The sequence below is a fragment of the Streptosporangium sp. NPDC002607 genome, from assembly GCF_053592655.1.
Map to the genome: position 1 here is coordinate 1 of NZ_JBSFWD010000008.1, position 55,422 is coordinate 55,422.

The window sequence follows — 55,422 nt, forward strand, 5'->3', positions numbered from 1 at the left end:
CGCTGGGTGACGTCGCCCCGGTCGTCGTCCCCGGCCAGGGCGAAGGTGGAGTAACCGTGGCCGAGCAGGTGGGTGGTGAGCGCCTCGGCCGACGCGGTGTTCTCGCTGCAGACCGCGTCCGCCCGCTCGACGGGATCACGCGCGAGCAGGACCAGCGGCGTCCTGCTCCTGATGATCTCGTCCACCACGGCGTCCTCGACGGTCCTGCCGAAGATCACCATGCCGTCCACCCGGCCGACAAGGTCCCTGACCAGGTCCTGCACGGCGGCCCGCCCGCGCGTGGACAGGATGAGCACGGAGCGGCCGAGCTCGGAGGCCACCTCCTCGTACCCGAGGAGGACCTCGGCGAAATAGGGGCCCGACAGGTCGGGGAAGACGATCCCGTTGGCCGCGTGGCGGCCCTGGGCGAGAGAGACGCCGAGGCGACTCGGGGTGAAGCCGAGCTCCTCGACCGCCCTCAGCACCTTCTCGCGCGTTCCGGCCGCGACGGGGCCGGTGTTGCGCAGAGCCCGGGAGACGGTGGCGATGGAGACGCCCGCCCGCTGCGCGACCTCGTAGATGGTCGCCCCCTGACCTTCGTAACTGTTTGACACCTATCGTCCGATCTCCCAGCGAGTGGAAGCGCTTACACTCGACGGCGGCAGAAGGTGGAAGCGCTTACAGTGAATGATCGGAGTCAACCACCGGGCGGAATCATCAGTAAAGACCTGTTACGTCACCGTTACCAAACGAGCACGGCGCCACCCCGGGCTCCGTGATACTCCCCCGGCTCCGGCGCCCGGTCCACCACCGGCACCCCTGGTCCCCCGGCCCCGGTTACCTGGACAATGCGCATATCGATCACTCTCCGTCGATACCTTCGCGCACACTCTCAAACCTCAAGTTTTGTTGATGTCAACCGACAACGAAAGGATCATGCCCGTGCACCCTCCCGCCCATGACCCGCAGGGCTACCGCGACCGTGTGAGAGGTTGCCTGCTGGGCGGCGCGCTCGGCGACGCGCTGGGGGCGCCCATCGAGTTCGAGTCGATCGGGAGGATCCGCAGGCAGCACGGGCCCGCGGGAGTGACCGGGCTGGTCCCCGACTGGCGCGGCACGGTGGGCCTGATCACCGATGACACGCAGATGACGCTGTTCACCGTGGAGGGGTTGATCCGCGGCGGCGACGTCGGCGCGGTCCACCACGCCTACCTGCGCTGGCTGGACACCCAGCGGTATCCCTCCCCACCGCCCGGCTCTCCTGGGAACGACCCGATCCGCACCGGCCTGCTCCGCGAGCAGAGGTGGCTCTACTCCCGGCGGGCCCCCGGGAACGCCTGCCTGTCGGGCCTGCGACACCGGGGCGTGGTCGCCCCCGCGCCGTTCGGCGAGCCGGGGCCGGTCAACCCCGATTCCAAGGGCTGCGGAACGGTGATGCGCTCGGCCCCGTTCGGCCTGCGCGCACGGAGCCCCCGGAGTCCCCGGCACGCCTTCGAGCTGGCCGCCGAGTGCGCCCAGCTCACCCATGGCCACCCCACCGGCTACCTCGCCGCCGGCGCCTTCGCGGCCATCGTGCACTTCCTGGTCACTCCCGCCGAGCAGACCTCGCCGGACATGGCGGAGGACGAGCCGCTCGCGCGGGCCGTACGGCAGGCGACGGCCCTGCTGGAGACGTACCCCTCGCACGAGGAGACCAGCCGGGCGCTGCACACCGCCGTGTCCCTGGCGGCGAAGGGGGATCCGAGCCCGGAGCGGGTCGAGTCACTCGGCGGGGCATGGGTCGCCGAGGAGGCGCTGGCCATCGCGGTCTACTGCGCGCTGACCTATCCCGCGCCCGGCGACGTCGGGCGGGCACTGCTGCTCGCGGTCAACCACTCCGGCGACAGCGACTCCACCGGGGCCGTCTGCGGCAACCTGCTGGGAGCCCGGCACGGCGAGGCCGCGCTTCCCGCCGGCTGGCTCGCCCACCTGGAGGGCCGCGACGCCGTCACCGAGCTGGCGGACGACTTCGCGGCCTGGTCCGCCGGAGATCACGAGATCACCGGCGCCTGGCTCAGGAAGTATCCCGGCGCCTGACGCCGATGCCGGCCGGGACTCCGGTCGCTCACCCACCTCCTGGCGACCTGTCGGAGCGACCATCACCATCCGGAGCATGTCGCCATCCGCCCGCGAACCCGCCCGGTCGGGCTGAACGCCGAACCGGGCGGCTCGTCACGCGGTTCCCGCCTGCCGCCTGAGTTCGTGGCGGGCCAGGGAGTTCTTGTGCACCTCGTCCGGGCCGTCGGCGAAGCGGAGCGTGCGGATCATGGCGAACGCGGCGGCGAGGGGGAAGTCCTGGCTGAGGCCGCCGGCCCCGTGCACCTGGATCGCCTTGTCCAGGATCCATTCCACGGTCTTGGGTGTGGCGATCTTGATGGCCTGGATCTCGGTGTGGGCGCCCTTGGCGCCGACGCCGTCCATCAACCAGGCGGTCTTGAGCACCAGCAGCCGCAGCTGCTCGACCCGGACCCGGGACTCGGCGATCCAGTCGCGGACGACTCCCTGCTCGGAGAGCGGCTTGCCGAAGGCGACCCGCTCGGAGGCGCGCCGGCACATCAGCTCGATCGCCCGCTCCGCGACACCGATCGACCGCATGCAGTGATGGATCCGGCCGCCCCCGAGGCGCGCCTGCGCGATCGCGAACCCGTCGCCCTCTCCGCCGATCAGGTTCTCGGCGGGTACGCGGACGTCGTCGAACGTGATCTCCGCATGCCCGCCGTGGTCGTGGTCGTCGTACCCCAGTACGTGCATACCGCGCCTGACCGTCACTCCGGGGGTGTCGCGCGGGACCAGGATCATCGACTGCTGTCTGTGCCGGTCCGCCGCCGGGTCCGTTTTCCCCATCACGATGAAGATCTCGGCATTGGGGTTCATGGCGCCGGTGATCCACCACTTGTGTCCGTTGACGACGTAGGAATCGCCGTCCCGCTCGATGCGGGTGCTGATGTTGGTCGCGTCGGAGGAGGCGACGTCGGGCTCGGTCATCGCGAAGGAGGACCGGATCTCACCGGCCAGCAGCGGGTGCAGCCACCGCCTCTGCTGCTCCTCGGTGCCGAACATGGCCAGCACCTCCATGTTGCCGGTGTCCGGCGCGGCGCAGTTGAGTGCCGCGGGAGCGATCCGGAGGCTACGTCCGGTGATCTCGGCCAGCGGCGCGTACTGCAGGTTCGTCAGTCCGGCACCGAACTCTCCCGGGAGGAAGAGGTTCCACAGTCCGCGTTGCCGTGCCTCGGCGCGCAGCTCCCGCAGCACCGGGACGGTGGACCAGGCCCAGGGGTTCTCAAGCGCGGCGAGCTGCTCGTCGAACACCGCCTCGGCGGGGTGGACGCTCTCGTCCATGAAGGCGAGCAGCCGTTCGCGCAGTTCCTCGGTCCTGGCGTCGAAGGTGAAATCCATCAGCGGTGCTCCTTCAGTGCGTCGAGTCCTGCCTTGATCAGGGGCTCCACGGCGGCGCCGACCGTGTCGAATCCGGCTCCGACGGTCTGCCCCCGGGTGTGGCGGCAGTGGATGCCTTCGAGGATCACGGCCAGCTTGAAGTAGGCCAGCCCGAGGTAGAAGCCCATATCCGACAGGTTCCGGCCACTCGCGACGGAGTAGCGGTCCAGGATCTCGCCGTCGGCGAGGTAGCCGGGTGCGGTCGAGACGTCGGGCAGGGGGTGATCGATCCCGAACGTCGCCAGACGCTGGTAGACCAGCAGCAGGGCGAGGTCGGTCAACGGGTCCCCGAGTGTCGCCATCTCCCAGTCCAGCACCGCGACGACGTCGCCCGAGCCGTCGACGAGCAGGTTGTCGAGCCGGAAGTCCCCGTGCACGATCGCGGGGGCCGGCGATTCGGGCACGCTCAGCCGGAGCCTGCGGTGCAGCTCCTCCGCACCGGTGAGGTCCCGGCTGTACGACGCGTCGAGCTGCCTCTTCCAGCGCCGTACCTGCCGTTGCAGAAACCCGTCCGGCCGCCCGAAGTCGGACAGCGCGACGTCCGCCGGATCCACGGCGTGCAGAACGGCGAGGGTGTCGACCATCCGCTCACAGATCGCCCGGGTCCGGTCCCGGCCCAGCGGCTCGACCTGGGAGGCCGTCCGGTACGGCGTCCCCTCGACCTTCTCCATCAGGTAGAACGGCGCACCGATCACGCCGGGGTCCTCGCAGAGCGCGTACGTCCGGGGAACCGGGACGTCGGTGGGGCCGAGCGCGGTGATCACGCGATGCTCCCGGGCCATGTCGTGCGCCGTGGCGAGCACGTGCCCCAGCGGGGGCCGGCGCAGGACCCACTCACCGGTGCCGTCACTCACCAGGTAGGTGAGATTCGACTTGCCGCCGGCGATCACCTCCGCTCGGAGCGGACCGCCGACCAGCCCGGGCGCGGCATCGGCAAGGTAGGCCGAGACCCGGGCCGGATCCACCCCGGGAGGGTCGTCATGGCCCGGGGCGACGTCGCGCACCTCCTGGTCGGACATGTCAGGCCACCACCGTCGGGACGGTGCCGGCGACGCGGGCGGGCCTGTCACCGTCCTCCCGCTCGACGGTCGCCCGGCCTCGGGTGACGCCGGTGATCGTGTGCCGGTCGCGGTGGCCCAGGTGGGTGCCGACACCGTTGAACGTCCTCATTCGCGTCTCCTCGTCGTCTCCGCCGTCAGGCGCGGGGCCCGCCGGCGACATAGATCACCTGACCGGACACGAACGAGGCCTCCTCCCGTACGAAGAACGACACGGTCGCGGCGATGTCCTCGGGCCGGCCGACCCGGCCGACCGGGATCTCCTTGGCCGCCGCCGCCTTGAAGTGCTCGAACGGCACCCCGACCCGCTCGGCGGTGGCGGCGGTCATCTCGGTCTCGATGAACCCCGGCGCGATCGCGTTCACGGTGACCCCGAACCTGCCCAGCTCGATCGCCAGCGTCTTGGTGAAACCCTGCAGACCGGCCTTGGCCGCGGCGTAGTTGGCCTGCCCCCGGTTGCCGAGCGCGGAGGTGCTGGACAGGTTCACGACGCGCCCCCATCCCGCCTCGGTCATGTGCTTCTGCGCGGCCCTGCTCATCAGGAAAGCCCCGCGCAGGTGCACGCCCATCACCGCGTCCCAGTCGGTCGCGGTCATCTTGAACAGCAGGTTGTCGCGGATGATGCCGGCGTTGTTCACCAGCACCGTCGGAGCGCCGAGCTCCCCGGCGACCCTGGCCACCGCGGCCTCCACCGCCTGCTCGTCGGCCACGTCCACACCGACCGCCAGCGCCCGGCCACCGGCGGCCACGATCTCGTCCACCACCGGCTTGCACGCCGCCTCGTCCAGGTCCAGGACCGCCACGGCGAATCCGTCCTCGCCGAGCCGTTTCGCGACCGCGGCGCCGATGCCACGTGCGGCCCCGGTGACCATCGCGACGCGGCCCGGCCGCCGGTTCTGCTGCTCGTTCACTTGATCTCCTCTGATTGGTATGTCCGAGTCTTGACGTACTGAGAATGGATCGCCCGGTGATCCCGCGACGGCCGTGGGGGCCGGCGGCTGCCTGCCTGGCCGGCCGGTCACCGACGCGGTGACCACGGACCGCCCTCCGGCCTCCGGCGACCGCGGCGCCGGAGGCCGGGTCACACGCCTCCGGTGAGGGTCACCCCTCCGTCGACCACGATGAGCTGACCGGTGAGCCATCCCGCGTCCTCCGAGAGCAGGAAGGCCACCACGCCGCCGATGTCCTCCGGCACGCCGAGCCGCTTGAGCGGGTAGGCCGACGCGACCTGCTCCTCCCTGCCCTCGTACAGCGCGGTCGCGAACCTCGTCTTCACCACCGCCGGGGCGACCGCGTTGACGCGGACGCCCGGACCGAGCTCGACCGCGAGCTCCTGGGTGATGTAGGTCAGCATCGCCTTGCTCGCGCCGTAGAAGCCGATGCCCGGCGCCGGCCTGACACCGGCCACCGAGGACACGTTGACCACCGAGCCGCCGTGCTCGCCCATCCAGGCGCGGTGCGCCTGCTGAACCCAGGACAGCGCGGCGAGGCAGTTGACCTCGAAGATCTTGCGTGCCACCTCGACGTCGAGGTCGAGCATGGGCCCGTAGACCGGGTTGATGCCGGTGTTGTTCACCAGCATGTCGACGCTGCCGAACGTCTCCAGGGTGCGCCGGACCGTGTCCGACTGGTGCTCGACGTCGCCGCTCCCGCCGGCGGACGCGATCGCGTGGCCGGGGCCGCCGAGAGCCCGCACCGCCTCCTCGAGCGCCTCCCGCTTGCGGGCGGTGACGCAGACCCGCGCGCCCTCGGCCACCAGCCGTTCCGCGATGGCGAAACCGATGCCGCGGCTGGCACCGGTCACGATCGCCGTCTTTCCCTCGAACCTCTTCGTCATCTCCGCGCTTCCCCGACCGCTCACTCCGATGCTTTCCACGTTCTGTCGCCGGTCAGAGACCGAGGTCCCGGCCGATGAGCTCCTTCATGATCTCGTTGGAGCCGGCCCAGATCCTGGTCACGCGGGCATCGCGCCAGGCACGGGCCACGCGGTACTCGTTCATGTAGCCGTAGCCGCCGTGCAACTGGACACAGGCGTCGAGCACGTCGTTCTGCACCTGCGCCGACCACCACTTGGCCTTGGCCGCGTCCACCGCGCTCAGCTCTCCGGCGACGTGCGCCATGACCACCTGGTCGACGTAGGCCTGGGACACCTCGATCTGGGTGACGAGCTCGGCGAGCAGGAACTTGTTGTGCTGGAAGGAGCCCACCGGCTGACCGAAGGCCTTGCGTTCCTTGACGTACTCGATGGTCTCCCGCAGGATCCGCGCGGCGTGCGCGACGTTGGAGACGGCCGCGCCGATCCGCTCCTGCGGCAGGCGCTCCATCATGTGAACGAAGCCGCGGTCGATCTCACCGATGATGTTCGCATGCGGCACCCGGACGTTGTCGAAGAACAGCTCGGCGGTGTCGGACTCGGGCTGCCCGACCTTGTCGAGCTTCCGGCCGCGGCTGAAGCCGTCCATCCCTGTCTCGACACCGAACAGCGTGATCCCCTTGGCCCGCCTCTCCGGGCTGGTGCTGGCGGCCACCACCACCAGATCCGCCGAGTAGCCGTTGGTGATGAAGGTCTTCGAGCCGTTGAGCACCCAGCCGTCCCCGTCGCGCACCGCGGTGGTGCGCAGCGCGGCGAGATCCGAGCCGGCGCTCGGCTCCGTCATGCCGATCGCGGTGACCAGCTCTCCGGAGCAGAACCCGGGCAGCCACCGTTTCCGCTGCTCCTCGCCGGCGAGCTCCACCAGGTACGGGGCCACCACGTCGTAGTGGATGCCGAAGGAGGAGCTCAGTGCCGCGGACACGCCGGCGAGCTCCTCCCCGAGAACGGCGTTGTAGCGGTAGTCCTCCGCGGCGGAACCGTCGTACCGCTCCGGAATCCCCAGTCCCAGGAACCCCTGCCTGCCCGCCTCGATCCAGAGATCCCGGGGGAACGCCCGAGCCTCGATGAACTGCTCCGTGCGCGGCCACACGTGCCGGTCCAGGAACGCCCGGACCGAGTCGCGGAACGCCTCGTGGTCGGAGCTGTAGATACTGCGCCTCAAGAGAACCTCGCACGAGCAGGCTGACTAAGCGCTTGCTTATCGCTAAGCGCTTGCTTAGCCTTCCTCAATTGCGACATCCTTGTCAACGCCCCAACCGCAAGGGGAGCTGGTGAGCCAGATCACAGAAAGTGGTGACGTGCCGGACGACCACCTGACGACGGGGGAAACCCGCCCTACGATCGCCCGCGACCGGCTGATCGCCGCCGCTGTGGAGTCCTTCGCCGCCAAGGGATTCCACGGCACGACCACCCGCGACATCGCGTCGGCGGCCGGGATGAGCCCCGCGGCTCTCTACGTGCACTACAAGTCCAAGGAGGAGCTGCTCTACCTGATCTCACGGTCGGGACACGACGTCACGCTGCGGCTCGTGCGAGAGGGCGCGGCGAGCTCGGACGACCCGGTGGAGCAACTCCTGGCGGTCGTCCGCGAGTTCACCATGCACCACGCCCGCAGCCACACGAGCGCACGCGTCGTCAACTACGAGCTCGCCGCGCTCAACCCGGAGCACTACAGGGAGATCAGCGCCGTCCGGCGCGCCATCGGGCAGGAGATACGTCAGATCGTGGAGGCCGGCGTCGCCGGCGGCGTGTTTCACACCTCCAACCCGCGGATGAGCGCGCTCGCACTGCTGTCGCTCGGCGTCGACGTCGCCCGGTGGTACCGCGAGGAGGGCGAGTGGAGTGACAAGGACATCGCCGACCACTACTGCGAGCTCGCCCTGCGCATCGTCGGGGCACACGGGCAGGCGACGTCATGAGGTCACCCCTGCGTCCCTAGTCGGTGAGTACGGCTCCAGACCCGATGCCGGGCCCGGCCGGCGTGTGGGATCCGCGTACCCGCACCGCGAGCACCGCGGCCCATCCCCAGCCCAGGAGCGCGATGGCGCGGAGGAGCAGGCTCAGGGGCTGGGAGTTCTCGCCGTCCTCCGACAGCAGCCCCGCCAGCAGGTAGAGGGCGGGAAGCGCCACGCCCGTGGCCGCGCAGTAGAGCGCCCAGCCGCGCTCTCCCCGTACGGCGAAATGACGGGTGAAGACGAAGCATGCCGCGACCAGCGAGACGAACCCCACGCCGAAGGCGGCACCGTGCAGGATGTAGCTCAAGCCGGGGGCATCGGGAGGACCCTGCGGCGCACCGGGCGGGTAGCCCCACGCCGGTTCGAAGCGGAAGACACCGGCGCCGACCAGGCCGGTCCCGTACGCGCCGATCAGTAGCGGCCCCCAGGTCCCGCCATGGCCTGGACGCAACGCCCGCCACAGCCCGACCGCGAACGCGATGTTCAGCAGCCCGGTGACGACGAAGTTGGCGATCTGGATCCATCCCAGGTCGCCCAGGCTCAGCATGCTGAGCGGCTGCCGCCTGGGGTCGAAACCCACGCGCGTGTAGTCCTGGATCACGACCGCGAGGATGAACAGCGGTCCGGCTACGGCACCACAGGTCAGCAGCGCCCTGGTCAGCCGCTGTTTTCGCACGTTGGACATGGTTCTCCCCTCTGTGACCGGCCTTCGCGGTCCGGCCCTGACTCCGCGCGGTGTCCGGCGCGCGAGCGTTCCTTAGCAGTGCTAAGGCGCGTCGCCGCCATGCTCCCTTAGCGCTGCTAAGGTGTCAACCGATGGGCGAGAACAGGCGAGGAGCCGGCCTGACCCGGCAGACGATGATCGATACAGCACTACGACTGCTCGACGAGGTCGGCCTGGACGGGCTGACGGTGCGCCGGCTCGCCTCGGAGCTGGGCGTCCAGTCGCCCGCGCTCTACTGGCACCTGCGCAACAAGCAGGAGTTGCTCGACGGGATGGCCGACGCGATCGTCCTGGCCGCCGGGATGGGCCCGCCTCGCGACGGCGAGTCCTGGCAGGACTGGCTCACCCGCCGTGCCCGCGCGTACCGCGGCTCCCTGCTCGCCCACCGCGACGGCGCCCGCATCGTCTCCGGCGCCGCCGCCCTGAGCCCGGCGACGATCAGGATGTTCGACGAGGAGATGACCGCCATGGTCGGCCGCGGCTTCACCCCGGTCCTGGCACTGCGCACGATCACGGCCCTCACCCGTTACGTCAACGGATGCGTCCTCCAGGAGCAGACCGAACGCCAGGAGCACGCGGGCACACCCGCGGACCGGCTCGCGGCGCTGGCCGGACTGCTCGACGGGGGTACGGGGGCCACCCTGCTCGTGGCGCTCCGCGAGAGCGGTGGTTCGCCCGGCGAGGACGCCTTCGAACACGGCCTCCGGGCCCTGATCGACGGCACGACCGCCGCCCTGGCCCGCCGGCCCCCGCCCCACCCGACCTGAGCCACTCACCCGACGGGATCCAGGCCACGCGCGGCCCTGACGCGGCTGTTCCGTGACCGGGATTTGTCAGTCGCCGGCCGGGCCGAACTCACCGACCGCTTCCTGCGGGTCCGCGGTGACCTGCGCACCTACCGGATCCACCTGGGATCGGGCAACATCCTGATGGAGCCCAACGACGCCTATCTCTGCATCGTCCCCCGCGTCGGGTCCGACCAGGTCTTCCTGCCGTTCGAGGAGGAGGGCGGCATGCTCTCGGTCATCATCTCCAAGGCGTTCCTGCTGGCCGACGACACCGCCATCACCGACCCGTCCATCACCCGCCAGATCAAGGGCTGACCCGATGTCCGCGCCGCCCTCGCGGGGTGAGTGGACCAGGTAATGTCCGTTTTTCCGACCCGTGGAATCTCCGCCGTTGACCCTGCCCCCGCGCATGGTGAGGATCGGGGGAGACTGATTACGGAGGTGTTACGCGATGGCCAAGGTGCTGATCGTCACAGGTGACGCGGCGGAGGACCTGGAGGTGATGTATCCCTACCAGCGGCTGCTCGAGGAGGGGTACGAGGTGGACATCGCCGCGCCGAGCGCCAAGAAGCTCCAGTTCGTGGTGCACGACTTCGTCGACGGCTTCGACACCTACACCGAGAAGCCCGGGCACACCTGGCCCTCCGACCTCGCGTTCGCCGACGTCGCCCCGGAGCGGTACGCGGCGCTGGTCATTCCCGGCGGCCGGGCGCCGGAGTACATCCGCAGCGACCGCGACTGCCTGGAGATCGTCAGGCACTTCGCCGGGGCCGGCAAGCCGATCGCGGCGCTGTGCCACGGGCCGATCCTGCTGGCGGCGGCGGGCGTGCTGAAGGGCCGGGAGAGCAGCGCCTACCCGGCCTGCGCCCCGGACGTCGAGGTGGCGGGCGCGACCTGGGTCGACAGCGAGGCCCATGTGGACGGAAACCTGGTGACCGGGCGGGCCTGGCCCGACCACCCGGCGTGGATGCGCGAGTTCATGAAGGTCCTCCGTGTCGCAACCGGCTGAGAGCCAGGGACTTCTCTCGTCCGTCCAGCGTGCGCTGCACGTGCTGGAGGTGGTGGCGTCGGCCGGTGACGGCGTCACCGCCAAGGCCGTGGCGCGACGCTGCGGTTTCAAGCTGTCCACGACGTACCACCTGCTGAACACGCTCATCCACGAGGGCTACCTGGTCCGGCTGCCCAACTCCCGGGGCTACGGCCTGGGCTACAAGCTCACGTCGCTGAACCAGCGCCTCCGTGACCAGCTCGGCAGCACGCCGCTGGTGTCGGAGGCGCTCCAGCACGCCCACCGGATCAGCGGCACCGCCGTCTACTACAGCGTGCTGCGGGACGCCCACCTCGTGGTCGCGGAGGTGGTCGACTCGCCCGAGACGCCGCGCGTGCAGCCGCTGGATGTGGGCTTTCACGAGGCGGCGCACGCGACGGCGTTCGGGAAGGTGCTGCTCGCGCACCTGCCCGCCCGCCGGACCTACCTCGCCGAGTTCGGGCTGCGCCGCCTCACCGACAGCACGATCACCCGGCTGGAGGACTTCGAGGAGGAGCTGGACCGGGTCAGGGCGACGGGCGTGGCCCAGGAGGTCGAGGAGTTCCGTCCCGACCTCGCCTGCGTCGCCGTTCCCGTCCTCGACGCCTCGGCGAGCGTGGTCGGCGCCGTCGCCGCCTCGGCCCCGCTCGACTACTTCCGCGCGCACCGCGACCTGATGATCGAGGGAGTACGCGAGAGCGCCCGGCTGCTCGGCCCGTACGGCTGACGGCGGCCGGCGTCGGCCCCGGGACCGGTCCGCCGTGAAGTGACGGTCAGCCTCCGCGTCCTTTCGCGCGACAAGCCGGGCATTTCACACGGCCGCCCCGCGATCGCCGAGGCCCGGCCGGCAGGTCCCACGGAACAGAACGGGCCGTGTCCCCTCGCGATGCGAGGGGACACGGCCCGTGGAGCGTCCCTACCGGAGCGCGGCCCGCTGGTCCGCCGCCACCACGGCGACCCACACCATCGCGGTGATCGCGCCGATGGCCAGGGTCAGCGATCCTGCCTGCCCGCCCGACATCGCCCAGATGTCGCCGAGGGCGAAGACCAGACCGCTGAGCCGCGAGGCGGCGGCGAAGCCGGGGCGGCCGGCGCGGGAGAAGTGGCGGCCCAGCACGAAGCAGGCGGCGATGAGCGCGGTGAACGCGATGGATCCGGCGACCATGTGCATGAGGGCGCTCCCGCTCAACGTACCCGTCTGGCCCAGCGGGGTGCCGGCCGGGAAGCCGTCGCCCGGGTCCATGACGAACACCCCGGCGGCGGCCGTCGCGACGCCGTTGACCAGGATCAGCCTGGGCGTCCAGGTGCCGCCGGGCGTGCCGTGCAGCACGCGGCGCAGGCCGATCGCGCCGGCGATCGTCAGAGCGCCGCTGACCAGGAAGTTGGCGATCTGCAGCCAGCCCAGGTCGCCGGTGCTCAGCATGCTCAGGGGGTGACGCATCAGGTCGAAGCCCTCGCGGGTGAAGGCCTGGGCCAGCGACACGACCGTGAAGAGGGCCGCGGCGGCGACGGAGCAGGCGAGCAGGGTGCGCGTCGCGGGGGTGACGGTGCCGGACTGGACGGCGGTCATGATTGCTTCCTCTCTGGTGCGACGGGGCTCCGTCGCCGTACTCGGTCCGCCGGTCTCACCCGGCCTCGCTGACGCGTCGAACGAGGAGGGCGGGAATCGACGCCGTCCCACCGTCACACTCCTGAACTGCGGATACGTCACCCCATCCGCATTCCCTGTCACATCGCATTCCCTGTCACATCAGGCCGCGGCCCAGGTCAGGCGAGGCATGTCGATTTCCGCCGGTCCGGATCGACGCGTAGCCGGAGACCGGCGAGGATCGGTTCTCTGACCACCCGAAGGAGATATGACGATGCAGTTCCTGATGACCACCAAGGGCGGCGACGCGGCACCCCCGAGCGAGGCGGTCCACGCGGAGATGGCCGCGTTCGTCGAGGAGATGACCCGGGCGGGGGTGCTGCTGGCGACCGGTGGCCTGGACCCGGCCGGCATCCGCGTCTCGGCCTCCGGCGGCGAGATGACCGTCACCGACGGGCCGTTCACCGAGGCCAAGGAGGCCATCGTCAGCTTCGCGCTCATCGAGGTGGGCTCGAAGGAGGAGGCCGTCGAGCTCTCCCGGCGCTTCTGGAAGATCATCGGCGACGGCGCGGGCACCATCCAGCAGGTCTTCGGCCCGCAGGACTGATCGGGTCCCGAGGTCTTCACCATCGCGCGGTGCGGCGCCACCGCACCGCGCGACGCGGACCGGCACCGCGGCGCCGTCCACTTCCGGCGAAGCGAGCCCTCCTTGACCGGCGGACGCCTCTCCCCTGCTCGCGACTTCCCCGGCGACCCGCCCTGCACCCCCCTCGGAGATCCTCCGAGGGCCGTCGTCGCTCCCCGACGCGTGATGTGACTCCGAGCCGACCAGGTGAGGAGTGCTCTTCAGCGGATCAGGTTCACCCCGGCCCCGAGAGCGGCAACCAAGGGTGGCGTCTCGCGTAAGGCAGAGAATCGCCCCATAATGCTTGATGGAATCGTATTATCCATCCTTTAATATGCTTCTTATTGAGTTAGAGTGAAATAACTGAAAACAGGGCGAAGGGAATGGTGGAGGCGATGTCACCGGGAACGGGGCCTTTGTCGCCGGACTTCGCCGGAATCGACCCCGAGCTGATGCAGGGCTTCATCGCCGCGCTGGAACGCGGTCGCGACGTGATCGGCGAGCAGACCGAGCGGATCCGGCAACTCCTCGCGACGGCCGAGGTGCCGGCGGTGGGCCTGCTGCCGATCAGGGAGATCGACGGCTGGGTCAGCGACGAGCTTCTGGGGCTGCGCAAACGCCTGCAGACGATCAACCAGGACCTGCCCATGCTGGGAGTGGAGGTCGGCCTGCCGAAGCAGTCCTCGGCCTGGACCGGTGGCCTGTTCCAGAACCCGTTCCAGTGGGGGCTGCTGCCCTACGACGAGAAGACCGGAAAGTCCCCGGCGGGCAGTGCCAAGAAAGGCACCGAACTCGCCTTTCAGCTCTCGCAACTTCCCCCGTCCGCCCTCGGCCTGCCCGATGCCGCCTACGACCGGATCCTCGACAAACTCGCCGACGGGCAGCAGGACGCCTATCTGACCGCCGGGTTCTTCCGGGTCATCGGCCCACAGGGCATGCTCGGCATGCTCCAACGTCTGGACAGGTACGACAAGAAGGCAGCCGACGGGCACCGGAAGGTCATCGGCGACGCCCTGGCCACCGCGGTCGGCGCGCAGCCGGCCCTGCTCGGCTCGGAGTGGGAGGCGGGCAACCTCAAGAAGGCGCCGGACGGCGAGCTGGCATCCCTGCTCCGGTACGGCATGTTCCCCGCCGCGTGGCTCACCGAGATAGCGCGGGGCAGGGTGGGAAAGCCGGTCGGCGACGGCGACGGCACCCGCCCCCGGCGGTGGAAGACCGACCTCGCCCCACTGCTGCCCGCCCTGGCGAACAACCCCGACGTGGCCAGGGGCCTGTTCAACGCCATGTCGCGCGAGGATCTCAGAGATCTGTTCACCGAGCTCAACCGGATGGAAAGCCCCGAACACGCCTTTCAGCGGCCTGCGGGCATGGACTTCGACATCAGCGTGGAGTTCGGCCGGATGCTCGCCGCCGGAGGCGGCGCCTACGAGAAGGGCCCGCACAGCCCCGAGGCCGCGAAGTTCGCCTTCAACGTCATGACCATCATGGGCGACCTCAAGGACACCGACGGCACCGAGGACACCCCGGCCACCCCGATGGAGGTCGCGCCGGGAGTCAAGATCTTCATGTCGACGCTGGCCGGCGCCTACGCCGCCGAGATCACCGAGGGTGCGAACATCGGCGACGCCAACATGACCGAGGCGAGCACGCTCAAGCCCTTCACCTCGGCCTTCGGCACGACGGCGGCGTTCACCCTGAGCCCGAAGGACACCTACAACTTCCTGAAGACCTTCGCCGACTCCGCCAAGAACCTCGCCCCGTTCGACCAGGGCATGGGCCGCTTCTCCCAGCAGCTCATCGCCGACGCCTCGGCGACGGCCCGGCGCACCGGGGACGTCGAACACCTGGACAAGGCGTTCACCGCTCTGGGCAACGTACGCGGCTTCGAGCTGGCCGCGATCGAGAAGGTCCAGGGCGACCTGGACATGGTAGACGAACAGCGGAAGAAGCTGGTGAACTTCACCCGCGACACCGCCATCGCGCTGACCAGTATCTTCGCCGCGCCGACCCTGGCGTACGACTTCGCCTGGTTCGCGTTGAGCACCACCCTCGCCGCCGACGGCGCCTTCGGCAAGGAGGACGAGACCCGGATGGACAAGGCCGACAAGGACGACAGGGCCGCGACCCTCAGCCGCCAGCACACCTACGCGCAGCTGCTGATGGCCAACGGCTTCACCCCGAAGGTGACGGCCGCCGAGTTCCAGGCCAGCTGCCCACCCGGCGTATCCATCATCGACGCCAAGGGCAACCTCAGACCGTTCGCCGAACTGATCAAACAGGGCAACAAGGGGTTGGAGTCCTTCGAGCGGTGGGCGGCGGTCAATGGGATGGGTAGCGAGGCCAAGGTTTCACTTGGAAGGCTGTCCAACGACACAGCGAGTTGGTTCGAAGGCGGCAACAAGCGAGGCCGAGAGCGTGGCCTGGCCTTCGATAGTTAACTCACGAGGTTGGGAGACACTCAGTCTCGCCTCTAACCGCGTACTGCCCATTGCCAGGCGACTCCAAAGTCATCTTTGTCTTGTACTCGTCGTTGGCGAGCTTGATAGGAGCATCGCCATGGTCTTCAACGATGCGATAGGGGGCCACCCCGGAAAGCGAGCCCAGCAAGAGGGTATTGAGGCTGTCCGCCTCACGTTCCGTTGCCGGATCCCTGCCGACGGCGGCGAAGGTCCGCTTGGCTTTGCCCTCACCACATGAGATATCACGCCCGCCGGAATCGGTAATTCGGACGTCCAAGGCATGGCGCCCCTTCATCAACTCGGTGATATGCGATTTGAGGGTCTCCCCCGCTTCCGCCGCCGTAGGCCCGCTATCCCCACATCCGGACACCGCCAGCAACCCCACCGCACACACCAGAACGCCACACCGCACAAAACGTGTCATGCATTCCTCCAGCACTGGCCGAGGTGCCACAGCTCCAATAATGTCCAATAGTCCGTCCGATGTATCCGCATCCGAAGGGGAATAAATGAATTCTCGCCCGGAGGACCTGGTGCCCAATCCGCGGCGCCAACTGCTGGAACAGACGTTGACGGAGGTCAGGGCGCGGGTCGCCATCCTGGAGGCCGCCCTCGACCCGGCCCACGGCCGGCTCACCGGCCAGCCGACCTGGGTGGGGCCGAAGGCCCGGACGTTCACCGAAGACCTCACCGCCCGCCGCGTACGACTACGCCAGGCGGCCAGGGCGCTCGTCGACGCCCTCGAAGAGGAACTCCGCTCCGCCCCGGCCAAGGTTCCGCCCTCCACCGCGCGGTACTGACCTGCGCCGCCCTTGACACACGGACGACCGCTGAACGCCGGATCCTCGACGAGGTCTGTCATGCGGTTCCCACGCAGAACCGCCGGTCGCGACCCGGACTAGAGTCCGAAGTGGACATGCGACACCCAGACGATGGGGCGGTAGGGCTCTCGCCTGCGGGCGCGGTTGACCGCGTCGTGCAGGGCGCGTGCCGTCCGGGACGTGTGGATGCGGCCCTGCCGGTCGCCGAGTTCCTGATAGACCTCATCGATGATGCTTCGGGCGCTGTCGTCCCCCACGGTCCACAGGGTCGAGACGACATGCCGGAAGTTGCCGAGGAGCAGCGCCGCCGAGAGATGGATCGCCTCGTTCGGCAGCTCCGTACCGCCGACGGCCGTCTGGCAGGCGGACAGCACGGCGAGTTCCGCCGTTTCCAGATCGAGGCGGGCGAGATCGGTGACCTTCAGAGGCTTGTCGTACAGGTAGAGCGCGCCCTGGCTGGGGTCGGCGAGGTTCTGTCCGGCGTGGCAGGCGAAGTGGACGCAGGTGTGCGAGGCCAGCAGGTCAAGTGCCCGCTCACAGGTGGCGTCGGCGTTGAGCCGTGCGGTGTGCCGGTCCGGGAACCGGCGCCGCAGTGACTCCGCCTCCCGTTGGGCTCCGGGCAGCGGGTCCAGGGTCGGCGCGTATCGCGGCCGGTCGCTCAGGGCCAGGATCAGCAGCCGCCGCATCTGATCCGGAGGCGCCACCGGACGGCCGGCTCGGATCAGACCGCGCAGGGTGGGCATGTAGGAGGACACCACGCGTTCCATGACGGCGTCGCGCTCCCGGCCGTCATCGGGATCGTGGTAGCCGGCGGCGTGCAGCGGGAGCAGGGTCAACGGCCCGGTAGGGCACCACCACACGCGCTGCCCCTGCCAGGCGCCCGCGTCGTGGGAGTCGAGGACCGGGCCGGCGACCGTGTCCCACAGCCACTCCAGCGTGGCCAGGACGGTCTGCTGGCTGGGCCCCGTAAGTGCTTCAGGCTGGTTCAGCCGATCCAGGGCGGCCAGATAGCGCTCGGTGCGGTGCTGCGCCTCGTCCGCGGTGAGGTCGGGCAGCGGGATCAGCCGTATCCTCCCGGGCGTCACCACCAGCGCGTCGCACCGGTACCGGCTGACGTTGACGATGATCATCGGACCGGCGGTGGTCGCCTCGGACAGGGCGGAGAAGGGCAGGGGCAGCAGGAAGTGCTCGAAGCCGGGGCGGCGGCGGATCTCGTCGAGCAGGGCCTCCCACTCCCGTGCCAGCCGGCGCCGCCGTTCGGCGGCATCCTGCTGTCCCGTGGGGTCCCCGATGGCCCCGTCCAGTCCGGCCCGGAGGTGTTCGAGCCGCTCCGCCGACTCCGGGTGTGCCTCCCGCAACGCGGTCAGGTCGGTGCGGGTGTCCAGGGCCTGGCCCCACAGCACGGAACGCCCCTGGTCGAGCAGTTCGACCGCCTGCTCCAGCCGGCCGCATGAGATCGCGCAGGCGGCGGCCTCGGTGGCCACGTTCGAGCGCGGGGCCAGCAGGCGCTCCCTGTCGGCCCGTTCCAGCCCTCGCCATGCCGCCAGTGGGAGCAGGCCGACGGCCGTGGCGAAGCCTTCCGCCGCCGCCTCCCAGTCAAGGTGTCCTGCGGCGGCGCGGTCGGCGGCGAAGCCACCCCAGGCGACCGCCGCGTCCAGTCGTTCGCGCGGGGGCGAGGTGAACGTTCGCGCGGCCTCCTGGAACAAGGCCAGGCTGCGGTCGGCATCGCCCGCACGGGACGCCGTACCGCCGGTCTCGCTCCGGTCGCGCAGCATGCTTGCCAGCGTGAACAACGCGTGGGTGCGCTGAGGTGAGGAGGCGTGCAGAGCGTCGGCCGCGGCCTCGGCCTGGCCGATCGCCGCGTCGAGATCCGTGGGGTCCGCGAGGTCGGCCCGGAGGAGCGCTCGGTCCCACAGGGCCAGGGCAAGGTTGATCCGGTCGGCGGGGTCCGGATGACCGTTGGAGGTCGGCTCGACCGCCTCCCGGCCGAAGCCGACGGCCTCTTCGAGGTCGGAGAGGTCGCCGGTGAGCAGGTACCGGGTACGCAGCCGGTTGCAGAGGTTGCTCAGCGCCGTCTGCCTCGCGTTCCCCATCGTGCGGGATGTGTTCAGGACCTGGCGACCGAGATCGATCGCCTGGTCGAGGTCTGCCCGGTTGCGGGTGTGCCGGTAGCGCAGGACCAGAGTCGTGCCCAGCGTCTGGAGGAGGGATATCCGTCCGACGAGGTCGTCGGCGGGTACCGTGTCGGCCGCGCGGCGCGCGGCGTCGACCGCCTCGTCCAGATCGCCGCTGCCGCCGTCGCGCTCGAATCGGCGCACGTAGGCACCGGCCAGGGCCGACAGCTCGCTGCTGCGATCGTTCCGGTACATCAGTGCGTCCACCTGTCCCCCGGTGGCCTGCCGCAGTTCCTCGATGTCGGCGTCCGGCCGGTTCAGCAGGTTCCGTAACTGCTGGACGACGTGGTCCGGGCCGTACGCGCCGTACCGGAGGTGTTCGACGGCGGTGTCGAGGTCCTGGTGATCGCCGTACTGCTCGAAGCGCCGCAGGAGGAGCACACCGACGTGACTGGAGATCATCGTGCGTGCCGGGTGGTTCGCGGGCATTCCGGCGAGCACGCGACGGCCGATGTCGAGACCCGCTTCGAGCTCGGAGGCGTCGCCGGTCCGGTTGAACCGCTGGATCCGCTCGGCGAGGACGTTGCCGTACTGGAACGCGGTGACGACGTCGGAGTCCTCGCCCACCTCCTCGGGGGAGACCGCGGGCCGGTCGCCGGGGCCCGAGACGAACTGCGCGCGGCGCAGGGCGGGGGTGACGATCTCCTCATGCCGGGTGCGGTGTGCCTCCTGCCGTCGGGTCACGGTGTCCAGCAGGGCGTTCGCCCGCTCGCGCTGTGTGTCTCCCGGCGGAAGGTACGGCAGGGCCGCCAGCAGGCGGTCGCGGGCCTCGTCAAGTTCGTGCGGTGCGCCGGTGTGCTCCTCTCGCAGGATGAGAGTGGCGGCGAGGTCCAGCGCCGTGCGGCCGTATTCCTCCTCGGGCGGCCCGACGACGTCCAGGGACTGCCGCATCGCGTCGACCGCCTCGTCCAGGTCGGACAGTGAACCGGTGTGCTCGAACCGTTCAACCAGGTGCGCGCCGAGACTGTGCAGTGTCTGCCGGCGCTGCCGTGGGACGGGCAGGGGCAGTGCCAGCAGCCTCGACCATGTGTCGACGGCGGCGTCGAGGTCCTCCCGCGTTCCCGTGCGCCGGTACCGGGCGTCCGCGGTCATGGCCAGCAGGGTGAGGAAGGGCACCCGGTTCGAGTTTCCCTCGGGGCACAACCGCACCGCTTGGCGGATCATGCCCTCGGCGACGTCGAGGTCTGCCGGATCCTGGCCTCCGAACCGGTGGCGGTTCAGCAATGCGGAGCCCAGGTAAGCGAAGTAGGCCCCCCTGTCGGGAAAATCCTCGGGCAGTTCCGGCAAGGCGAAGCCCAGCAGCTCGATCCCCCGATCGCGGGCGAGCGGGTCGGCGTCCGCTTCGGACCGAGCGATCAACAGGCATGCCTCTTCGGCACGACTGTGCGGCGTACGCGGAGCGGGGCACGCGGGCGCGGGCATCCCGTGGCCCGCGGCGCGCTCCCGCTCCAGCGCTCGCAGCTCCGTGAGCATCGACGACGCCCGCGTCGGGTCGCTCCACGCGGCCTGTCCCACCGCCGCTTCCAGGACGCGGATCGCCTCGTCGAGGTCCTCGCGGACATGGGTCTGCTCGTAGCGCCGGTAGAGGACGCGGGACAGGCTCTTCGACTGGTCGGCGCTCACGGCACCGGCTCGCAGGGCGGCCTCCACGCCCTGACGCAGGGCGTGGACGGCTTCGTCGAGGTCCGCCGTCGCCCGCGTGTGGCCGAACCGGGCGGACAGGGCCTCACCCAGCGACAGTTGGGCGCCGATGTGCTCCTTACTCCCGGCCGGCGCGACCGCCAGGAGCTTCCTGCACATCTCGACGGTGGCCCTGGCGTTCTCGGCCGTGTCCTCCCGGGCGAGCCGGCGCTCCAGGATCGCGCACAGTACGTACAGGAAAGGGGCACGCCCGGAGCCCACGGCCGTGGACAGTGTCAGTGCGGCCCGGCCCCGGGCCAGGGCGTTGTCGAGGTCCACGGGGTGCCCGAAGTGTTCGTGGCGTTCCAACCACGCGGTGGCGCCCAGCAGGTGGTACCCGGCGAGGTACGCGTGGTCCGCCGGCAGGTCGGACAGGGCACGCTCGAGCGCGACGAGTCCGACGAGGGGATCGGCGCCGCCGCTCCTCGCGGCGTCCAACACCGTACGGGCGGCCTGCACCCTGCTGTCCGGATCGGCGCCGAACTCGACCGCCAGTTCCCACAGTCGCTCGGGGATCGTGCTGGGGAGAACGTCGTGGAGCAGGCCCACGAGCATGACCGTCTCGTCGAGGCCGGGCGGATCGAGGTGCCGAACCAGGCGTTCCTCGCGGCACAGGTACAGCCAGCCGATCAGCTGTAACGCCCGTTGCCTGGTGGCGGAGCGCGGCGGCTCGGCGCTCACCTCCCGCAGCAGCTGTTCGGCGTCGGCGGTCAGTTCGGGCCGGGAGACCTCGGCGGTCCGGCCCGTGCTCAGGTATTCCCGGACGCCGCGCTCGATTCGCTCCTCCGGGCCGCCGCCCCACCGTAATCGCATCGCGACCTCCTGCCGTCGTTGTCACGATAACGACGGGGCCCACAGCGCGGACAGAGGACTGATGGGAAAGGGCTTGGGCGGGGTAGTCTCGCCGATGAGCAAGCCGGTGCGCGCGAGCCATGAGGGCGGAGGGCCGATGGCGGCTGACGAACTGACCGAGGCCGAGGCGCTGGCGCTGTGGTGCGCACGGTTGCCGGGGCTGCGTGACCAGGCGCGGGCGATCGGCGTCACCGAGCGTCTCGACCGTGACGCCGCCAGGGTCCGCGACGGTGGTTCCGCGCGACGTGCCGTGCGCAAGTGGCTCCAGGACGAGGACGCCGAGACCCCGCGGAACTGGTCGGGCCGGAGCAGCCTGAGCATCGTCGGGTTTCCGGGTGGCGCGCGGCCCCCGGTGGTGAGCGCGGGCAGCTACGGATGCCCGATCGACAGGTGCGACCGTACGGCCGGGCGCGACGCGCAGGGGCACACGCCGGTGTGCCACACCTCCGGCGCGGCCATGCGGCCGACCGCGTGATGGTGACGGACATCCTCGCCGAGGTCGGCAAGCACGTCAGCGGCCGCTGGTTCACCGCGGTGCTGCTGCCCGGACTGTTGCTGGTCACCGTGGCGGCGGCCGGCTTCCACCTGGGCCATGACCAGGCCCTCGACGTCGGCCGGCTGACGGTGTGGGCGGACGGGCTCGTCCGCGGCTGGCGCGACCGTCCGGTCCGAGCGGTGGTGGAGGCCGGGCTGGCGCTGCTCGCCGCAGGCGTCGCGGGCACCACGGCGGGCGAGCTGGGCCGGGTGGTCGAACGGGTGTGGCTGCGCGCCGGGGCGTCGAGCGGAGGGAGCCGCCGCAGGCGGGCACTGCGGGCGGCCAAGCGGGACGGCGTCACCGTGGTGGAGGCGTACCTGCCGCAGCGGCCGACCTGGATGAGCGACCGGGTGCGGCTCGTCGAGGCACGGATCCGGGCGCAGTACTGGTTCGACGCGGCGGCGGCCTGGCCCCGCCTCTGGCTGCTCGTCGGCGACGAGGTGCGCCGATCCGTCGTGGACGCGCGAATCGGCTTCTCCGAAGCCGTCACCCTCGCCGGGTGGGGATGCCTGTACCTGCTCGCCGGGATCTTCTGGTGGCCCGCCCTCATCGCCGGAGCCTGCGTCCTCCTCGTGGCGTGGCGCCGCGCGCGCGGCGCTCTGGAGGAGTTCGCGACGCTCATCGAAGCGGTCATCGACGTCCACCACCGGGCCCTCGCCGAAGCGCTGGGCGTCCCCCTCGGCGCGGAAGGGGTCACCGAGGTGGAGGGCAGAAGGATCGACGACATCCTCCGCAAGGGCGGGAGCGGACACCACCCCTCGTGACCTCCCTCGAACGGTCGAGCCCCTGCCGCCGGAGGTCGTCCGAACACGGCCAGGGGCCGGGGCGCGGGCCGCCGTCCCGAAGACCGCGCTCGACCCGGCCCACGGCTGGTTCACCGGCGGACCTGGTGGAAGTGGGTCCGAAGTCCGCGAACCGGGCCAGCTCCACCAGGGCGACCAGGTTCTCGGCGTCACGAATCCCGGCGGTCGGGACGGTGGGCGCCAGCCGCCGCACGTCGAAGTCGGCGGCGTCGTACACCGGGTTGAGGTGCACGACGGCGCAGCCGTGGTCCAGGTCGAGCTGGGTACGCCAGATCCGCAGCACCTCTCCCGCGAGCCCCGGCGGCGAGTTGTCCCATCCGTCGGAGACGATGACCAGGCGCCCGGGCCCGTGTTCGAAGCCGTGTTCGAGGCCGTCCAGGATGCGCTCGCCGAACGGTGTCGCCCCGTACGGATGGACGAGCAGCGCGTCCGTACGGCCCGACAGCCACAGCGGCGTGTACTCGGCGGCCAGCGCCTCCAGCAGGAAATGGCAGGCGAGCGCGACGGCGAGCGGCCGGCGGCGCTTGTGCCCCGAACCGTACGCGGAGAAGCTGTCGTCGAGGACGGCGACCACCGCGCCCCAGCGCCCGGCCTGATCGCCCGCGGTCCGGCGGGCGGCCGCGCGCAGCGCCGTCGTCAGCTCGGCGCGACGGCGCACGCGATCGCCTGGCGAGAGGGCGAGTACGTACGACGCCAGCCGGGTCAGCGGCATCGTGGTGAGGTCGGCCCGCACCGCGTCGACCTTCAGGCCGCGCGCCGACTCCTGCAGGCGCAACCGCTCCAGCCGGGTGAGCCGGGGCGCGATGCGCTCCAGGAAGGTGGCGCGGGCGATGCGGTGCTTCGCCGCGAACCCCTCCGCCACCGTGTAGGGCAGCTCGTACAGCGCGGCCTGCTCGTAGTGGGCCCGCCGCCAGGTCTCCAGGATCGGTGTGGTGTAGGCGGCCGGTCGGTGCGGGGTGAACAGGAACGGCCCCAGCTCCCCGACCGGGCTCAGGCGGGCATGGCGGACGGCGTCCTTGACGGCGCCGCGGTACTTCACCGCGTCGAACGCGAGGTCGGGGCGGGCGGCCAGCCAGTCCCGCATGATCGCCCTGGTCCGCCGGTTGTTGACCCTGGCGCGGCGCAGCTCGCGGAAGAGCCCGTACACCCGGGGCGGCGGCAGCAGGGCCAGCCGCCGGGCGATCAGGCGCCCCTCGGCCTGACGCTGCTCCGGGTCCGCCTCTCCCGCCGTGACCAGCAGGTTTCTGGCGATCAGTACGGCGTTGTGGTCGTTGACGTCCAGGGCGAGGGTGGCCGCGTACAGGTCGCGGTAGTTGCCCATCAGGTAGTCGTGCAGGAAGTCCAGCGAGAGTCTCTGCTCCTCCGCGCCGGAGTGGAACTCACGCTGGCCGGTGGAGGTGATCGCCGCGTTCACGAACAGCAGGACGTCCTCGGCGGCGATCAGATCCGCACTGGTCTCGATGCGAGTCTCGATCGCCGCCTCCGGGGGTCAGGTACGGAGTCGGCCGGGGAATGGGGGCACGAGCTGCGAATCATCGCTTCAAAGGCGGGTCCCGGAAGTCGCACCGAAGTCCCGCGGCCGACCCCGGAAGGGTAGCACCGACGTATCGCCTTCCTCCGCCTTATTTCCCGTGGCCGCGGGGGTTGTCGACGGCCTTGGTCGAGGTTTCTCCCAGGTCTTCCGTGTGATCTCCCAGGCATGTCTGGGCGTGTGCGGGAAGTATCGGCCAGGATTTCGAGGGCTCGCGTGATGATAGAGATCACGAGCAGCGAATAGTCTGGCCCACGACACATTTCGGATGTCCTTTAGCAGGAGTTCCGCCGTCAAGAATGGCAGACGCAACATATCGGAGTTCGAGATCGAGGCTCGCGGTTCCTGACTTTGCGTTACTTCTCGCGTCAGCCTGCGAACTAGGCTAATTTACAGAGGCACCCCGTTGACCGGAGCACGCCGGGAGATGGATATGGACCTCGCACAGATCACCGCGTTTCTGGCTCCGTTTCTCGGATCGCTGCTCGGCAAGGCCGGTACGGCGGCCGGCGAGTTCGGTGAGGCCGCGTGGGATCACGCCGTGCAGCTCTGGCAACGACTCGGCGGCCACATCGCCGAGCGTCCCGCGGCGCAGGAAGCGGCGGAGGACGTCGCCGAGCATCCGGACAGCGAGGGCGCGCGCAGCGCACTCGCTTGGCAGTTGGAGAAGCTGCTGGCCGGCGACCCGGCGCTCAGGGACGACATCGCGCGGCTGTGGCAGCAAGGCGTCGCCGCCGGGACGACGGTGACCACAGTCATCGCTTCCGGACACCGATCGGCCGCGGTCGGCGGCAATGTGCACGGCACGATCTTCACCGGTGACGGCCCGAGTCCTGCCGAAAAGAACGAGTGACTCTCGTGGTCGCAGGGGAGGACTCCATCGGAGTCGTCGCCGAGGGCGATCGCAGCATCGCCATCGGGGGCGACGCGATCAACAGCCTCCTCGTCACCGGAGACGGCAACACCTTCTTCATCGGGCGGTACGAACGCCTCATCGACGCCTATCTCAGCCCCGGCGCGCTCTACCAGGAGCTCGACACTTTCACCGGACGTGAATGGCTGGTCGCGGCGATCGATCGCCATATCGGCGGCCACGACCGGGGATACCTGATCGTGGAGGCCGACGCGGGAATGGGCAAGAGCACGTTTCTGGCCTGGCTGGCCCGGACGCGCGGCTATGCTCACCACTTCGTCAGGCTGATGCCGGACCCGCAGGACGTCGCGGTCGCCGTACGCAATCTGAGCTCCCAGCTCATCACGGCGTGGGACCTGGAGACCCTGGCGGTGGGCGGGGTGTTGCCGCCATCGGCGGGTCGCCCGGACTTCATGCGAGACCTGCTCTTCGAGGTCGCCGCGCGTCGCGACGAGCTTCGTCCCGGTGAACCGATCGTCCTCGTCGTGGACGGCCTCAACGAGACCACGCCCGTGGTCGGCCAGAACCCGCTCGGCCTGCCCGCGTCGCTGCCCGCAGGCGTGTACGTCGTGGCGTCGCAGCGTCCCGTTCTGGTGCCACTGCGCCTCGACGTCCCTCGCGTCGTGATCACGATAGAAGCGGAGGGCGAGGGGAACATGCGCGACGTCCAGGACTACCTCGAGCGAATGGCGAGGTCCGCCGAGCTGGCTCCGCGGTTGCAGGCCGCCGGGGTCTCGGTGGAGGTCTTCATCGACACCCTGCTCGCCAAGTCCGGCGGCGTGTGGATCTACCTTCACTATGTCCTCGCGGAGATAGCCCGAGGGCAGCGTTCACCCGCGGATGTCGCGCTCCTGCCCACCGGCCTTTGGCACTACTACGCCCAGTTCTGGCACGAGTGGCAGGGGCGGCACCAGGAGCGCTGGTCCCGGTTCGACCTGCCCGTCCTGGCCATGCTCGCCGCGATCGCCGAGCCGCTCCCCGCGCGGTTGCTGGCCGACCTCACCGGCACGTCGGCCGATGAGGTCGAAGGTCTCCTGGAAGACGACTGGCGGCCCTTCGTCCAGGTGGAGGAAGGCGAGGAGGAGAACCGCTACCGGACCTTCCATGACAGCCTGCGGGAGTTCCTCCACGGCAACGTCGACCCAGGCCAGCTGACGGCGGCCGAGCGGCTGTCGGCCAATCGGCTGGCGCGCTCGACCAGATCCGCGCACTCGCGGCTCGCCGACCGCTATCTGAACGAGTGGGGCGGCATCTCCGCTGGAATGCCGGTGCTGCGCGAGGGTGCCTCAGCGCAGCTGGACGAGGGGTACGGGCTACGGCACCTGGTAGAACACCTCAACCTGGCCGGCCGCTCCGACGACATGCGTGCCGTACTGAAGCTGTCGTGGCTGGAAGGGGCGCGGCGCGTCAACACCTGGTTCGCCGTCCACCGCAGGACGGGCCAGCTCGAGGGGTATCGCCGCGACATCGGCATCGCCCGGAACGCGGCCCGCGCGGGCGCCGGGCGACTTTCCGGGGCGGGCGGCAGCCGTCCGCCGGGCAGTGCCGAGCAGGTACGCGGCGCGCTCATCCTCGCATCGCTCAACAGCATGGCCGCGACCACGCCGGCGATCCTGTGGCCGGTCCTGGTGCAGAACGGCAATCTCACCGCCGCGGAAGGCCTCGCCTGGGCCCGCCAGATTCCCACCGCCGAGGAGCGGGCGGAGACGCTCACCCGGCTCATCGAGGTCGTACCCGGCCAACTGCGCGACGAGGCGGAACGCGAGGCGCTCGCAGCGGTGCGGGCCGTGCCCGACGGGTACTGGCGTCTCGGCGAGTTGCGCCGGCTGTATCCCCTGATCTCCGGTGACCTGCGCGGCGATCTGCTGGCGATCATCCAATCGCTGACCGATGACTTCTATCAACTCGTCGCCTACAGGATGCTGGACTCCGAAGAGGGCCTGCAGTCCCTGCCCGCTCGCCACCGGTCGAGCCTGAACCAGGCGTCGGCACGGCACGAGAACTGGCAGGCGGGCGCGAGCTTCGTCGAGGAGTATCTCCGCCGCCGTCACTTCGCCGCGGAACTCCTGGGGCAGGCTGGCTTCGACGCGATCGACGACGTGCCGCCAGGGTCGGCCGGCCCTGCCGAACGGTACTGGCGGGCGCACTTGCTCGCCCTCGCCGTGGCCGGCGCGGCGGGCACGGAGAAGGACCGTCTCGCGACGGCGGCCGTGGAGATGGGCGAGAACATCGGCGACCGCCGCGATGCCATCGCCGCGTGGGCGGCCTTCGGCAGTGCCCTCGACGTGGCGAGGACGGGAGCAGAGCCGGGAGCAGGGACTGCTGGGGCGTCACTACTGACGGCGGCCGACGCGATCTCCGACACCACGTATCGAGCGGCCTTTGTGATCGCCACGGCGCCGGATGGCTCGTTCCAGGCGATCCTGGACGCGGTCGCGCGGGTCGAGGGGGACGAGCATCGGGAGGAACTGCTCGTGACGGCGGCCCCTGTCGTCGCTCGCCTCGGCGGGGAGCATATCGAAGGCCTGCTGACGCTGATCGTCGATCCCCGGCCCCGTGGCGAGGCGATGCTCGCCGTCGCCGAGCACGTCGGGGCCGCGGGCGGGGAGCAGATCGCGATCCGGCTCCTGTCGGACCTGGCCAAGTCGCCGCACACGATCGGCCGTGCGGGGCTGCTCAGCCGGACCTCCGCGTATCTGCCGTCGGTGGCACTTGACCTGCTGAGGGAGGTGGCGAACGGGCTCGAAGATCCTGAGGCGCGTTCGGCCGTGCTGGTCTCGTGCGGAATACGTCATTGCTCGCTGGGCGAGCGTGAGCGGGCAACCGATGTGCTGGCGACGCTCGAGAGGCACTGGCGGCCCGCGCTGGCCTTGGAGATCGCCCGAGCGGAGGCGCGACACGGAGACCCTGTGGAGGCATCGCGGCTGGCCAGGGGCTTGCCGTACCCGGCCTGGACCGTGGAGCTTCTCGCGCTGGCGGCGAACAGGATGGACACCGCCGCCGGCGACGCGGTCGTCCGCGAGATGTTCACGATCGTGGAGGGCCTCCACGACGTCTCGCAGGTGCCGGTGCTCGCCCGGGCCGCACAGGCGGCGCCCACCCGCCACAAGGCTGCCCTGGCCACCGCGGCGATGACCGTGGCGCTGGAGCTGGAGGAGGACAGCGAACGGTCGGTGGCATTGCTCGCGGCCGTGGAAGCGCTGGTAGCGGCTGGGGATGTGGCGGCAGCACTTCAGGCCTGCGACGAGATGCCCATCGAGCGCCTGAGAGCCAGAGGCCTCATGACCTTGCTTCCCTCCGCCGGCTCTCGCACTGAGGAGGTGACCGGCCGCATCGATGCCTTGACGGACACGCAAGCCCGGGTGCGGGCACGTCTGGAGATCCTGCTCGCACCGGGACAACGCTCCAAGGAAGAGCTCGAAGCCGAATTCGAGGCCACGGTCGGCGACTTCACGACCAGGCCCCGCCACGAAATCCTGGAAAGCCTCCCCGGTCTGCTCCAGGTCATCGCGCGTCTGGACGGGGCGGCAGGACTTCACGCCACCGCGGAGGCTCTGGGAGACATCATGGACTGGTGGCCATGAACGATGACAACGTGTTCGAGCTCGTGCTCCATCATCGCTACGCGGAGCCGGACGCGCGCGATTTTTCCGGTCATGGCAACGACGGTTACAGCGCCTGGCAGCACGGCGACGGGAACGGCCCGCAGGCCGCGGTCTTCGATGGCGTCCGAGACCGGATCTTCGTGCCACCGTCGAGAACGCTCGCCCGTCCCGGTGGGGTCCGCACCGAGCTGGTCGTCCGGCTGGACGAGCTGGGGCACCGTCGCACCCTCATCGAGGGGTACCTGTCGTTCGCGGTGTACGTGGAGGCGAACGGCGCGCTCGGCGCGGGTGTCTACAGGTACCTGAACTGGTACGGGATCGGCAGCCGGCCGGCTCTCGTCTCGCTCGGGACCTGGGCCACGATCACGTTCATGTACACCGATGACGGGGTGATGGCCCTGTTCCTGAACGGTGACCTCGTGGCCGACGGTTACCGGCGGCTTGGGCCGGCCAACGGCATCGAGTGGCCCTTCGGGCTGAGCATCGGCGCCTGGCCGGATGCCGACCAGCGGGTCCTCAAGGGCCAGATCGCCGAGGTCAAGCTCTGGCGCTCGCCACCGCCCCGTCTACCCCGGTGAGGAGAGCTGGAGCGACGTGGCCGACCACGATGACCGCTTACGGCGCAGGTGGAGTTTCGACGCCGACGCCGACACCTATCACGCGGTCAGGCCCGGCTATCCTCCCGCCCTGTTCGGGAGGTTGACCGAAACCTGTGGGCTCGGACCCAGGCGACGGGTTCTGGAGATCGGACCCGGTACAGGGCAAGCGACCGGCGAACTGCTCGACGCGGGTGCGGAGGTCGTCGCCGTCGAGCTGGGCGCGAACCTGGCAGAGCGTCTGCGGGAGCGTTTCACCGGACGGCCGCTGACCGTCATCGAAGCGGACTTCGAGGAGTTGTCGCCGGCGGACGAGGAGTTCGACCTGGCGGTCGCGGCGACGAGCCTCCACTGGCTGGATCTGGACGTCGCACTACCGAAGATCGCGCGAACGCTGCGCGGCGGAGCCTGGATGGCGGCATGGTGGACGGTGTTCCGGGACGCCGATCCGGAAAGGGAGACGCCGTTCAGGCACGCCCTGGAGGGCCTCTTCCAGCGTCACTCCCTCGGCAGGGGCGGAGGCGGCAAGCCGGGAGCGCTCGATCACGAGGCCTGGGTCAAGGAGTTCGCCAGGAGCTTCGATGAGATCCGAGTAGAGGACATACGCTGGTCGATGCGGCTCGGCAGCAAACGGCTCACCGGCCTCTTCGCCACCTTCACCGAGATCAGCGACCTGCCCCTGAACCGCAGGGTCGCATTACTGAAGGACATCGAGACGCTGGTGGACGAGGGATTCGGGGGCGATGTCGTGGAGAACTACGTGACTGTTCTGTATCTGGCCAGAACAAGCTCGTAAACAGGCACGGAACGGCAGGTCCGCTGTCTTTCGGCGCGCATGCCCGTATGGTTTACTTTCCCTTGACCATCGAGCCGCCCTTGAATTCGGGCGCGCCGTCCACGCCGACCCTCATCCGTATTGGCGCGAGGCGGGAACATGGAAAAGATGATCGAGCTCTCTCGTCCGCATTGGCGGATCAGGACCGATCCGGAAGTGCCCGCCACGTACATCGACCTGGCGACCTTTACTCAATGCCTGCGACTCGAGATCAATGTCGACACGCTTGAAGCGTATGACCGTAATGTGTCGGTCAACTGGCAAGGCATCGCGGACAAGGGCAGCCATGAAAGGTTGAGCTGGACCGCCAAGAGCACCCTGTGGAACAAGCGGTACCACCTCGACGTCTATGCCGAGCATCTCGAGTTCCACGCCGAGATCCAGGGCGAGGGGCCTTTGGACTCCATCCGTTTCTTCGACTCGATACCCGAAAGCGACCACCAGCCGTACTCGACCCGCACCATGCATCTCGTCGACCGGGGCCGCACCGCAGCGCGGGAGTATTCCACCGGATCGGAAGTGGCATTCCGGCGGGTTTTCTCTCCGGAGCCGAACTACCACGGGCGCAGAGAGTTCGAGCCGTTCGAGTACGCGCTGGTCAGCGTCACGGGAGACACGGACTATTGCGGCGGGAACCTTATCGCCAACCCTGGCCTGCTTTGTTTCGCCGTCGCGGCGGAGCCGGACCGCGAATGGCTGGCCTTCGGCCTGGCGGTGGAACCGGGAGAGTATCTTTTCTCCGATTTCGAGTACCTCGGCGGGCGCGATTTCGCATTCGCCGTCAACGGCTGGGGCGCCCGCCGCCTGCATGGCACGTTCACCACGCCGCGCATGGTCATCGTGCGGGGCGCCACGGCGGAGCAGGCCGTCGCCAACTATGTCGGCGTGCTGCGATCCTCCGGGCTGGTGCAGGAGCCTCGCCGGGACCAGCCGAGCTGGTGGAGCCGGCCGATCGTGTGCGGCTGGGGCCACCAGTGCTATCAGGCCGATCTGTTCCGGGTCCGCAGCACTCCCGAGCGGCCGCAGGACAACGCCGCGTACATGCTGTGCACCCAGACCGCTTACCGCGACCTGATCGAGACGCTCGACGCCCACGACCTCCCCTGGGGCACCTTGACCATCGACGCCCGCTGGTTTCAGGCCGGCGGCCTCAAGAACGTCGATGTCGGCCGCTGGCCCGATCTTCGCGGTTTCATCGATCGCCAGCACCGCCTCGGCAGGCGCGTACTGCTGTGGTGGAGCCCGTGGGACACCGAGGGCATTCCCGCCCAGCAGTGCATCACGCACGTTCCGGATGGCAGCCTTGGCAGGCCGAATCGCCCAGGCAGGCGAGCCAAGACGCCCCAAGGCAACATCCCGCTCAACGCCCTGCCCCCGGGAACGAAGCTGACCATCGACGCCACCCTGCCCGCGGTCCGCGAACGCATCGTCAAGCAGGTCAGGGCCTTGCTAGGCCGTGAAGGTCTCAACGCCGACGGACTCAAGATCGACCACCTGTCCGCGACACCGGGCAGCTACGGCATGGCGTTCCCCGAGGGGTCGGGCCGGCTCTTCGGGATAGAGGCGGCACACGCATATCTCTCCCTCCTCTACGAAGCCGCTAAAGAGGTCAAACCGGATGCCCTGCTTAGCGGGCAGTCACCCAACCCCTACCTCGCCGACGTGCAGGACATGGTGCGCATCAGCCCTTGGTCGGTCTTCCCCGATTCCGTCGCGACGGAGGCGAGGCACAGCACGGCCATGGCCCGCATCGCCGATCCAGGCTGGCTGATCGACACCAACGGCTATCCGATGCCCTCCCTCACGGCGTTCAGGGAGTACATGGAGCTGCAGCCGGAGCTCGGCGTGCCGAGCCTGCTGTACGGCACGCACCTGGACACCACAGGCGAGGCGTTCACGCCCGACGACTACGCCAGGATCCGCCGGGCGTGGTCACGGCTGTAGCGATCGGCGAACGGACGACATGCGCGAGCGGACCGACCTGGAGAATCTCCCACTGCGGGACTACCGTCCCCGTTCCCGGCTGCGGGCCGAGGGCATCGGCCCTGCCAGAGCGGCTCATCCCGCGATCGACGCGCACGCACACCTGGGACGGTGGCTCACCGGCGGCGTGTGGGCGGTACCCGACGTCCCACGGTTGATCGACATGATGACCGGCTGCAACATAGCCACAATGATCAACTTCGATGGCCGCTGGGGCGAGGAGCTGGAAGCGAACCTCGACCGCTACGACCGCCGCCATCCCCACGAGTTCATGACGTTCTGTCATGTGGACTGGACCGCGCTGACCGCTCCTCGGCCGGGTGAGCGGCTCGCCCGCGATCTGGCCCGTTCGGTGGCCCGCGGCGCGCGTGGACTGAAGGTATGGAAAGACCTCGGTCTGTCCGTCCGTGACGGGGACGGGGACCTGGTGCTCCCCGACGACCCACGCCTGTCGCCGCTCTGGGAGAAGGCCGCGGAACTGGCGATCCCGGTCGCGATCCACACCGCGGACCCTGTCGCGTTCTTCGATCCCGTCGACGAGCGCAACGAACGGCTGGAGGAGCTTCTCAGGCACCCGGAGTGGTCATTCGCCGCCAACCGCTACCCTCGCTTCCCGCGCCTGATGGCAGCGCTGGAGGCCCTGGTCGCGGCCCACCCGGAGACGACCTTCATCGGCCTGCACGCCGGCTGTCACGCGGAGGATCTCTCATGGGTGGGCAGGATGCTGGACACCTACCCCAACTTCCATATCGACATCGCCGCACGCATCGCCGAACTCGGCCGTCAGCCGCGCCGGACGCGCGCGCTCCTCCTGCGCCATCCCGACCGGGTCCTGTTCGGCACCGATCAGCTGCAGCTCCGGCAGGCGACCTACGAGACGTACTTCCGCTTCATCGAAACCTCTGACGAGTACTTCCCCTACTCGCCGAAGGATCCACCACCCAACGGGCGCTGGCACATATCGGCGCTCGACCTGCCACATGGCGTCATCGAGAAGGTCTACGCCGCGAACGCCCGCCGCCTGATCACCTGAAGCGCTCCCGGCCTCGCATCCGTTGACGACATGATCTCCGGCGGCGTGTTCTCAAGCGCCGAGCCTGCGGGACACCACTCCTAGCAGGCGGCCGACGGGGATGTAGCCGAATCTGCGCGAGTCGGCGCCGGCAGCGGGGTTGTCGCCCAGGAGGACCAGGCAGTCCGCCGGGACCCGGGAGCCGGGTGCGGCGCCTGCGGCCGCCGCCACCTCCCCCGGCACGGGGTCGCCGGGCACGGCCGCCGCGCGCTTGATGATCCACCGTCCGGACGGCACCAGGTCCTCGACCACGACGACCTGTCCCGGACGGACCCCGGCCAGCGGCGCCCTGCGGACCAGGACCCGCTCGCCCTCCCGGTAGTCGGAAGTATCAGGAAGATCACGGCAAACATCATCACCGAACTCCTCGATCGGCGCGAGATACAAAAGTGGCTCATCGCAGAAGAGGGTGTGGTCGGGGTCTGTCGGTTTTCGAGGTCGCCGGCACGGATTTTCACGCTCGGTTGCACTCCTATCCGGGCGCAACGACACGTGCGCCGGGGAACGAGCTATGCACCGTCGTTGCCATCGCGCAGGGAATGGATCATGCTCTGCAGGATCCGGAACGCGTCTGACCGCTCGGTCTCGGTCATGCCGGCCAGCATTCTGACCTCGACGGACCGGACCGCTACGGTCGCCTTCTCGAGGCTCCGTCGGCCGCGAGGCGTGAGCCGCGTGGGAAGAACCTTCCCGACGGGCGCCTCCGCAGGCCTGGTCACGTAGCCGTCTCGTTCCAGGGCCTGGAGCAGCACGTTCATCGTCTGCCGTGTCACGAACGCGCCCCGCGCGAGCTCGGAGTTCGACAAGCCCGGTCGTTGAGCCAGCAGCTCGAGGCAGGAGTAGTGCGTCACGCTCATCCCGAGCGGCCGCAGCACCTCCTCCATGGCTGCGCGGAGGGCGCTCGACGCCTCTTTCAGCAGGTAGCCCAGTGACGTCTCCAGGTCGACGCCGACATCGTTTTGACTCATGTCAGTATTCTGACATAGATTGACCTGTGTCAGGAAGCTGACACGAAGAGAAGGAGTATTATCATGCCCGCCACCGGCCCCGACTTCATCTCGCTCCAAGCGCGCGACCTCGACGCTTCGCAGGCGTTCTACGAGCAGTACCTCGGCCTCGTCCGCTCGCAGGCCGGGCCTCCGCACGCGGTCGTCTTCGAGACGAAGCCGATCGCGTTCGCACTCCGCGACGTCGTTCCCGGCACCGATCTCGCATCCGTTGCTCAGCCCGGCATCGGTGCCGCGATCTGGCTCCACGCCACAGACGTCCAGGCCATTCACGATGCTCTCGTCGCCGACGGTCACACCATCGTCTCCGCACCGATCGACGGCCCCTTCGGTCGGACATTCACCTTCGCCGACCCCGACGGCTACCAGGTCACTCTCCACGACCGCGCCTGATCGGCCAAACGCCACCGGATCACTTCGCCCGTCTCAGCGCTGATGGGCCGGGTGAGGAGTCGTGCGCGTCGCGGGCTTCGAGGAGCGCGGGGAGGTGCTCCCTGCTCCAGGCGCGTGCGGCCGCGATGAGGGTCAGCAGGCTGCGCCCCAGCGCGGTCAGCTCGTACTCGACCCGGGGTGGGTTCTCGTCGTACGCGGTGCGGGTGACCAGACCGTCGCGTTCCATCGCCCGCAGGGTCTGGGTGAGCACTTTCGGGGTGATGCCGCGCAGCGGTCCCCGCAGTTCGTTGAACCGCCGCCGGCCGCCTTCGAGACAGAGCACGACCATCGCGGTCCACTTGTCGCCGATCCGTATCGGCATGGCGCTGGACGGGCACACGGGGTCGAACATCTGCGGGTCCAGGGGTTCGACCATGAGCGCGAGGCTATCCCAGTATCTTTGAGGTAACCAGTATCTCCTGGATACCGTTCTGTCCGGCGGCGACATACGCGGCCGGATTGGAGCGACATGAGCGGCATCGTCATCTTCGGGGCGGGGGGCCGGGCGGGGCGGGCGATCACGGCTGAGGCACGTGGGCGCGGACATCACGTCACGGCCGTGGTCCGGGATCCGGACAGGTACCGCGACATTCAGGCAGACGGCGTCCACGTGGTGCGGGGCGACGTCACGGACGTGGCGGCGATCTCCTCGATCGCGCCCGGCCATGACGCCGCGGTTCAGGCGGTGAGCCCGTTCTCCGGCCCGGAGCAGGGCTTCGCCGACCTCGACCCGCAGTTCTTCGTGAAGGCGGCCGACGCACTGCTGCACGGTCTGGCGGAAGCGCGCGTGCCCAGGCTCGTTCTGGTCGGACTGTTCGCGAACCTCCGCGACGCCCATGGGCAGCTGGTGATGGACGATCCCTCGGTCTTCCCGGCTGAGATCCGGCCGTTCGCCATCGCGCACACGGCCGGCCTGGACCGGCTCCGGGCGGCCGGGAACACCGCGGTCGACTGGCTCATGCTGACCCCGCCCGCGCTGCTGGAATCGACGGGTCCCAGAACCGGCCGCTACCGGATCGGAGGAGAGACCGTGCCGCAATCGGCATCAGCGCAGCTGTCCTATGCGGACCTCGCGGTGGCGGTGATCGACGAAATCGACACACCACGACACCACCGCACCCGCGTCTCCGTCTTCGACTGAGCCGGACACGCCGTGTGCCGTCCGGCCCTCTCGCGGCGAGCAGCCAGAAGCCGCTGCAACGAGGCCGTACACCACGGCCGTGGACGCAACCTGGGTCCAGGTGGCAAGCCTCTCCAGCGCCCCGTCTCAGAGCTTGAGCCTGACGTCGGTCTGTCCAAGCACCGGATCACCGCGGCGGAAACATCTGCAGTCGATGCGGTCACCAGCCACGGCCTAGCGGTACCCGCTCACCGCGAAATAGAAAAGTATCTGGCATCGCCCTCCCCGTCCGGCAGCCGGAGAAGAGGGCCTCGGCGTTGGTCAAGTGGTCGGAACGGTGGTCTTGGTGAGCCGCTCCGAGATCTGCCAGATGCGCTCGGCGTCGTCCGTGCCGCGTAGCCGGGAATACATCCGTTGTTCGGCGGGTGGGCCGCCGAGGTTGCCGAGGCCCCTGGGTCCATAGAGTGCGCCGGGCTTGGCGTCGGGGTCGGTCGCGGCCATGAGCGCGGGCAGCATCGCGGTCTCGACGGTGCCGACGAGAATGCCGCGGGTCGAGAGCGCGCGGATCAGGCGGACGCCGCCGGTGTCCTTGTCGCGGCTGAGCTCGGGGCGGGCGGCGAGGAGGCTGGTGGGGGCTATTCCGGGGTGGGAGAGGTTGCTGGTGATGCCCCATCCGTAGGTCTTGCTGCGGCGGTCCAGTTCGAGACCGAAGAGCCCGAATGCGATCTTGGACTGCTGGTAGGCGCGCATGGCGTTGTAGCCGCGTTCCCAGTTCAGGTCGTCCCAGTTGATGGCGCCGCGGTTCGCGGCGATACTGACCTGCGATGTGACGCGGGCGTGGCCGGCGCGCAGCAGCGGGAGGATGCGGCCGACGAGGGCGAAGTGGCCGAGGTGGTTGCTGCCGAATTGGAGTTCGAAGCCGTCCGCTGTGGTCTGCCGGCTCGGCGGGGTCATCACACCTGCGTTGTTGATCAGGATGTGGATGGGCTGCCCCTCTTCGCGGAGAGCATCTCCGAGGGCCTCGATCGACGTGAGCGACGACAGGTCGAGACTGCGCAGCGAGACCTTCGCGTTCGGGAGGCTCTGGCGGATCCTGGCGATCGCGTTCTCGCCCTTGCGGGGGTTGCGGACGGGCATGAGGACGTCTGCGCCGGCTGCGGCGAGTCGCGCGGCCATTCCCAGTCCCATTCCGTCGCTGGCCCCGGTGATGAGCGCGCGCTTTCCGGACAGGTCCGGAATGGTGATGTCGATTGCTTGACGCCACATTGCTCTGCTCCTTGTGTTGTCGTCTCGGATCCACGGTCCCGGACGCTGCGTGGATGTTCCAGGGACTGCCGATCCACGGATGCGGACTCATCCGCTCGGAGACCTCGGAGAGGGGGATCAACGGTCCGTGGTTGCCGTCGCGCGAGGACGATAGAAACGAAGCAGCACCGCGAGTGGAGGGAATGCCATGATCGATCGCGCCGGGCTGGCGGAGTTCCTCCGAAGTCGTCGGGAGGTGCTGCAACCCGAGGACGTCGGCCTCCCGCGCGGTCCCCGTCGCAGGACAAACGGGCTACGGCGCGAGGAAGTCGCGACGCTGTGCCACATGTCGACCGACTACTACTCCCGCCTTGAGCGAGAACGCGGACCGCGGCCGTCGAGCCAGATGCTCGCCTCGATCGCCCAGGGCCTGCACCTCTCGCTCGACGAGCGAGACCACCTGTTCCGCCTCGCGGGACAGAACCCGCCCGCCCGCGGCGAAGTCAGCGAGCACATCAGCCCCGGCCTGCTGCGCATTTTCGACCGCCTGAACGACACTCCCGCGGAGATCGTCACCGAGCTCGGCGAGACCCTGCGGCAGACCTCAACGGGCGTCGCGCTCACCGGCGACACGACCCGATACACCGGGCCCGCCCGCAGCATGGGGTACCGGTGGTTCACCGATCCAGCCGCCCGGCAGCTCTACGCGCCCGAAGAACATCTGTTCCTCACCCGGATGTTCACCTCGGGGCTGCGCGAGATTGTCACCCTCCGCGGCCCCGAATCCCGAGCCGCACACCTCGCTGACTTGCTCCTCGCCCGCAGCGACGAGTTCCGGCGAGTGTGGGACGCCCACGAGATCGGGATACGCCCCCGCGCGGTCAAGCACTTCATCCACCCCGAAGTCGGAGCCCTGGAGCTGACGTGCCAGAGACTGGTCGACCCCGACCAGGCCCACTCGCTGCTCGTCTACACCGCCATTCCTGGCAGCGAGAGCCACGACAAGCTGAACCTGCTGTCCGTCATCGGCACACAGACCCTCCGCTGAAGCAGTCGCGTCCCGATCCCGGCGGACGGTTCGCTACGGGACGATGCCGACATCCCGCAAGCAGCGCGGACGCTGGTAGATCTCTTCGCCGGTACACAGATCGGGTCCATCCGGCACGAGCTGTGTTCGGAGGAGAAGGAAGACCGAGGCTCGCTGACCAGCGGGAAGCGAACTAGGGGTGCGGGTCGGCGGCTCGGAGTAGCGACAGCAGGCCGTTGATGGCCGCGTACTCCCGGCACGCCTGTTCTCCGCCTACTCAAGGAGCCATAACATACGTGATTCCCCGGGACGCGTGGGCCTTCCAGTCGTAGGCACGGGGCGTCGCGGCCCGCGAGGTCCACACCGCCGCCGGCCAGACCCCAGGCGGTGCCGCAGCCGGCACCGGTCGTTCGGGGCGGGGGCGCGCAGGACGGGCGGGATACGGCCTGCTGACCGGACTCGCGCGGTGGCCGAACTCACGCCGACTACCGATCTTCTATCGCGTCTACGTCAACTCCGCCCTCACCGCCTTGGACGACTTCCACGCCCGTCTGGGCCCTCCACTCGGGTCCGTGCGACCAGCCGCAAAGTAGCGAGAAAGACCAGGTCACAGCCTCCCGGCAGCATCCTTGATCAAGGCACGAAGCCATAGCGCTCCGCAGTCGTCTGGGATACCGGTTTTCTCACGGGGCCGATGAACAGCCACGATGCGGTCCAGACGCTATGCCATTCGAGGGCTTCTCGATGGTGGAGGTGGCCGCGATGACCGGCAGGTCGCACAACTCGATCAAAACTGCGGTGTGGCGGGCGAGAGCCGCCTTCGCCGACCTTTACGGGGAGAACCAATGAACATGCCTGAGATGCCAGGCCTGCCGGACTTCGACCCCAAGCGCACCCGGCGTGCGGTCCGGCGGGGGCTGTTCAGGACGGTCGCCATCGTCCTGGCCGTGCTGGCGCTGCTCGCGGTGGCCGCGACCGAGGGCTCGTCCCTGGTGCAGACCCGCGGCGACCGGGAACGCCGCATGCAGGCCGTGCTCGGCACCGCCTTCAAGATCTACAGCCCGGCCTATATGGCGACGATCGACTCCTGCTGCCAGACCACACCCGTATCGATGTCGTTCGAGGTGACCGCGCGTCCCATGGGGCCTGCCGGAGCCTGGCCGGTCGGGAGCGAGTCGTACACGATCAGCCAGGACTTCTTCGGCCGCGTGCGACGCCTGCCGCTGGGCCACACCGCCAACACCAGGCTTTCCCAGTCCCTGTTCAACGTCGGCACCACGCTGACGGCCAAGGACCAGGTTCGCGCGGTGCTCGCCCGGCTGCCCGCCGACCTCAGCGCGCTGGCGGTGGTGGAGTTCGAGCAGCCGCTCGGCGAGGCCGACCTGAAGGCGTTCGTAAAGCAGTACCGCTCCTGCGCCGAACGGGTCGTGTACGAGCGCAGACCCGGCTCCCTCCCGATCACCTGGGGCTTCGACTACTGGACCGACGCGCTGGACCTCGGCAAGGGCGGCGACATGACCGATGACATATGCGGTGGCAGCCTGCCGCAGTTCCGCAACTGGGTCGGCCTGCTGCGTGACCACGACAACGCCAACCTGCGCTCCTTCGACCTGTCCCTGAACCGGCTGCACAAGGCGGCCGAGGCCGGGCTCGCCTACGGCTATGTGGACCAGCTCAGCTCGGTCCGCGAGCTGCGGAAGCTGCTCAAGGACCCAAGGGTGCGCACAATCCGCCTGGCCGGCGTGACGTTCGACCTGGACCGGCCTCGCCCCTAGCACGCGCCGCCTCGGCGAGTCCTCGGACAACGCCTCCGTACAGACCGAAGCACGCCCCGATACCCAATCGAAGATCGGCGCTATGGCTGGGGTCGATCATCGCCGGAACATCCGTCCCGGGCTTGCGAAAAAGCGCGGCGAGCAGCCGGAAACCACTGAACCAGGGCTGTACACCACGGCCGTGGACGCAACCCGGCCGTATCTGATCGACGGCTGCCTGGCCGGGACTGGCCTGGTCCTCAAATCTTCGTAACTCCACGAATTAAAAATCAGCAGTGGTAGCCGAACTGGCCGAGGCGGTGGTGGGCGATCTCGATCTCGGCCGGCGTGAAGAGGTCCGCGAAGCGCGGCTGGACGACCAGCGCCTCGACGGTCAGGTCGAGGCGCCCGCGCTCCCAGAGAGCGGCGAAGCCGTCGGACACCGCCGGCGCGTGTAGGAGCTTGCGGGCCGTGGCGAGGCTGCCGTGCTCGGCGAGCATGCTCAGGAAGTACGTGGCGTGGTAGTTCGCCTCGGCGCGCGCCCTGTCGTAGACGGAGCGCATCGCCTCGTTGAACTCGACGTCCGCCGCCGTCCCGGTCTCCGGTTCGTCCCCGGCAGCAGGGGACCCCGGGCCCTCAGTGGAAGCGACCTACAAGAATGCTCGCCCTGATCAGTGGCCATCAAGGCTTTCCAGGATTTCCCGGACCTGGAGGCTCCGGCCTTCTCCATACGGCGAAGGACATCGGCATCGCGGGGGCGTCATCGATCGTCGAGTCCTTCGAGGATCGCGCGGACCTTACCGGCCTCGGCGTGCTGCGGACCGTATCTCCGCTCCAGGTCACCCAGCAGGTCACCCAGCGTGCGTCTGGCCTGGGCCCGGTTACCCGAGCCGAGTTCCACCAGCCCGATCTGACGCCGGAGTTCGAAGATCCGCTCTTCGTCGGCGCCGAATCGTCTCTCGTCGGCCAGGAGCTCACGGAACTGTGCCAGGGCGAGGCTCATCTCCCCGACCGCCGCATGGCAGTTCGCCTCCATCAACCGGCACCGCAGTGCGAGGTTGTTGCCCGGCCCCTCCACCTCGGCGACATCGGCCGCCAGCCGCTGGAACTCGGGCGCCGCCCGGCGGTAGTCCCCGCCGAGGAAGAGCGCCTCGGCGAGCTCGATCCGCAGGTCCACCACCTCGGAGCTGGCCGAGCCGAACGAGCCCTCGGCGGGACGCATCACCTCTGCCAGCACATCCGCCGCCTGGGTGAAACGGGATTCCACCTTGAGCATCCGGGCATCCCGGCGGGCGCGTTCGAGGTCGTCGCGGTTGATATGCGCCGACTCTCCGGCGAGCCTGATCCGTGGCGGCCGTACCGGATCGGCGGGCCGGCGGTTCCGGTTCGCCCCCATGGGAGCGACGCGTCCGACGACCGCGGCGTACATACGCACCGGGTGAGGCGCGTCCAGGTTCACATAACCGGGAAAGGGCGGCAGCTCGCGGCAGAAGTCCAGCAGCCGCTCGTAGACCACCTCCGCGGTGGCCGGCCGTTCCCCGGGAGACTTGGCGAGCAACCACAGGACCAGCCGCTCCAGACCTTCGGGGATGCCCTGCCTTCTGGCGCGTAGCGGCCGGGGCGGGACGTCCGTGTGGTTGCGCATCGAGGCCAGCGCGGTGGGGGCGGCGAACTGGTTCTCGCCGGCGAGCATCTCGTCCAGGATCACGCCGAGGGAGTAGAGGTCGCTCTGCGGGCCGGCGGCTCCGGTCATGGCCTGCTCCGGTGCCATGTACGCCGGTGTGCCGAGCACCTCGCCCGTTCTGGTGAGCCGGGTCGTCTCCGCGCCGGCCAGGGCGGCGGCGATCCCGAAGTCGAGCACCTTCACCGTGCCGTCGGAACAGAGCATCAGGTTGGCGGGCTTGAGGTCGCGGTGCACCAGCGAGTTGGTGTGGGCCACGGCCAGCACCGAGCAGACCTGGGCGGCGATCGCCACCGCCCAGCCGATGGGCACCTCCGTCTCGTCGAGAAGCGCGGAGACGGAGGCGCCGTTGACGAGCTGCATGACGAGGTAGAGGTCATCGCCGTGCGATCCGCAGTCGTAGACCGTGGGAACCCCCGGGTGCTCAAGCCGGGCGGTGATCCGTGACTCGCGCACGAAGCGTCTGGTCAGTTCCTCGTCGCTCCGGCCGTCGGGCAGCTTGTCGGCCCTGATGAACTTGATGGCGATCGGCCGGTCGAGGCGCTTGTCGTAGCCGAACCAGACCTCGCCCATTCCTCCCGAGCGACGCGACAGGGGGTCCAGCTCGTAGCGGGCCCCGATGATCGTCCGCCTGCTCAAAGCCGCCCGCCTTCCGGAGATGTCGTGAATCCTCGGGATCTTCCAAGGGAACGCATAGGTTGATCGACCGGACCACGGCTCGCGTTCCAACGAATGAGTGATTTCGTCGCCCAAAGGTGAACGATGTTCAGAAGAACAGCAGATCGACGGTGGCCGAGGCGCCGGGGGCGGTCACGGTCGGCTCGACCTGGAACAGCCGGCCGCGCGGCGGTTCCTCGGTCTCGCGAGCAGGTCCAGCCGGACGAGCTCCTCGAAAGCGTCACGGACCTGGAAGGACGTGCCCTGCTCGAATGCCTGGGGAGTATCCAGGTCAGTGGCTATCTGTTGACTTTCGACCGATTCAGCGGCAATTTCGGGCGACAGATTAAGCCCTTGCTGCTTGTCCCCTAGGTCTGGAAACAGGTCTTCCTGGTCGTTTGCCACGCCCGTCGACACCTCTCGCAGAGCACATGCCTTAGCCCTTTACCAAAACAAACTTAGCCCCGTTTTGACATGGCCCTCAATGTCAAAGCAGACAAAGACTGCTTTAACGGATATATGAGGATATTTTTCGCCGAATATTCCACACCCTCCGATCGGCGGGGCGGGACCGCTCGTTCCGCTGTGTCCGCCTGTACGGCGGTGCCGCGCTAAGATCACGTTCCGTGCTTTCGGATAGTTCCTGGCGGATTATCAGGATTGGATTAGTAGGTCTGGTTCTTGCGGCGGCGGTCGCGGGCCTGGTGCTCGGCGACGCCTGGCTCTGGGCGGCCGTCGAATGGTCGCCACCGGCCTATGCGGAGTTCTACGCGCGCGACGGGTTTGACACCCCGACGACTGTGGCGCTGCTCGTGGCCGCCCTGGTGAAGGCCACGCTCCTGTGGCTGATCCTGCGCGCCCCCGCGCCGGGACCGCTGGACCGCCGAGAGAAGGCGCTGCGCCGACTGCTGTATCTGGCGGTGGCGTACGCCCTCGTGCTGTGGTATCCGATCGCGCTGCTCCCCGACGCGGTCGACGCGGCATTCCAGCTCGCGCTATGGACCGCGATCGACGTCCTCTACCTGCTCGTTATCCGCTGGCGGTCCCGCATGCTGCGCGCGGCGGCCGGAGCGATGTTCGCGGTCGAGCTGGCCGGGATGGCCAACGAACTGCTCGACGAACTCGACCTCCCAGAGCTTGGGTCGGGCGACATCGTCGCACTGGGCTTGATGCTGGGCGGAGTGGCGGCGACCATCATCACGGTCGTCGGGCAGCGGCGCGACGGCCGATGGAGCCGCGGCACGCAGGTCGCCGGGTGGCTGTCGGTGGGCGTCTACGCGCTGGCGATCCCGCTCAACATTCTCTTCGCGAGGATTCCCAGCGGCAATCTGGCGATGCTGGTCATGATGGACGCGGTCGGGCTCGTCAGCACCGTGTGGATCGCGGCGACCGCCCGTGAACTGCCCGTTGAGGGCCGCCCGGCAGACCTTCCGCCCGCGCGCCGGCGCGTGATCCGCGTCGCGGTGGCGGCCGTGGCCGTACTGCCGATCGTCGCACTGATCCACCCGGAGCAGACCCCGCACCTCACCTACACCGGCTGGTCGATGGACTGCTATGACCGGCCCAGCTTCGGCGACCTGAAACCCGCGGAACGCGACGCCGCGTTCCTGTGCCGGGCGCGGAGCACAGATGGCGGGGTCCCACCCATGTTCCCGGACAACCTGTCGGACCAGGGGATCCTCGCGTACGGGCGGGCGCTGTGCCGCACAAAGGACCGCGACGAGCAGGAGGCGATTCTGACGCGGGCCGGGAGCACGCGGCCCGCCTGGGGCGTGGACCCGTGGGACCTCGTCTACGTCTGCCCGGAGGTCGTCGGCGCGACCCATCCCGAGCTGCTGCGGTCGACGGCGGAGACGGAGGCGGCGAACACCGCCTACATCGCCGAGAAGAACGCGAAGTGCCGCGACCCGTGGCCCCGAACGAAGGGGGTCGTCCAGGCCACGGCCAACTACTTCCTGTTCGTCGACGGCGATCCCGGCTATGTGGTCCACGACCCCGAAGGCGAAGCGGCCGACGAGGCGGCGGAGCAGGCGACGGACAAGGTCTACGACGACAGCGCCCTCATCGGGCACGTCGCAGACGTCGTTGATCTGTGCCTTACAGTGAAGGCCTTCCGCACCGCGCCGCCACCGCGGACGGCCGGGTGGGATCAGGTCAACGAGATGCCGATCGTCAGCCGCAGCGGCCGGCTCACCGTGCCGGAGATGGGCGAGGGCGGAGAGGTGGGCGCGGGTGCCCCGATGCCGAACCTGGCGGTCGCGGGAAAGGGCCGCTACCGGCTCCGTGTCTACGTGCGGGTCGACGACGCAGGGGAGGAGCAGCACCTGGTCGCCGTGTTCCCGGGTGCGTCGAGGAAGCGGCTCAAGCTGAAGCCGTCTTGAGGTCGTCCACGCTGAACACCTCTGCCGTCCGGCGCTGGTCGGCCTGGCCGTGGACGGCAAGACGCTCCACGGGCAGCCGCACCGGCGGCACCGTGTGCACCTGCTGGCCACCGCACGCAACGACGACCAGACCGTGATCGCCCAGCGTCAGATCGCGACCAGAAGTAGCGGGATCCCCGCGTTCACCTCGCTGCTGTCCAGCCTGCACTGGCCGTCGGCGCGTTAGAACCGGAACCGCACGATGCGGGTGGACCGTTTCATGCCCGGCAGTAGGTTCATGAGGCGGTACATGCGGCGCACGTTCGCGGGTGCCTTGGCCATTAGCACCGGTGAGTCGTTCATCGGCGCCTCGTCGACGTATTCGAGCCGCGGGTGCCAATCGGCCGGCGCGGCCGGGTCGTTGAAGCCGCAGTGGAACCGGGTGCCGTATTTGCGCAGCGTGGGGTCCCATTTCGAGGTGCGCCACGCCCAGACCGACACCGTGTCGAACTGTATTTGGCCGGTGGGGAAGGAATCGACGACGCTGGTCAGCAGCCGCTTGACGTCAGTCTCGGCCAGGTAGGGCACCAGTCCCTCGGCGATCACCAGCACCGGCCGGCCGTGGGGGACGCGTTCCAGCCAGGCCAGGTCGGTGACGCTGGAGTCGATCAGGGTGTAGTGCTCGCGCGGCGGCAGGAATTGTTGCCGTAGTTCGATGACGGAGGGGTAGTCCAAGTCGTACCAGTCGACAGTGGCGGGCGGGTCGATCCGGTACACCCGGGCGTCGAGGCCGCAGCCCAGGTGCAGCACCACCGCGTCGGAGTGATCGGCGAGGAAGCTTCGGGCCCAGTCGTCATGGGCCTTGGCGCGCACCACGGCGGCGAGGCCCAGCTGGCTGGTGCCGAATCTGCGCTTGTCGTAGTCAGGATCGAGGCGGCGCATCGCCTGTTCGGCGTATTCGTCGCCGAGGATCGGGTCCGGCAGCCGGTTGTCCAGTGCTTTGGCCCTGAGGACGGGACTGAGGGTCTTCTGCACTCCGACGAGTTCGCTGTCTCTCATGACAGCTACGATACTACTCATATTTCACGAATTTCGTGAAGTTTGTGAATCATCTTAAACTGGCGAGTACGCGACGATTAAGGGAGCTTTGATGACGCGAGCGAACGAGAGTGCCGTCGCCGATTTCCGGGAACGCTTCGCGCAGATCATGGTCGAAGCCGGCATGCCCCGGATGGCCGCGCGCGTGTACGCCGCGCTGCTGGTTACCGACTTCGGCAAGCTGTCGGCCGCCGAGCTCGCCGAGCAACTGGGCGTCGGCGCGTCGGCGATCTCAGGGGCGGTCAAATACCTGGTGCAGGTACGGCTGGTCGAACGCGGCCGCGAACCCGGTACCCGGCACGACTTTTGCCGGATACACGAGCACACCTGGAGTCACTTCGTCAGTCAGTCCGACCCGATGCTGGTCCGGGTGCAGGCCGGCGCCGACGAGGGCACCGCGCTCTTGGGTCTCGACTCCCTCGCCGGGCAGCGGCTGGACGAGACCCGCCGGTTCTTCGCGTTCCTACGCGAGGAGATCAAGCAGTCGATGGCGAAGTGGCAGCGGCTCCAGGCGGCCGAACGCGAGGCCGGCTAGAGGGTCTCAGCGAAGTGCCTGGGTGACGCGTTGTCTCAGGGTGGGGTCGCTGATGCTGTCGGTCTCGCGCCAGGCGGCGGCGGTGATCTCTTCGGTCTGGAGCCGGCCGACGGCGTTGGCGGTATGGAAAAGGAAGCGGAAGTCGATGTGCCGGTGGTCCGGCTCGCCCTTGGCTGCGTTGGCGGGAATGGGGTGGATGTCGAGGTGGACGGGACGGTCACCGGCCGGGGTGACGGCGGCGGCGGGGATGCCGGTCTCCTCGGCGAGCTCGCGCAGGGCCGCATCCAGGAGGGTGGCGTCGGATGCCTCCAGATGACCGCCGGGCAGCAGCCACCGGTCCAGGGCGAGGTGGCGGATGTGCAGGATCCGCCCGTCGGGGTCGGCCAGAATCGCGCCGGCGGTCGCGTGGCCGCTTCGTCCTGATTTATGCCAATCTCTCAGAGAGGGTTTCGCGGTAGGACCCACAACCAATCGTCTTCGGACGCTGCGCTCGCTTCTTCTTGGCAGCCGGAGCCTCGTAGGGGTCCAGACCGTGCGCGGTCAGTCGCCACACTCCTGATCGAAGCTGGCTGGCCTCGCTGCACATCGCCGAGAGATTGCAGGCGATCAGCCCTTTGCGCTCCTCGATCCTCGACTCACCCGGCAGCAGGAAAACCGCGACCTTGGCCTTGAGATATGCCTCGTATTCGTGAGGACGCTCGAAGATACGGACGTCACAGGCGATCACCAGCCAACCTCGCTGCCCGACCAGAGGTAGCCAGCGCTCATCGGCGGCACCCAGCGCCTCGTCTCGCGAGCCGAACAGTTCCGCGGGAGTGTGCACCAGGTAACCCAGTCCGGCCAGCAGCTTACGGACACTGCGGCTGACGCTGTTCTCGTCGAGGTAGAACTCAGGCGGCGTGGCCCAGGAGGATGCGGGTGGCGGTTCTGACATCGCCGAGGGTGACTCCGAGCTCATCGGCGATCACCTCCGGCTCCTCGCCGGCCTTCATCATGGCCGCCACCTCGGACACCCGCGTACGCGTCTCCGCGAAGATCGGCTGTCCGAACGCCCGATGTGGATCGACCACCACATTCGACGGCAGACAGCTCCGCAGCCGCAGGCTGGCAGGAAATCCGTCCTCGGCGCGGACCACGTAGTCCAGGTAGTCGGTGACGATCTCCCGGATGACGTGCTGGCCCGTCCGGGCCTCGATGAGTCCCGCACCGGCCTCCGTCCGCGAGAAGTCCCACAGCACGTCGATGCCATCCGTCGCCAGTTCGGGAGCGAGAAGGACGTACTCGTGACCGAACTCCTGCTGAAGCCGCTGGAGTGCGGGCCTGATCCTGTTCGGCTTCACCCCGGCCCGTTTGAGCGCATCCAGCACATAGGCCTCGGCCATGGCGACGAACGGCACGGTCGCCTGCCGGGAGCCGCCGGAGGGAAGAACGTGCAGCAGCGGACGCCCCCGCTCGTAGCCTCTGGCCCAACGGTTGAAGGTCTGCTGCCGGATATCGAGGAAGCGTGCGGCGTCGCTCTGATTCAGCAGACCCGTCCGAGTACGGATGTCGTCCATGTCGCTCGCCTCCTCCCATTGTCGTTCCTGCTGTCATCATCGCCGATCGGCCTATCACCGGACAGGGGGCCTCGCCGCTTCCGCAAGCATTACGGTCGGCAGCAAGGAGATCATGATGGGGCGACCCGACTGGCGGAACCCGCCCACCGGTCGGTCGCGCCACAGTTTCGCGCGTGATCAGGCCGCGAGTCCGTGGTTCAGACGATCGCGGCCCTCGTGATCCAGCATGCTGTCGCCGTACGGCTCAAGCCGGTCAGCGACTCTTTTCAGGGCTCAGTGGCTTCTCGGGGCGATGGCGGGGATGCCAGGGTGCACCAGACGATTTTGCCGCCGGGGGTGGGGCGGTAGTAGCCCCAGTCGGTGGCGAGGAGGTCTACCAGGTGGAGGCCGCGGCCGTGTTCGTCGTCGGGGGTGGGGTCGCGGACGACCGGGGTGAGGGGGCTGGCGTCCCAGACGCGGAGTACGACGGTCTCGCCCATCCGGTAGAGGTCCATCCAGATCTGGTCCGGGTCGGCGTAGCGGATCGCCTTGGCGGCGTCGGGGCACGCGGCGTGCGCGGTGATGGCGTTGGAGACCAGTTCGGAGGCGATGAGCTGGGCGATCTCGATCAGGTCGTCCCGGTGCCAGCCCTCCAGTACGCGCCGGACGTGGACCCGGGCGTAGTAGGGCGAGGTCGGGAAGACGGAGAGTTTGAGGTACTGCGTGCTGCTGATGGCACCGGTCATTTCACCCGCTCCTGGTCAGTACGTCGGGCATAGGACCGGCACCGTTCGCAGCCGGGGACGCCGCTCTCCCCCACGGGGGACGGGGGCACGGTGCCGGTCCTACGGGAAGTACGGCCGGGGAGCGTCGCAGATGTATCGCCGGTCGTACCGCTGGGGCCGGACGGACACCCGATACAGGGTGGGCCGCCTCGGGAGGGAAGATTGTCCGCCCGGCCGTCTAGGGAAATCATGCGTTTCGCCTTCCAGCGGGGAGCCCGCCTGGAAGGCTTACGGAGAGAGCATGCACCATCACCATAAGTAAATGCAATGCAGGCTCTTACACTGCCCGCATAGTCCAGAGAGGCGCCAAAGATGCAGGAGAAGGATGAGTTGGGGGCAGTTACACCCCTGCCACGCACCAAGCGCCAACCGCCAACGGTGCGTCTGCGGCGTCTGGCAGCCGAACTGCGCCGCCTCCGCCAGGAGGCCGGACTCTCCCAGGCCGAGGTGACCGAGAAGACCGACGTCAACCTCGCTACGCTCCACCGGATCGAAACGGCCAAGACCAAGCCGCAACTCCGGACACTCAACGCCCTGCTCGACGCCTACGGCGTCACCGGCAGCCAGCGCACCGACCTGGTGACGCTGCAGAAAGAGGCCAAGCAGCGCGGGTGGTTGCATGGCCTCGAAGCAGACCTCCCCGACAAGTACAGCGCCTATATCGGCCTGGAGGCCGAGGCCCAACAGGCCATCAACTACGAGTCGCTGTTCATCCCCGGACTACTGCAGACCGAGGACTACATGCGGGCGATGATCCGTGGTGTCCGTCCGACCGTTACCGATGACGAAATCGAGGATCGTGTCGCTGCCCGGATGCAGCGACAGGCTCTCCTGGAGGGAGACACACCGCTTCACCTATGGGCGATTCTGGATCAGGCCGCCCTGTTCCGGGCGGTGGGCGGTGATCTCATCATGCGCGCTCAGCTCAAACATCTCGCTCAGCAAGCCAAACGCCCGCATATCACCGTCCAGGTCATCCCGTTCTCCGCTGGAGCCCACCCAGGTATGCCCGGCAGCTTCATCGTCTTGAAGTTCGCTGCGGACAACCCCGATGTGATTCACATCGACAGCATGGCCGGCGACCTTTTCCTTGAGGAAGAAACGGATATCCAGCGGTATAACGATATGTGTCAGCATCTTCGCGCGGTAGCGCTCAGCCCCGCCGACACAGCGGCGCTACTCGCATCTCTACACAGAGATCACTAGCGGAAGGAACCGAGATGCAACCAGATCTATCCGGTGCACGCTGGCGCAAGAGCAGCCTCAGCGCCGACGGCCCGAGCTGCGTCGAAATGGCGTTCGTCGGCAACGACGTCGCCGTCCGCGACACCAAGAACCGCGACGGCGGCACCCTCATCTTCCGCCGAAACGAGTGGACCACCTTCATCAACGGCATCAGGAACGGCCACTTCGACAACCTCACCTAACACTGAGGTTGAATGCATGATGTCGGGGTGGCGCTGATCGCTTCCGGTTCTTGGGGTATCACGGAGGTATACGGCACTCGCAGGCAGGGCTGAAGCGTTCTCGGCTGGTGAGACAAGCGTGAGTCGGACGAGGAGCGGCTGAGGACAGACAGCGAACGGTACCCCTGTTCTTGATCGGCTGGCTGAGACAGCCGATCAAGAACAGGGGTACCGTTCGCATGTCGTCATCCCCTACCGACGTGCTCACCCGCCACCGAGAGCGCGTCACCGACAACGTCCTCCTGAGCGAACTGGCCGCCCTGCCCACACCGGCCGAGGTCTTGGACACGGTTCCCGACCCGCGCAGCCGCCGGAGACGGCGCTATCAGCTGGCCCACTGCTGTCCTTAGCCCTAATCGCTGTACCGGGCGATGCGACCTGCCTGGCGAAAATCACCCGGTTCATCACCGGGAGCGATCCCGACTTGCGCGTCCGAGCCGGGCTGCCCGGCACGATCCGAATGGCCGCCAGCACCCGGGGACGACTGTCGTCCCGCCTGGACGGCGACGCCTTCGACACCGCGACCTGCGGTTATTTGACCGTCCTCACCACCGGTATTGCGCCCGGCGATGGCCGGCGACAGCCCCGACCGGCGCTCGTCAGCCTGGCCCTGGAAGGCAAGACGTCGCGCGGCAGCAACACCACCGATGTCGTGGTGCGTCTATTGGCCGCCACCCGCCACAACACCCAGGTCGTCCTCGCCCAGCGGCGGATCGAGGCCAGGAGCAACGAGATCCCCGCGTTCGCCCCCTTGCTGCCCGGCGTGGACCTGACCGGGGTGGTGGTCATCGCCGATGCGTTACACACCCAGCACGAGCACGCCCGCCAGATCATCACCGCCGACGGCCACTACCTGTTCATCGTCAAGGGCAAGCAGCCCACACTGCACCGCCGGCTCAAGGCCTGCCCTGGAGCGATGCGCTGCTCAACGACCGCACCAACGAACAGGGACACGGCCGCCGCGAGATCCGCCGTATGAAGATCCGCGCGGCCTGGCCGGGGCTGCCGTTCCCCCACGCCGTCCAAGCCATCCAGGCCAAACGCCAGCGCACCAACCGGACCGGTAGACCACGATCGTCACGATCTACGCCGTCACCAGCCTCCCGCCCAGCCCGACCACCCACGCCCGCATCGCCGCGCTGATCTGCGGCCACTGGAGCATCGAAGCCCTGCGCCGCGTCCGTGGCGTCACCTACCGCAAGGACACGTGCAGAGTCCGGACCGGCGCCGCCCCCCTGGATCATGGTGAGCCTCCACAACCTGGTCACCGGCCTGGCCCGTCTGATCGGCTGGACCAACATCGCCGCAGCCATTCTGCGGACGGACTCCAGTTACTCGGTCTCACAGCATGAGAACGCTTCAACCCTGAAGTATCCATGCTCGCCCAGAGGTCAGTGAGCGCGCGTAGAACCTCCTGTTCGCGCGGGTGGCTGCACTAAAGAACCACATCATGGCCCAGACTCCGCAAGGGACGACCTTCCTCACAACTTGCCAGGGGCATGTGCACCTATAAAGATAGTTCCACACGCCTTGATATGACTACACAGATTCAAACCCCTTTGTATAACTTTGTCACACTATGCCCTTTTTATGCCTTGAAAGTGGGATACATGCGAGTCATGATGCAGCCAGCCAGTTTGGCTACGCCTTCTGTCCGCCGCCACTACGAGGACACTATTCAGCACCCTGTCGACCTGGCTGCCCACAGCCATCTCCTTGGCTCGGACCTGGGGGTGTTGCATGCTCTTTACCCCTCAGGCGCGGCGCCGATGTGGGGTGTGACTCCAGGCAAGAAGAACGTGAACGTTGGCAAGTACAACAAGTTACGCCCTGGCGACTATGTGTTCTTCTACGGTCAGAAGCGGCTGTATCTCGGAGGCTTGGTCACGCATATCTTCCACAACCCGGCACTCGCCCACCAACTCTGGGGTACCGACGATAACGGGCAAACCTGGGAGTACATGTACACCCTTGATGACCTCAAAGGCTGCGATATTCCAATCACAGAAGTACGAGACTGCGTGGCCGCTATTGGACCCAACTTCTTCGTACAAAATCCATACATCGCGGAAGGCGAGGATGCGGACAACCTCATCGACCTTGCCCAGGCAGACGTCGGAGACGTGCCTGCAACCCTTGCAGCCGTGGATCCAGGTCCCGGATCGGAAAGCATACCCTTCAGCGGTCAGCTTGAGCGAGAGGTGTCTCGAGCTAGTCGCCGCGAGCAGACAAAGCTCAAACGCCTTCTACTACCCGGAACCACTGGGGTGTGTGCACTTTGCGGACGAACTTTCGAGCGACGGCTATTGGTGGCTGCCCACATTAAAAAGCGCGCGGCGTGCTCAGATCCGGAGCGACGAGACCTGGGTAACGTAGCTATGCTCAACTGCATTCTTGGCTGCGATGCCCTTTATGAGCATGGGTACGTCACGGTCGGTCCAGCCGGGGAGATCTGGATTAGCAATGCTGCGCTTAATGGACCTAGTATCAGTGAACATGTGCATCGCCACCTGAAGGGGCGCAACACAACTTGGTGGAACGACACCAGAGAGAAATATTTCGCGTGGCACCGAACTCACAGTTATAGAGGCAACCTGCCTGCGTAATGTAGAGGGACGTACCCAGGATGGCACCGGTCTGGGCGAGCCTGGACAGCTCGGGGTCGTGGAACATGGCCAGGCCGAAGTCCACACCTTGACGGTGCCGTCGGGGCAGACCATGAGGTTCGATGGCTTGAGGTCACGGTGGAAGACCCCCCATTCGTGCGCGGCGCACAGCATGGCGGCGACCTGGGCGGCGATCCTCACGGCCCAGCCGATGAAGAGGACCCCGTGCTCCCCCAGGATGTGGTCCATCGTGGCGCCCCCGACGAACTGCATCACCATGAACGGGCCGGGGCCCGACCTTCGGATCCTCGAAGACGCCGACATCGTGGATGGGCGGCGTACCCGGATGCTCCAGCTTGGCCATGATCCGTGCCTCGTGGAGGAACCGCTTCACCAGTTTCTCGTCGGGCTTGCCGTAGGGGAAGCGGAGCAGCTTGACGGCGACCCTGCGGTCGAGCTTCTGGTCATAGGCCCCGTAGACCTCGCCCATCCCGCCTTGTCCAAGAGGCAGAGCATCCAGCTCGTAGCGACCGTCGATGATCATCCGATCCGCCTCCAGCGGCCCACCCGAAGAGCTCTGTTACGCGGCAAAACTACACCGCTGTATCACCCTGACCGCCGAGATCCCGCCCCCGGGTCCTTTCCTGGTCTACCGAAATCCCGGAGACTGTACCGGGGTTGCTCGAACCCTGGTTTCCGCGGCTTGTAGCGTGCTGCCATGACGGAGCTTGAGGAACTGGCCGGCAGGTTGCGGCGGTTCGCGCATGAGCGGGAGTGGGAGCAGTTCCACACCCCGAAGAACCTGGCCATGGCCCTGGCCGGAGAGGTCGGGGAACTCCTCGCGGAGCTGCAGTGGCTCACCCCCGAGGAGTCCGCGCGGGCCACGGAGGACCCGGAGGCCGCCGGGCGCCTGCGCTCCGAACTCGCCGACGTCATGGTCTACCTGACCCGGCTCGCCGATGTGCTGAACGTCGATCTCGTCGAAGCCGCCCACGCCAAGCTCGACCAGAGCGAGAAGCGCTACGACGTGGAGGCTTACCGGGGATCGGCCAGGAAGGCGCCGCCGCTCGTCTGATTTTGTCGGATGATCGCGGTAATGTGCCGGGCGTAGTGATGCGGCCCGACGGGCTTCCGCCGATCGCCTGATCGCGGACACGCTCCCATACCGCACGAGTCTCTCGTGCTGCCTGGGGGTAGGTCCGTGACGGCATTTCGGCACTCCGCCGAAAGTCTGGCCAAGCTGGCGACCGACGGTTCGGTCCCCGAAAAACGACTCAGCGAGACCATCGCCGAACATCTCAGAAGAACGGTGCGCGTCAATCCCTCCGAGGCCGAGCGCAGGTCCTGGGATCGCAGCCTGCCCATCCTCGCCCGCGACCTGGTCGACGCCGGGCTGGGCGACGTCGAGATGATGATCGAGTACCAGCTCCCGCTGACCAGCAAGCGGGCCGATGTCGTGCTCGCGGGGGTGGACCGCCGCACCGGCGGTGACGCCTACCTGGTGGTGGAGCTGAAGCAGTGGAGCCGGGCCGAGCTCTTCGAGGAGGATCCGGACCTCGTGCTGGTCGAGGGTACTCCGGGCGGCCCCAAGCTGCACCCCGCACTCCAGGTGCGGGGCTACTGCGACTACCTCGCCGACTTCGTCGGCGCCCTGGAGGGCAGGGACGACGCGCTCAGGGGGGTGGCCTACCTGCACAACGCGGCCGACCTCGACATCCAGGATCTCTACACGCGGGAGCAGGACGAGCGGAGCCGCCTGTTCACCAAGACCCGGCGGGGCGCCTTCCTCACCTACCTGCGTGGCCAGTTCGCTCCCGAGTCCGGCGCGGACGCGGCCGACCGGCTGCTCACCAGTGCGGTGCGTCCCTCGAAGCAGCTGCTCAAGCTGGCCGCCCGGGAGATCAAGGACAGAGAGCAGTTCGTGCTGCTGGCGGAGCAGCGGCTCGCGTACGAGATCGTGCTGAACGCCGTGGACCGGGCTCGCCGGGCGGACTCGAAGGAGGTCGTCATCGTCACCGGCGGCCCGGGAAGCGGCAAGAGCGTCATCGCGCTCTCCCTGCTGGGTGAGCTGTCGAGACAGGGACGGGCGGTCCTGCACGCCACCGGGTCGCGGTCGTTCACCGAGACGCTGCGCAAGGTCCCGGGCAAGGGCTCCTCGAAGGTGAGGAACCTCTTCAAATACTTCAACAGCTTCATGACCGCCGAGCAGAACGGTCTTGAGGTTCTCATCTGCGACGAGTCCCACCGTCTCCGCGAGACCTCACAGAACCGCTACACGCCCGCGCGGCTGCGCAGCGACCGCCGTCAGGTCGACGAGCTGATCGACGCCGCCCGCGTTCCCGTCTTCCTGCTGGACGAGCACCAGGTCGTGCGGCCCGGCGAGATGGGCACCACAGCCGAGATCAGAGAGCACGCCGAGGCCCGGGGCCTCCGCGTTCACGAGATCTCGCTCGACGGGCAGTTCCGCTGCGGAGGCAGCCGCGCCTACGAGGAGTGGGTGCTGCACCTCCTCGGCCTGCGGGGCGACGGCCCCGTTCCGTGGTCGGGAGACGACCACTTCGCGGTGTCTCCGGCGGAGTCGCCACAGGAGCTCGAGGCCCTGCTGCGTTCGAAACTGGACGAGGGCTACTCGGCGCGGATGACCGCCGGCTTCTGCTGGCCGTGGAGCGCCCCGCAGAGCGACGACACCCTCGTTCACGACGTCCGGATCGGCGACTGGTCCCGTCCGTGGAATGTCAAAGGTGACAGGGCCGTGGGCAGCGCGCCCGCGAGCGCGCTGTGGGCGACCCTGGACGGAGGGTTCGAGCAAGTCGGCTGTGTCTACACCGCGCAGGGATTCGAGTACGACTGGAACGGTGTGATCATCGGACCCGATCTCGTCGTCCGGGACGGCAGGTTCCACCCGAGGAGAGCGTTCAGCAAGGACCCCTCGCTCACCCGGGGAACCACCGACGAGCAGGCGGATCGACTGATCCGCAACACCTACAAGGTGCTCCTGACCCGAGGGATGATCGGCACGTTCGTCTACTCCACGGACCCGGAAACCCAGGAGTTCCTCTCCCGCCTCACCTCCTGATGGCTATGTCCTAGACGTCCGGTTCAACCCAGGCTCTCGACGTGCGGCTGGAGTACTGGGGTTCCGGCGGAGGGTTTCCAAAAAACCG

At 68.5% G+C, this 55,422-nt stretch carries 56 protein-coding genes; 30 read left to right on the plus strand and 26 right to left on the minus strand.

Annotated features, from left to right (window positions below):
* A partial coding sequence (locus ACWD3H_RS11495; RefSeq protein WP_451954862.1) for a LacI family DNA-binding transcriptional regulator occupies positions 1-593 on the minus strand: 593 nt, incomplete at its 3' end.
* A 298-nt stretch (positions 594-891) separates the two neighbouring features.
* On the opposite strand from ACWD3H_RS11495, the gene ACWD3H_RS11500 reads away from it, so the two are divergent.
* A complete protein-coding gene (locus ACWD3H_RS11500) occupies positions 892-2,055 on the plus strand; it encodes an ADP-ribosylglycohydrolase family protein (protein WP_451954863.1) in 1,164 nt (387 codons plus the stop codon).
* A gap of 135 nt (positions 2,056-2,190) precedes the next feature.
* Here the strand turns inward: ACWD3H_RS11500 and ACWD3H_RS11505 are convergent, their stop codons facing one another.
* The 6 genes from ACWD3H_RS11505 to ACWD3H_RS11530 form a co-directional block, all read right to left on the minus strand.
* The gene (locus tag ACWD3H_RS11505; RefSeq protein ID WP_451954864.1) at positions 2,191-3,414 is read right to left on the minus strand and encodes an acyl-CoA dehydrogenase family protein; all 1,224 of its coding nucleotides are present in this window, start codon (positions 3,412-3,414) and stop codon (positions 2,191-2,193) included.
* Entirely contained in the window at positions 3,414-4,472 is a 1,059-nt protein-coding gene (locus ACWD3H_RS11510) for a phosphotransferase family protein (RefSeq protein WP_451954865.1), read from the minus strand. Before ACWD3H_RS11510 ends, ACWD3H_RS11505 begins: the two co-directional genes overlap by 1 nt.
* Position 4,473: 1 nt before the next feature.
* Complete coding sequence (locus tag ACWD3H_RS11515) at positions 4,474-4,623, minus strand: hypothetical protein (RefSeq protein ID WP_451954866.1); 150 nt, start codon at positions 4,621-4,623, stop codon at positions 4,474-4,476.
* A 25-nt stretch (positions 4,624-4,648) separates the two neighbouring features.
* Positions 4,649-5,383 (minus strand): 3-oxoacyl-ACP reductase FabG, encoded by a 735-nt coding sequence (fabG, locus tag ACWD3H_RS11520; RefSeq protein ID WP_355626209.1) that lies wholly within the window; start codon positions 5,381-5,383, stop codon positions 4,649-4,651.
* 209 nt (positions 5,384-5,592) lie between these two features.
* Positions 5,593-6,348 carry an SDR family oxidoreductase gene (locus ACWD3H_RS11525; RefSeq protein WP_451954867.1) on the minus strand — a complete coding sequence of 252 codons (756 nt, stop codon included), beginning with the start codon at positions 6,346-6,348 and terminating at the stop codon, positions 5,593-5,595.
* A gap of 52 nt (positions 6,349-6,400) precedes the next feature.
* Entirely contained in the window at positions 6,401-7,546 is a 1,146-nt protein-coding gene (locus ACWD3H_RS11530; protein ID WP_451954868.1) for an acyl-CoA dehydrogenase family protein, read from the minus strand.
* A 109-nt stretch (positions 7,547-7,655) separates the two neighbouring features.
* Between ACWD3H_RS11530 and ACWD3H_RS11535 the strand changes: the two genes are divergently transcribed.
* Positions 7,656-8,303 (plus strand): TetR/AcrR family transcriptional regulator, encoded by a 648-nt coding sequence (locus ACWD3H_RS11535; protein ID WP_451954869.1) that lies wholly within the window; start codon positions 7,656-7,658, stop codon positions 8,301-8,303.
* A gap of 16 nt (positions 8,304-8,319) precedes the next feature.
* Here the strand turns inward: ACWD3H_RS11535 and ACWD3H_RS11540 are convergent, their stop codons facing one another.
* Positions 8,320-9,024 (minus strand): DUF998 domain-containing protein, encoded by a 705-nt coding sequence (locus ACWD3H_RS11540; RefSeq protein ID WP_451954870.1) that lies wholly within the window; start codon positions 9,022-9,024, stop codon positions 8,320-8,322.
* A gap of 131 nt (positions 9,025-9,155) precedes the next feature.
* Here ACWD3H_RS11540 and ACWD3H_RS11545 point away from each other — a divergent pair, with 131 nt between their 5' ends.
* From ACWD3H_RS11545 to ACWD3H_RS11560, 4 genes are all read left to right on the plus strand, one after another.
* On the plus strand, positions 9,156-9,830 hold the full coding sequence (locus ACWD3H_RS11545; RefSeq protein ID WP_451954871.1) for a TetR/AcrR family transcriptional regulator C-terminal domain-containing protein: 675 nt from the start codon (positions 9,156-9,158) through the stop codon (positions 9,828-9,830).
* A 63-nt stretch (positions 9,831-9,893) separates the two neighbouring features.
* Positions 9,894-10,166 (plus strand): DUF7737 domain-containing protein, encoded by a 273-nt coding sequence (locus ACWD3H_RS11550; protein WP_451954872.1) that lies wholly within the window; start codon positions 9,894-9,896, stop codon positions 10,164-10,166.
* Between the two features lie 136 nt (positions 10,167-10,302).
* A complete protein-coding gene (locus ACWD3H_RS11555) occupies positions 10,303-10,860 on the plus strand; it encodes a DJ-1/PfpI family protein (protein WP_451954873.1) in 558 nt (185 codons plus the stop codon).
* Positions 10,844-11,605, plus strand: coding sequence for an IclR family transcriptional regulator (locus tag ACWD3H_RS11560; protein WP_350912527.1), 762 nt, complete (start codon positions 10,844-10,846; stop codon positions 11,603-11,605). Before ACWD3H_RS11555 ends, ACWD3H_RS11560 begins: the two co-directional genes overlap by 17 nt.
* A 189-nt stretch (positions 11,606-11,794) precedes the next feature.
* On the opposite strand, the gene ACWD3H_RS11565 is transcribed toward ACWD3H_RS11560, so the two are convergent.
* Complete coding sequence (locus tag ACWD3H_RS11565; protein WP_451954874.1) at positions 11,795-12,448, minus strand: DUF998 domain-containing protein; 654 nt, start codon at positions 12,446-12,448, stop codon at positions 11,795-11,797.
* A 286-nt stretch (positions 12,449-12,734) separates the two neighbouring features.
* On the opposite strand from ACWD3H_RS11565, the gene ACWD3H_RS11570 reads away from it, so the two are divergent.
* Together ACWD3H_RS11570 and ACWD3H_RS11575 are read left to right on the plus strand one after the other, a co-directional pair.
* Positions 12,735-13,073, plus strand: a complete 339-nt coding sequence (locus tag ACWD3H_RS11570; protein WP_451954875.1) for a YciI family protein — start codon at positions 12,735-12,737, stop codon at positions 13,071-13,073.
* A gap of 413 nt (positions 13,074-13,486) precedes the next feature.
* Complete coding sequence (locus ACWD3H_RS11575) at positions 13,487-15,529, plus strand: hypothetical protein (protein WP_451954876.1); 2,043 nt, start codon at positions 13,487-13,489, stop codon at positions 15,527-15,529.
* Position 15,530: 1 nt separating this feature from the next.
* On the opposite strand, the gene ACWD3H_RS11580 is transcribed toward ACWD3H_RS11575, so the two are convergent.
* Complete coding sequence (locus ACWD3H_RS11580) at positions 15,531-15,974, minus strand: hypothetical protein (protein ID WP_451954877.1); 444 nt, start codon at positions 15,972-15,974, stop codon at positions 15,531-15,533.
* Positions 15,975-16,059: 85 nt separating this feature from the next.
* Between ACWD3H_RS11580 and ACWD3H_RS11585 the strand changes: the two genes are divergently transcribed.
* Positions 16,060-16,350, plus strand: coding sequence for a hypothetical protein (locus ACWD3H_RS11585; RefSeq protein ID WP_350965467.1), 291 nt, complete (start codon positions 16,060-16,062; stop codon positions 16,348-16,350).
* 98 nt (positions 16,351-16,448) lie between these two features.
* On the opposite strand, the gene ACWD3H_RS11590 is transcribed toward ACWD3H_RS11585, so the two are convergent.
* Positions 16,449-21,038 carry a CHAT domain-containing protein gene (locus ACWD3H_RS11590; protein ID WP_451954878.1) on the minus strand — a complete coding sequence of 1,530 codons (4,590 nt, stop codon included), beginning with the start codon at positions 21,036-21,038 and terminating at the stop codon, positions 16,449-16,451.
* A 136-nt stretch (positions 21,039-21,174) separates the two neighbouring features.
* Here ACWD3H_RS11590 and ACWD3H_RS11595 point away from each other — a divergent pair, with 136 nt between their 5' ends.
* On the plus strand, positions 21,175-21,552 hold the full coding sequence (locus ACWD3H_RS11595) for a hypothetical protein (protein ID WP_451954879.1): 378 nt from the start codon (positions 21,175-21,177) through the stop codon (positions 21,550-21,552).
* Positions 21,552-22,376: a hypothetical protein gene (locus ACWD3H_RS11600; RefSeq protein WP_451954880.1), complete on the plus strand. Its 825-nt coding sequence runs from the start codon at positions 21,552-21,554 to the stop codon at positions 22,374-22,376. The genes ACWD3H_RS11595 and ACWD3H_RS11600 overlap by 1 nt, the downstream gene beginning before the upstream one ends.
* On the opposite strand, the gene ACWD3H_RS11605 is transcribed toward ACWD3H_RS11600, so the two are convergent.
* Positions 22,306-23,829 carry a hypothetical protein gene (locus tag ACWD3H_RS11605; protein ID WP_451954881.1) on the minus strand — a complete coding sequence of 508 codons (1,524 nt, stop codon included), beginning with the start codon at positions 23,827-23,829 and terminating at the stop codon, positions 22,306-22,308. The genes ACWD3H_RS11600 and ACWD3H_RS11605 overlap by 71 nt on opposite strands.
* A gap of 550 nt (positions 23,830-24,379) precedes the next feature.
* On the opposite strand from ACWD3H_RS11605, the gene ACWD3H_RS11610 reads away from it, so the two are divergent.
* The 6 genes from ACWD3H_RS11610 to ACWD3H_RS11635 all read left to right on the plus strand — a co-directional run bounded on the left by ACWD3H_RS11610 (position 24,380) and on the right by ACWD3H_RS11635 (position 32,911).
* Positions 24,380-24,799 (plus strand): hypothetical protein, encoded by a 420-nt coding sequence (locus ACWD3H_RS11610; protein WP_451954882.1) that lies wholly within the window; start codon positions 24,380-24,382, stop codon positions 24,797-24,799.
* Between the two features lie 5 nt (positions 24,800-24,804).
* The gene (locus ACWD3H_RS11615) at positions 24,805-28,443 is read left to right on the plus strand and encodes a hypothetical protein (RefSeq protein ID WP_451954883.1); all 3,639 of its coding nucleotides are present in this window, start codon (positions 24,805-24,807) and stop codon (positions 28,441-28,443) included.
* Positions 28,440-29,042, plus strand: coding sequence for a LamG-like jellyroll fold domain-containing protein (locus ACWD3H_RS11620; protein WP_451955064.1), 603 nt, complete (start codon positions 28,440-28,442; stop codon positions 29,040-29,042). The genes ACWD3H_RS11615 and ACWD3H_RS11620 overlap by 4 nt, the downstream gene beginning before the upstream one ends.
* Positions 29,043-29,058: 16 nt before the next feature.
* Positions 29,059-29,856, plus strand: a complete 798-nt coding sequence (locus ACWD3H_RS11625) for a class I SAM-dependent methyltransferase (protein WP_355548972.1) — start codon at positions 29,059-29,061, stop codon at positions 29,854-29,856.
* A 138-nt stretch (positions 29,857-29,994) separates the two neighbouring features.
* Positions 29,995-31,839 carry a TIM-barrel domain-containing protein gene (locus tag ACWD3H_RS11630; RefSeq protein WP_451954884.1) on the plus strand — a complete coding sequence of 615 codons (1,845 nt, stop codon included), beginning with the start codon at positions 29,995-29,997 and terminating at the stop codon, positions 31,837-31,839.
* Between the two features lie 19 nt (positions 31,840-31,858).
* Positions 31,859-32,911, plus strand: a complete 1,053-nt coding sequence (locus ACWD3H_RS11635; RefSeq protein ID WP_451954885.1) for an amidohydrolase family protein — start codon at positions 31,859-31,861, stop codon at positions 32,909-32,911.
* Between the two features lie 51 nt (positions 32,912-32,962).
* Here ACWD3H_RS11635 and ACWD3H_RS11640 read toward each other — a convergent pair whose 3' ends face one another.
* Together ACWD3H_RS11640 and ACWD3H_RS11645 are read right to left on the minus strand one after the other, a co-directional pair.
* Positions 32,963-33,337 (minus strand): S26 family signal peptidase, encoded by a 375-nt coding sequence (locus tag ACWD3H_RS11640; RefSeq protein ID WP_451954886.1) that lies wholly within the window; start codon positions 33,335-33,337, stop codon positions 32,963-32,965.
* Between the two features lie 122 nt (positions 33,338-33,459).
* Entirely contained in the window at positions 33,460-33,918 is a 459-nt protein-coding gene (locus ACWD3H_RS11645; protein WP_451954887.1) for a MarR family winged helix-turn-helix transcriptional regulator, read from the minus strand.
* Between the two features lie 63 nt (positions 33,919-33,981).
* On the opposite strand from ACWD3H_RS11645, the gene ACWD3H_RS11650 reads away from it, so the two are divergent.
* Positions 33,982-34,350 carry a VOC family protein gene (locus ACWD3H_RS11650; protein WP_020549970.1) on the plus strand — a complete coding sequence of 123 codons (369 nt, stop codon included), beginning with the start codon at positions 33,982-33,984 and terminating at the stop codon, positions 34,348-34,350.
* 19 nt (positions 34,351-34,369) lie between these two features.
* On the opposite strand, the gene ACWD3H_RS11655 is transcribed toward ACWD3H_RS11650, so the two are convergent.
* Positions 34,370-34,765 (minus strand): winged helix-turn-helix transcriptional regulator, encoded by a 396-nt coding sequence (locus ACWD3H_RS11655; protein WP_451954888.1) that lies wholly within the window; start codon positions 34,763-34,765, stop codon positions 34,370-34,372.
* Positions 34,766-34,858: 93 nt separating this feature from the next.
* Here ACWD3H_RS11655 and ACWD3H_RS11660 point away from each other — a divergent pair, with 93 nt between their 5' ends.
* A complete protein-coding gene (locus ACWD3H_RS11660; protein ID WP_451954889.1) occupies positions 34,859-35,530 on the plus strand; it encodes an NAD(P)-dependent oxidoreductase in 672 nt (223 codons plus the stop codon).
* 300 nt (positions 35,531-35,830) lie between these two features.
* Here the strand turns inward: ACWD3H_RS11660 and ACWD3H_RS11665 are convergent, their stop codons facing one another.
* Positions 35,831-36,775, minus strand: coding sequence for an SDR family oxidoreductase (locus ACWD3H_RS11665; protein WP_451954890.1), 945 nt, complete (start codon positions 36,773-36,775; stop codon positions 35,831-35,833).
* Positions 36,776-36,962: 187 nt separating this feature from the next.
* Here ACWD3H_RS11665 and ACWD3H_RS11670 point away from each other — a divergent pair, with 187 nt between their 5' ends.
* Together ACWD3H_RS11670 and ACWD3H_RS11675 are read left to right on the plus strand one after the other, a co-directional pair.
* Positions 36,963-37,802 carry a helix-turn-helix transcriptional regulator gene (locus ACWD3H_RS11670; protein ID WP_451954891.1) on the plus strand — a complete coding sequence of 280 codons (840 nt, stop codon included), beginning with the start codon at positions 36,963-36,965 and terminating at the stop codon, positions 37,800-37,802.
* Between the two features lie 830 nt (positions 37,803-38,632).
* Positions 38,633-39,556: a hypothetical protein gene (locus tag ACWD3H_RS11675; RefSeq protein WP_451954892.1), complete on the plus strand. Its 924-nt coding sequence runs from the start codon at positions 38,633-38,635 to the stop codon at positions 39,554-39,556.
* Positions 39,557-39,825: 269 nt separating this feature from the next.
* Here the strand turns inward: ACWD3H_RS11675 and ACWD3H_RS11680 are convergent, their stop codons facing one another.
* From ACWD3H_RS11680 to ACWD3H_RS11690, 3 genes are all read right to left on the minus strand, one after another.
* Complete coding sequence (locus ACWD3H_RS11680; protein WP_451954893.1) at positions 39,826-40,098, minus strand: hypothetical protein; 273 nt, start codon at positions 40,096-40,098, stop codon at positions 39,826-39,828.
* 197 nt (positions 40,099-40,295) lie between these two features.
* Positions 40,296-41,855, minus strand: coding sequence for a protein kinase domain-containing protein (locus tag ACWD3H_RS11685; RefSeq protein ID WP_451954894.1), 1,560 nt, complete (start codon positions 41,853-41,855; stop codon positions 40,296-40,298).
* 171 nt (positions 41,856-42,026) lie between these two features.
* Positions 42,027-42,278 carry a hypothetical protein gene (locus tag ACWD3H_RS11690; protein WP_451954895.1) on the minus strand — a complete coding sequence of 84 codons (252 nt, stop codon included), beginning with the start codon at positions 42,276-42,278 and terminating at the stop codon, positions 42,027-42,029.
* Between the two features lie 221 nt (positions 42,279-42,499).
* Between ACWD3H_RS11690 and ACWD3H_RS11695 the strand changes: the two genes are divergently transcribed.
* Together ACWD3H_RS11695 and ACWD3H_RS11700 are read left to right on the plus strand one after the other, a co-directional pair.
* Positions 42,500-44,254 carry a hypothetical protein gene (locus ACWD3H_RS11695; protein WP_451954896.1) on the plus strand — a complete coding sequence of 585 codons (1,755 nt, stop codon included), beginning with the start codon at positions 42,500-42,502 and terminating at the stop codon, positions 44,252-44,254.
* A gap of 49 nt (positions 44,255-44,303) precedes the next feature.
* Entirely contained in the window at positions 44,304-44,480 is a 177-nt protein-coding gene (locus tag ACWD3H_RS11700; protein ID WP_451954897.1) for a hypothetical protein, read from the plus strand.
* On the opposite strand, the gene ACWD3H_RS11705 is transcribed toward ACWD3H_RS11700, so the two are convergent.
* Entirely contained in the window at positions 44,477-45,292 is an 816-nt protein-coding gene (locus ACWD3H_RS11705) for a class I SAM-dependent methyltransferase (protein ID WP_451954898.1), read from the minus strand. The genes ACWD3H_RS11700 and ACWD3H_RS11705 overlap by 4 nt on opposite strands.
* A 91-nt stretch (positions 45,293-45,383) precedes the next feature.
* On the opposite strand from ACWD3H_RS11705, the gene ACWD3H_RS11710 reads away from it, so the two are divergent.
* A complete protein-coding gene (locus tag ACWD3H_RS11710) occupies positions 45,384-45,866 on the plus strand; it encodes a GbsR/MarR family transcriptional regulator (RefSeq protein ID WP_451954899.1) in 483 nt (160 codons plus the stop codon).
* 6 nt (positions 45,867-45,872) lie between these two features.
* Here the strand turns inward: ACWD3H_RS11710 and ACWD3H_RS11715 are convergent, their stop codons facing one another.
* From ACWD3H_RS11715 to ACWD3H_RS11730, 4 genes are all read right to left on the minus strand, one after another.
* Entirely contained in the window at positions 45,873-46,331 is a 459-nt protein-coding gene (locus tag ACWD3H_RS11715) for an NUDIX hydrolase (protein WP_451954900.1), read from the minus strand.
* The gene (locus ACWD3H_RS11720; RefSeq protein WP_451954901.1) at positions 46,291-46,800 is read right to left on the minus strand and encodes a PIN-like domain-containing protein; all 510 of its coding nucleotides are present in this window, start codon (positions 46,798-46,800) and stop codon (positions 46,291-46,293) included. Before ACWD3H_RS11720 ends, ACWD3H_RS11715 begins: the two co-directional genes overlap by 41 nt.
* Positions 46,757-47,422, minus strand: coding sequence for a DUF433 domain-containing protein (locus ACWD3H_RS11725; protein WP_451954902.1), 666 nt, complete (start codon positions 47,420-47,422; stop codon positions 46,757-46,759). The genes ACWD3H_RS11720 and ACWD3H_RS11725 overlap by 44 nt, the downstream gene beginning before the upstream one ends.
* 266 nt (positions 47,423-47,688) lie before the next feature.
* Positions 47,689-48,147, minus strand: coding sequence for an ATP-binding protein (locus ACWD3H_RS11730; protein WP_451954903.1), 459 nt, complete (start codon positions 48,145-48,147; stop codon positions 47,689-47,691).
* A 351-nt stretch (positions 48,148-48,498) separates the two neighbouring features.
* Here ACWD3H_RS11730 and ACWD3H_RS11735 point away from each other — a divergent pair, with 351 nt between their 5' ends.
* The 4 genes from ACWD3H_RS11735 (at position 48,499) to ACWD3H_RS11750 (ending at position 50,631) form a co-directional block, all read left to right on the plus strand.
* Positions 48,499-49,392, plus strand: coding sequence for a helix-turn-helix domain-containing protein (locus ACWD3H_RS11735; RefSeq protein WP_451954904.1), 894 nt, complete (start codon positions 48,499-48,501; stop codon positions 49,390-49,392).
* Between the two features lie 14 nt (positions 49,393-49,406).
* Positions 49,407-49,613, plus strand: coding sequence for a DUF397 domain-containing protein (locus ACWD3H_RS11740; RefSeq protein WP_451954905.1), 207 nt, complete (start codon positions 49,407-49,409; stop codon positions 49,611-49,613).
* A 218-nt stretch (positions 49,614-49,831) separates the two neighbouring features.
* Entirely contained in the window at positions 49,832-50,002 is a 171-nt protein-coding gene (locus ACWD3H_RS11745; RefSeq protein ID WP_451954906.1) for a hypothetical protein, read from the plus strand.
* 74 nt (positions 50,003-50,076) lie between these two features.
* Positions 50,077-50,631: an ISAs1 family transposase gene (locus ACWD3H_RS11750; protein ID WP_451954907.1), complete on the plus strand. Its 555-nt coding sequence runs from the start codon at positions 50,077-50,079 to the stop codon at positions 50,629-50,631.
* 1,363 nt (positions 50,632-51,994) lie between these two features.
* Here the strand turns inward: ACWD3H_RS11750 and ACWD3H_RS11755 are convergent.
* Positions 51,995-52,507: a hypothetical protein gene (locus ACWD3H_RS11755; RefSeq protein ID WP_451955065.1), complete on the minus strand. Its 513-nt coding sequence runs from the start codon at positions 52,505-52,507 to the stop codon at positions 51,995-51,997.
* Positions 52,392-52,802 carry a hypothetical protein gene (locus ACWD3H_RS11760; RefSeq protein ID WP_451955071.1) on the minus strand — a complete coding sequence of 137 codons (411 nt, stop codon included), beginning with the start codon at positions 52,800-52,802 and terminating at the stop codon, positions 52,392-52,394. Before ACWD3H_RS11760 ends, ACWD3H_RS11755 begins: the two co-directional genes overlap by 116 nt.
* 174 nt (positions 52,803-52,976) lie before the next feature.
* Here ACWD3H_RS11760 and ACWD3H_RS11765 point away from each other — a divergent pair, with 174 nt between their 5' ends.
* Together ACWD3H_RS11765 and ACWD3H_RS11770 are read left to right on the plus strand one after the other, a co-directional pair.
* Entirely contained in the window at positions 52,977-53,333 is a 357-nt protein-coding gene (locus ACWD3H_RS11765; protein WP_451954908.1) for a nucleotide pyrophosphohydrolase, read from the plus strand.
* Between the two features lie 126 nt (positions 53,334-53,459).
* Positions 53,460-55,334 carry a DNA/RNA helicase domain-containing protein gene (locus tag ACWD3H_RS11770; protein ID WP_451954909.1) on the plus strand — a complete coding sequence of 625 codons (1,875 nt, stop codon included), beginning with the start codon at positions 53,460-53,462 and terminating at the stop codon, positions 55,332-55,334.
* The last annotated feature ends 88 nt before the right edge of the window (positions 55,335-55,422 follow it).

Bases quoted from the DNA above. Each gene is read 5' to 3' on its own strand.
- ACWD3H_RS11505 (WP_451954864.1), bottom strand. From the start codon at position 3,414: ATGGATTTCACCTTCGACGCCAGGACCGAGGAACTGCGCGAACGGCTG.
- ACWD3H_RS11735 (WP_451954904.1), top strand. From the start codon at position 48,499: ATGCAGGAGAAGGATGAGTTGGGGGCAGTTACACCCCTGCCACGCACC.
- ACWD3H_RS11590 (WP_451954878.1), bottom strand. From the start codon at position 21,038: ATGCGATTACGGTGGGGCGGCGGCCCGGAGGAGCGAATCGAGCGCGGC.
- ACWD3H_RS11575 (WP_451954876.1), top strand. From the start codon at position 13,487: ATGTCACCGGGAACGGGGCCTTTGTCGCCGGACTTCGCCGGAATCGAC.
- ACWD3H_RS11580 (WP_451954877.1), bottom strand. From the start codon at position 15,974: ATGACACGTTTTGTGCGGTGTGGCGTTCTGGTGTGTGCGGTGGGGTTG.
- ACWD3H_RS11555 (WP_451954873.1), top strand. From the start codon at position 10,303: ATGGCCAAGGTGCTGATCGTCACAGGTGACGCGGCGGAGGACCTGGAG.
- ACWD3H_RS11515 (WP_451954866.1), bottom strand. From the start codon at position 4,623: ATGAGGACGTTCAACGGTGTCGGCACCCACCTGGGCCACCGCGACCGG.
- ACWD3H_RS11610 (WP_451954882.1), top strand. From the start codon at position 24,380: ATGGACCTCGCACAGATCACCGCGTTTCTGGCTCCGTTTCTCGGATCG.
- ACWD3H_RS11570 (WP_451954875.1), top strand. From the start codon at position 12,735: ATGACGATGCAGTTCCTGATGACCACCAAGGGCGGCGACGCGGCACCC.
- fabG (WP_355626209.1), bottom strand. From the start codon at position 5,383: ATGGTCACCGGGGCCGCACGTGGCATCGGCGCCGCGGTCGCGAAACGG.
- ACWD3H_RS11630 (WP_451954884.1), top strand. From the start codon at position 29,995: ATGGAAAAGATGATCGAGCTCTCTCGTCCGCATTGGCGGATCAGGACC.
- ACWD3H_RS11710 (WP_451954899.1), top strand. From the start codon at position 45,384: ATGACGCGAGCGAACGAGAGTGCCGTCGCCGATTTCCGGGAACGCTTC.
- ACWD3H_RS11655 (WP_451954888.1), bottom strand. From the start codon at position 34,765: ATGGTCGAACCCCTGGACCCGCAGATGTTCGACCCCGTGTGCCCGTCC.
- ACWD3H_RS11600 (WP_451954880.1), top strand. From the start codon at position 21,552: ATGGTGACGGACATCCTCGCCGAGGTCGGCAAGCACGTCAGCGGCCGC.
- ACWD3H_RS11720 (WP_451954901.1), bottom strand. From the start codon at position 46,800: ATGTCAGAACCGCCACCCGCATCCTCCTGGGCCACGCCGCCTGAGTTC.
- ACWD3H_RS11565 (WP_451954874.1), bottom strand. From the start codon at position 12,448: ATGACCGCCGTCCAGTCCGGCACCGTCACCCCCGCGACGCGCACCCTG.
- ACWD3H_RS11620 (WP_451955064.1), top strand. From the start codon at position 28,440: ATGAACGATGACAACGTGTTCGAGCTCGTGCTCCATCATCGCTACGCG.
- ACWD3H_RS11500 (WP_451954863.1), top strand. From the start codon at position 892: ATGTCAACCGACAACGAAAGGATCATGCCCGTGCACCCTCCCGCCCAT.
- ACWD3H_RS11635 (WP_451954885.1), top strand. From the start codon at position 31,859: ATGCGCGAGCGGACCGACCTGGAGAATCTCCCACTGCGGGACTACCGT.
- ACWD3H_RS11665 (WP_451954890.1), bottom strand. From the start codon at position 36,775: ATGTGGCGTCAAGCAATCGACATCACCATTCCGGACCTGTCCGGAAAG.
- ACWD3H_RS11595 (WP_451954879.1), top strand. From the start codon at position 21,175: ATGGCGGCTGACGAACTGACCGAGGCCGAGGCGCTGGCGCTGTGGTGC.
- ACWD3H_RS11755 (WP_451955065.1), bottom strand. From the start codon at position 52,507: ATGGACCACATCCTGGGGGAGCACGGGGTCCTCTTCATCGGCTGGGCC.
- ACWD3H_RS11645 (WP_451954887.1), bottom strand. From the start codon at position 33,918: ATGAGTCAAAACGATGTCGGCGTCGACCTGGAGACGTCACTGGGCTAC.
- ACWD3H_RS11730 (WP_451954903.1), bottom strand. From the start codon at position 48,147: ATGACCGGTGCCATCAGCAGCACGCAGTACCTCAAACTCTCCGTCTTC.
- ACWD3H_RS11680 (WP_451954893.1), bottom strand. From the start codon at position 40,098: ATGCGCTCCGTCTACGACAGGGCGCGCGCCGAGGCGAACTACCACGCC.
- ACWD3H_RS11745 (WP_451954906.1), top strand. From the start codon at position 49,832: ATGTCGTCATCCCCTACCGACGTGCTCACCCGCCACCGAGAGCGCGTC.
- ACWD3H_RS11540 (WP_451954870.1), bottom strand. From the start codon at position 9,024: ATGTCCAACGTGCGAAAACAGCGGCTGACCAGGGCGCTGCTGACCTGT.
- ACWD3H_RS11660 (WP_451954889.1), top strand. From the start codon at position 34,859: ATGAGCGGCATCGTCATCTTCGGGGCGGGGGGCCGGGCGGGGCGGGCG.
- ACWD3H_RS11675 (WP_451954892.1), top strand. From the start codon at position 38,633: ATGCCTGAGATGCCAGGCCTGCCGGACTTCGACCCCAAGCGCACCCGG.
- ACWD3H_RS11585 (WP_350965467.1), top strand. From the start codon at position 16,060: ATGAATTCTCGCCCGGAGGACCTGGTGCCCAATCCGCGGCGCCAACTG.
- ACWD3H_RS11765 (WP_451954908.1), top strand. From the start codon at position 52,977: ATGACGGAGCTTGAGGAACTGGCCGGCAGGTTGCGGCGGTTCGCGCAT.
- ACWD3H_RS11510 (WP_451954865.1), bottom strand. From the start codon at position 4,472: ATGTCCGACCAGGAGGTGCGCGACGTCGCCCCGGGCCATGACGACCCT.
- ACWD3H_RS11525 (WP_451954867.1), bottom strand. From the start codon at position 6,348: ATGACGAAGAGGTTCGAGGGAAAGACGGCGATCGTGACCGGTGCCAGC.
- ACWD3H_RS11740 (WP_451954905.1), top strand. From the start codon at position 49,407: ATGCAACCAGATCTATCCGGTGCACGCTGGCGCAAGAGCAGCCTCAGC.
- ACWD3H_RS11670 (WP_451954891.1), top strand. From the start codon at position 36,963: ATGATCGATCGCGCCGGGCTGGCGGAGTTCCTCCGAAGTCGTCGGGAG.
- ACWD3H_RS11760 (WP_451955071.1), bottom strand. From the start codon at position 52,802: ATGATCATCGACGGTCGCTACGAGCTGGATGCTCTGCCTCTTGGACAA.
- ACWD3H_RS11725 (WP_451954902.1), bottom strand. From the start codon at position 47,422: ATGGACGACATCCGTACTCGGACGGGTCTGCTGAATCAGAGCGACGCC.
- ACWD3H_RS11705 (WP_451954898.1), bottom strand. From the start codon at position 45,292: ATGAGAGACAGCGAACTCGTCGGAGTGCAGAAGACCCTCAGTCCCGTC.
- ACWD3H_RS11650 (WP_020549970.1), top strand. From the start codon at position 33,982: ATGCCCGCCACCGGCCCCGACTTCATCTCGCTCCAAGCGCGCGACCTC.
- ACWD3H_RS11545 (WP_451954871.1), top strand. From the start codon at position 9,156: ATGGGCGAGAACAGGCGAGGAGCCGGCCTGACCCGGCAGACGATGATC.